We start from the raw sequence: 57,671 nt of genomic DNA, 5'->3' as shown, positions 1-57,671 counted from the left end.
TTCTTCATCCCAACCATCCATACGTTTAGTAAGTGAGCGTTTAGAGCGCCATCCGTCTACAGTATGACAGGTAATACATTGGCCAATAAATACTTCTCGACCAGCCTCTACCATATTTTCAGCCGTTACCTCTTTCTCTTTTGCCCAAGTAGCATGGGTTAAGAAGCCTTCTTCATCATACTTTTCGCGGTCCTTAGCTAATAAACCATTAGCATACATGTAATCATAAATAATAAATGGTTTACGAATTGACTCACGTACGACTTCAAATTCACCAATGAATCCGATAGAAGCCCCCATTACTACAAGCGATAATAGCCATGGTACAGCTTTCGGTTTAACAACCACCCAAACTAAAAATAGCACTAAAATAGCAAATGCTACGCCATTTAATAGTTTAAAGACGTTTTCTGGCATACCTGTTGACCAAACAATCATATTGTACGCTTCTTCAGGAATTGCCCATAAATACCACAGACCGAAAATAAACGTTGCAGGCAAGGAAATTGCGCCCCATAATCCAAAAACGCTAAATACTTCGCCGCGTAATTCTGTATCTTTTACACGCCAACGAATAAAGAACGATAATAAAGCAATTGCTAACATTACTGCTAAGAACATACGGAAACCTAATGATGGTAAGTATGTTGGGTTCACAAAGGCATTCCAGAACGATAATGTTTCTGACCATAGCCCTGGTGTTAATTTAGCCGCTAATACACCCGTAATAATAGCCATCGTTAACCATGAGGCAAATGCTAATACCATACCGAGCTTAAGGTGACGTAATTTTGCTTTGCCATCCTTCCAAATATCCCATGTGTAATAGTAAATAATAAGTAGTACTACTTCCGTAATAAATACCGCCCACTCAGCAACCCATGCCCAGAAGAATATACGTAAAAGTGCACCAATTGAGTCTGGTTGGATTACCGTTGTTGAGAACCAAATCCCAACGCCTGTCATAGCGCCTACGGTTGTCGTTATAATAAGTACCCATTTAGCAATTTTCTTTGCTAACTGGTCAAGCTTGGCATTTTTTGTACGCACAGCACGGTATTCCATTGTTACCATTAAAGCGATAGTACCAATCGCAACACCATGGCTGATTACGACGTGTACGATAGCAATTAAGGCAATAACCGAGCCATTACCAAACCATGAATAATCCACCGATGGGAAATTCATATTCCTTTTCCTCCTTTTAATTATCATTTTTCTTACTCATCGTACTAAATGGAAGTGAAGGAACATTGAAAAGGCTGTGAAATCATCGTGTAATCATTAAAGTTCGAAGCTTTGACAAATAAAATTCACGTGAACTTCGTCTTTGTGAAATAAAAAAACCTATAAGCATAAGGCTTATAGGTAAAAAAACAATACGCTAATTATCATTAACCTAACAGCTATAGTAACAAGCTGTTGTAAATGGACAGAGTAATTGGCTTGATGCTTCATAAAATACTGTCTGCGGTAAATGATATCCCCGACTACGACTAGTAGTAGTACAGTAAACCCTAACCATTTAGGTGTATTCCACATTATCGTACTTGTAATAATAGCAATAACAAAATAAAGTACACCAACTTTCATACTCCTTAATCGGTAGTTTGGCTGACCATAGCGCTTACGTATCACAATAATGGCTAAGCCTTGCAAGAGTAATAAAAATAATGGTATCACCAGGACTACACTAGTGCCTCCTTCGTATAACTCATAAAAAAGATATTGGTCATTATACGTAATGGCTACAGCGCCATTTGTGTGCTGATTAATCGCAAAATACTGATCATCTGCTAGGGCAATTCGATAGTTATACTGACCTTGATTAGTGTGTGCCACAATATCATACATATAATGTAGTTGACTCGGTGCAACTTCTTCTGGTTTAGTAATGATGCGTTTAGCTAGTGCTACAACATCTGCATTAGCAGTTGTCTTAATACCATAATAAGTTAGCGGCGAACCCGCTTCGAAATATTTGTGCTGATTTGCTTTATAACTTACCTTATAAACACTTAAATTATCACTTGTGGATTGTTTTGGTGTCATTGGCAAAGCAATAATAAGTAATGCCAGCATAACTATAGCTGTCAGCGCAGGGATAGGCCACTTCTTTGCTGATTTAGTCGCAATTCGAGCTTCAATTGCTTTATAGCTCTCCTCTTTATGGCTACGCTTCACCTTAATAGTACGCAACTCATCTTGCCATTTCGTCATCCCACCCACGCTCCTTCATTATAGTCGTTAATGCTTGCAGTGCTCGTGCAGCTGTACTCTTAACCTTAGATTCACTAAAACCTAAAATTTGTGCGGTGTCCTTAACAGAAAGCTCTTCAATATAGCGCAGTACAAGTACATCACGATAAACGAGTTTAAGTTGTGAAATCGCTTGATACAACTTGCTATGTAACTCCTTCGTTAATAAGGAGCGTAGCGCTAAATCATCCATTTGAGGTTCGTGTTGCTTTGTAAATGTAACAAAAGCAATGAGCCTTTTACGTCGCAATTCATCATACGCGGCATTACGTGCAATACGATGCAACCAAGTTTTTACGCTTGCCTGCTGACGAAAGCGCGCTGCCTGCTTATATGCACGGTAAAAGGTTTCCTGTGTGATATCCTCGGCTAGCTCTACATCCCGCACAAGGAAAAATACATATTGATAAATGGTTGTACTATAAGCGTTATACCAATCTTCTAGCTCGCGTTTAGGCATTACATCCCCTCCCTTATTGATATAGACGAACGACCTCGCCTTCCGTCGCATATTCCTGTATTTTCTAATTTATTGTATACTTAACGTAATAAGGGGGATACTGATGTATAAACAAATTGTAGTAGCGATTGATGGCTCCGAAAATGCGATTCGAGCTGCTAAAGAAGCCGCAAAACTCGTGCATAACCAACCCGCTACCATTAACCTTGTCTATGTAGCTGAAACTGATGAAGAATTTGCGACAAAGTCCTATAGCGGCGGATCTGGTTTACAAGAAATTGAGCGTCGTCGTAAAATCGCCAATGTGGAAACCGTACTTAAACAACAAAATATTCATTGCCAGATCGTTATTTTACAGGGTGATCCTGTAACAGAAATTATTCGTTATGCAGATGAAAAAGAAGCAGATATGATTGTAGTCGGGCACCGTGGAATGAATGGCTTACGTGCGCTTGTACTTGGTAGCACAAGTAAAAAAATCGTTAAACACGCTACGCTTCCTGTACTGATCGTCAAATAAAAAATGACCTAGCCTGTAGCGACTAGGTCATTTTTTTATGGGGCTTACGCGTTATTAAAGTTAGCACACTATAAACAATTGGTAAGCTAGCTGCAAGTAATGTAATCCCTTGCCAGTGATAGCTTTCCCATATCGTACTAAAGGCAGAGCTACCAATCGCTACACCAATATAATAAGAAACAAGGTATAAACTTGAAGCGCTTCCCTTATGATGAGTAGCTTCCATTGTAACCGTTGATGCCATTAATGAATGAGCTACAAAAAAGCCTAAACAAATCACACACATCCCTACAATAATGCCTGTTGTGCTAGGTAGCATTGTAATAATTACCCCTATAACTAATGTGGCTACGCCCATAGTACGGACAATAGGCAACCCCATTTTAGACGCTAAAAACCCTGCTAAAGGCGCACCAACAATACCAAAACCATACGTTAAATAAATAAACGAAATACGATGCAAACTCCAGTTAAAAGGTGCGGCATTTAAATAGAACGGCAAGTAGGTCCAAACACTCGTAAACGTCATTTGCAACACCATACCAAAGCCAAAAATGATAACCAGTTTCGGATTTTTTAAATGCACTAAAAATCCTTTTACATCCTTTGCTACACTCACTTCACTTGGCATAAAATTGCGTGATTTTGGCAGGAAAATAAGCACAATAATAAAAATAACAATACCTGTAGCTGCCAAAACATACAGCGCAAAATCCCACGAGTGTTTTTCTGCTAACCCACCTGTTAACACACGCCCGAGCATTCCGCCAATACTATTAAAGGAAATATATAATGCTGTCGCTGTACTTCTAAATTTAGGGTGAATTTCTTCCCCTAAGTAGGCAAGCCCTACGGCAATTACACCCGCTAATGCAATGCCTTGTACGAAGCGCAGTACAACAACCCAGGCAAAGTCGGTAACAAACGGTAAAATCACAAAGGGCACAGCTACAACTAAAATCGCACTCTTTACAAACCATTCACGGCCGTAGCGATCTGAGGCAAAACCTATCGCTAAAAGACCAATAATTAACCCTACAGTCATGATTGACATTGTAGTACTTGCATACGAAATCGAAATACCAAATTGCTTAGTTAAAATCGGTAATAATGGCTGAAACGCATACATTACCGCAAAAATATAAGCGGACGCTAAACCTAAGCTAATCACCATCCCCCAAAACTTAGCGTCTCGCATTGTATAACCTTCGTGCACAGCGCATCCCCTCCTTGTGCTATATTTTAAGTATATAAGTATTTTGCAATAGCGTGAAATCGACAAAGTGAATGCACCATATCAGCATTTTCGATAGGAGAATACAATGGACATCGAAAAATATCGTTTACACTACTTAATTTTAGAGCAACTTAATTTTAGAGCAACAAAACTTAAGTCAAACTGCTCGTACTACTAACTATACCCAATCCACACTATCCGCACGTGTACAAAAAATGGAGCAGGAACTTGGTGCTGCAGTTTTTCAACGTACATCATTTGGTCTCCAAATTACAGAAGCGGGCATCCTTTATAAAAATTTTTTGCGCCAAACTTGTGAGCACTACGAGTTATTACAGCAACAATTATTAGTACAGCCCACACAAATCACCCTCGGCATGTCGCGCTCATCTATTCATTTATATGGCAGTGTGATAGCCAAAGCGCTTCAGCAACAAGGCAATAGCCCAAACTTTATCATTAAAACGAGTGGGATTATTAATGGACAGGTACGTCGTAACGAGTTGAGCTACGCTATTATTAGTGAACCTGTACAATTTTTTGAAGACGTACGCTATACTATTTTAGCTGATGAGTTTTTTGATATTGTGTCGCATCATGCAATTCAATTAAAACCAAATCAACCTGACTTCACCTTATTAGTATTAAGTAAAACCTGTGTCTACACCACAAAGGTTGTGCAGTGGTTAGAGAGTGAAAATATTAATTACCAACTCAAAGAAATTGACTCTGTTGGTACAATTAAAGACTTACTGCAGTTGCCACGCATGGCCGCTGTGTTAAACACTAAACTCATTGAGCCGCAAGACCAGCTCACCGAGCACCTCATACCAATTGATCGCACAACAAAAACCTATTTTATTTGTCATAATAGTGTGCCTAGCCTACTATTACCGTCACTCAAAAAAAATTAACACAAATTCTTCCTGTAACTATGCCTCATAGTGCCGTGGCAATTAATTATTCTATTAATGAAGACAAACAAATTATTTTTACACAGAAAAAAACAACTAGCTCGAAAAGCCCGTACGTATTATGTCTAGCGTACTAGAAGGCTCTGACGACACAAATATTTTTGCAGCCCCTGGTTTAATTAAGTACCAAATCCTTCCGAATTATGACTGGGAAAATGAATTTACGATTTATGTACGAATCCATGGTTAAATAGTAAAAGCAGGAAATGCACGTTCGCATTTCCTGCTTTTTTTACTGTATAGATGCTTTTACTTCATCCACATATAGTTTTGCCTCAAGCAAACCTGCACCCGTTTGTTCACGTACCATTTTAACAATTTTCACTTCATTTGTTCCTGCTGCGAATGCTTGTTTTACTAACTCTTCCACATGTGGATAAGCTGTGGCAATATCAATTCGTGGCTTGGGCTCTTTATGACGTGTAAGCAATAAAAAAATTAACATCGCAATAATAAAGAGCGCTAAAATAACAGTTACTGTACTTAAGTCCATACACATCCCCCTTTTTAGTGGTGGTGATGATGATTCATCTGTTGCCCTTCTATTGCACAGGTTACTGCATTAGTATGTGTATGCGCTATTGTTTCTACCTGTATGGTACTATGCTGAATGTTATGGTCAGCTAACTTGTGTTCAAGTTTGTGCAATAGGGCCTGACTTTCTACTATTGTCATAGTTGATGCTACAACAATATGACAGGATAGCGCATTTAGACCGCTAGTAATGGTCCATAAATGTAAGTCATGTATACCTTCTACCCCATCCGTTTCGGTGATAACCTGTAAAATTTTATCAGTATCTACGTTTGTAGGTGTACCCTCCATCAATACATGGACGGATGCTTTTGTCACATAATAACCACTACGTAATACCAAGACAGCTACAATAATACTCGCTAATGGGTCAGCAAAACCCCAGCCAAAAAACATGATACAAAGTGCGGCAATAATCGCACCTACTGAGCCGAGCATATCACTAATTACATGCAAGAACGCTCCCCTCATATTGAGGTTTTCCTTTGTATCTGCACCGCGCATCATAATAAATGCTACTAAAATATTAACGAGTAACCCAATACTACTAATGATTAGCATACCTGTTGTGGCTACGGCTGGTGGGTTAGCAAAGCGTTGCACAGCTTCAGAAAAAATAAATAATGCAACAATAATTAATGTTACACCGTTCACTACAGCTGCAATAATTTTGAAGCGCTTATAGCCATACGTTTTTGTTGCGGTTGCTGCACGCTCGCTTAGATTAAAAGCAATAAGCGCAATAGCTAAAGAAATCGCATCCGACAACATATGACCTGCATCTGACAACAACGCTAAACTATTAGTCCATAGTCCCCCAAATACTTCCACAAGCATATACAATGTAATAATAGTAAACGAAATAACTAATACTTTTTTATTCGCGCCATGTGTATGGTCATGTTGCTCTCCCATCCTATACCTCCTCAAGATTGTAAAAAATAATCCACTTGCTTATTCACAATGATTTCCACAAACTTCATTGAAGCTGGGGATAACTGTACGCTCTTCAAATAACAAATTCCAATTTCTCTTGCAGGAATTTGTTCTATCAATTGTACTTCTCTTAAAATACCACTCGCTAAATAATCCTCTGAAAACTCACGTGTTACACAAGCAATGCCTAAATTAATCTTAGCAAAGTCTAACAATAATTCATGTGAACCCAGTTCAAATTCAGGTGCTACTTCAATGCCGTGAGAAGCCATAAACTGATCAATATACCTGCGAGAGTTAGAGCTTTGTTCTAAAAAAATAAGCGGCCACTTTACTAATTCTTTCAATGTTACCGGACTAGCGAACATCTTATTATATTTTTCACCATAAACAAACGTATCTTGTACAATCTCACAAGGAATTAATGTTAATTTAGTATCCTCAATAGGAAAATTACATACTGCTACATCAATTTCTCCTGATTTTAAAATGCGACATAACTCCGATGTTGTACCATTAACGAGTTTAAATTTAATGTCGGGATAAAGCGTATGAAAGGTTTCGAGATAGGGCAGCAAAAAATGACGAGATATCGTATCCCCTACGCCAATAGCAATCTTACCTGCTGTTAATGTTTTAAACTCTTGCATTTTCTTTTCGCCAGAGTCAATTAAATTCAAGGCTGATTGTACATAATCAAATAATAGTTTGCCTTCTTGCGTTAGTGTCACACCTTTTGGGGTGCGATTAAAGAGGCGCATGTCTAGTTCTTCTTCTAATTGTAAAATGGATTGGCTCACAGCGGGCTGTGTTAAATACAGGCCTCGCGCGGCTTTTGAGAAACTTTCACTTTGTGCAACTTGACTAAAAACACGATATAAATCTAGTTTACTTACCATATAAGCACTCCTTATACCCTATATCTAATATATTCATTTTACTTATAGCACTTGAGCGTGTATATTACAATAGTAATGAAATTTATTTACGTGTAAACGTAAAAAGGAGCGATTTTTAGTGGAACGAACAGTTGGTACAGTAACAAGAGGTCTTCGTTGCCCTATTATTAATGAAGGCGACAATATTGAACAAATTGTTGTCGATAGCGTATTAAAAGCTTCACAAGCTGAAGGCTTCACTATTCAAGATAAAGATATCGTAGCAATTACAGAATCAATCGTAGCACGTGCACAAGGTAACTATGCATCTATCGATCAAATTGCAACAGACATAAAAAATAAATTTGGTGACGATACAGTAGGTATCACTTTCCCTATCTTAAGTCGTAACCGCTTCGCAAACTGCTTACGTGGTATTGCACGTGGCGCTAAAAAAGTCGTTATTATGCTTAGCTACCCTTCAGATGAAGTTGGTAACCACTTAATCTCTTTAGATATGTTAGACGAAAAAGGTGTTAACCCTTGGACAGATACATTAACTGAAGAACAATTCCGTGAATTATTTGGCTTTAACAAGCACAGTTTCACCGGTATTGACTACATTGATTACTACAAAGAGTTAGTAACAGCTGAAGGCGCTGAATGTGAGATTGTGTTCTCACAAAAACCAAAAACAATTTTAGCTTATACAAAGAGCGTATTAACTTGTGATATCCACACACGTTTCCGTACAAAACGTATTTTAGAACAAAATGGTGCAGAAAAAGTATTCACATTAGATGATATTTTAGCGGAATCAATTGACGGCAGTGGCTATAATGAACAATACGGCTTACTAGGCTCAAACAAATCTACAGAGCACGGCGTTAAATTATTCCCACGTAACTGCCAACCTGTCGTTGATAACATCCAAGCAATGTTAAAAGAAAAAACAGGTCAAGACGTTGAAGTTATGATTTATGGTGACGGCGCGTTTAAAGATCCAGTGGGAAAAATTTGGGAGCTTGCTGACCCTGTTGTATCTCCAGCTTACACAGACGGCTTAGATGGCACACCAAACGAAGTAAAATTAAAATATTTAGCTGATAACAACTTTGCTAACCTACGCGGTGCAGACTTAGAAGCAGCGATTAAAAAACACATCAATGAAAAAGACGAAGACCTTACAGGTGCGATGGAAGCACAAGGTACTACACCTCGTAAACTAACTGACTTAATCGGCTCTCTTGCTGACTTAACTTCAGGTAGTGGCGACAAAGGTACACCAATCGTATTCATCCAAGGCTACTTCGATAACTTTACAAAATAATAACTAAGCTATCCCTAGGTATGTAGATTGCTCTCATACTTAGGGATTTTTTAAAATTATGAGAACCTTTTAGAAAGGTATACGTATAGTATACAAAGGAGTGATGACTTTGTTAGTAACAACTACACCCCAAATCGAGGGGCACGAAATTGTAACGTACCACGGTATTGTAAGTGGTGAAGCTATTATGGGCGCCAATGTGGTACGTGATATTTTTGCATCTGTTACCGATATTATTGGTGGTCGCAGTGCTGCATACGAAGATAAATTAGCAGAAGGTCGCGAGATTGCGTTAAAAGAAATGGAAGAACGTGCTAAAGCTTTAGGCGCTAACGCTATCGTCGGCGTAGATTTAGACTTCGAAACATTGCGTGAAGGTATGATGATGTGCGTAGCTGCTGGGACAGCTGTAACAATTCGTTAATGCAATTAAAAATGTGAGACGACTCTAAAGTCGCCTCACATTTTTTCTTTTCACTATAAGTTAACAACTGAGAAATTCACTATTACTCGTAAAGCACTCTTTTTATTTCACTTGAAATTTAGTAATCTCATGTTGTAGTTCCTCAACGCTTGACTCTAACGTCTCGGCAGTAGCTGTAATCTCCTCCATAGCACCTAGTTGCTCCTCTGTTGCTTCAGCGATAGTTTCCATCTCACTAACAGATGCATCTGAAATACGCGCTACTTCTTCCATATCATCAACGACACTATCACTGCTTGCTGCAATTTTTTGCGAGTTAGCTAAGACCGCATCAAGTTGTTGATTAATCGCTTCGATAAACTGTTTAACTTCCATAAAATTATGTTCAGTTTGCATAAACATATCGAGCCCTTTTGCTACTTCGCCACTTGTACGTTGCATAGAAGCTACTGAACGTGTCGATTCACGCTGAATGGCATTTACAATATCTTGTACTTCGATTGTAGACTGATTCGTTTGCTCGGCTAATTTACGTACCTCGTCAGCTACTACCGCAAAGCCTTTACCATGCTCGCCTGCACGTGCCGCTTCGATCGCTGCATTTAGCGCAAGTAAATTGGTTTGTTCAGATATTGAAGTAATTACATTCACAATTTCATTAATTTGAGTAGCATAATCATTTACAGTGCTAATATCGCTTGATAGCTCTGTAATAATACCGTCAATTTTGCGCATTTGTTGTTCAGTAGACAGAACGATATTATGCCCGACATCCGCTGTATTTTCAGCTGTTGTCGCATCATTCGTTACTTTGTTGGTATGCTCATAAATTAATTGAATATCCTCTGATACACTTTGCATAGCAGCCACACTTTTTTGAATGCGTGCTGCTTGTTCATCCATACCTTCTTGAATACGTGCCATTGAGCTCGCAATACGTTCAACTGCTTTTGTGCTATCTTCTGTTGTCGCTGTTAGCTCCTCAGAAGCTGCTAAAATAGATGATGACTTACCTTGGATATGACCAATAATAGAGGCTAACATATCACTCATACTGTTGAAAGCACGACTTAAAATACCAATTTCATCGCGTGTACGCACTTCTAACTCATGGCGTAAATCACCCTCACTCATCACTTCAGCAACATCAGTCATATTGCGCAGCGGCTTAACAATAGAACGGATAATATAGTAGACATACACACCCAGTACTACTAATGACAGTACAAGAATTAACAAAATCACTTTTAAAATAGGTGCTACAGCTTCATTTACTTCTTTGGTAAACATCATACCGCCTACATGCCACTTCGTTAACTCATTAACATGAGCAAATACTTCGGTATTTTGCTTATCCAGTTGGTACATAAATGTTTCATCATTTAATGTTGTTAACTGCTTAGCCCACTCTTCCTCAGTTACATCTTGCCCTGTTGCTAATGTCGGGTGGGCAACGACTGCTCCTCCATCCGAAAGTACGACAGGGTAACCCTCTTTACCAATAGTAATAGTCGTTACTACCTCATGTAATGCTTCTAAGTTTAAATTAGTTGCAAATACACCTTGATTATTAGCGAGTTTTTTAGAAATCGTTACTACCCAATCACCTGTAGATGCTGTCTCATGGGGCTCAGAAATAATAACTTCATCTGGGCTAGCCATTGCAGCCTTATACCAATCACGTGTACGAGGATCAAAATCTTTGTTGGTCATTAAGCCTAAATCAGGATGCTGAAGCATTGCTCCTTCAGTTGTACCGATAAATGAAGAAACAATACCATCACTCGTTTCAAAATATTGTTCGAGACGCTCTAAAATCACTTGCTTCTCTTCTTTTTTTACATCCAATGTTTTGGCAAAGTATGCCGCATCATGCACAATCGGTGCGACATATTGATCGATAACATCGTCAATTGTTAAAACACTCTGCTTTGCACTATTATGTATTTGAGAACTAATCTCTTTTTTTGCAGCAAAGAATGAATTGCTCGCAATAAGTAACGTAGGTACGAGTAAAGCTAGTAAAAATGCTACACTTAACTTTACATTAATAGAGGTCTTCCTCTGGCTGTTTTTCATCGCTTTGTGTTTAGTTACTTTATACTAAAACACCTGTCACCCCTTTTTTCGTTTTTTGAGTCTTAATACTTATAGTATAACGTAATTTTACTTTTTTCTGCATCCATTTTTTTATAATTCATGGCGCAATTTCAAACTTTAAGGAGGAATATTATGAAATGGTATAAAAACAGTGCTAACTTACGCGCTGGCTTCACCGAAAAAGATATTGACCAATTAGAAAACAATAATACAGCTTTACATGTAGCTAAAAATGCTAAGGATGTTTTAAATAATAGGCAAACTTTAGCCGATGAGTTAACTATCCCATTAGCGCACTTTGTATGCGCCAATCAAACGCATAGCGCAAACGTCGTGAAAGTTACGAGCGCACTAAAAGGCCGTGGTGCTTTTTCTGCTGAAGATGCTATCGCTGATACCGATGCACTCTACACGCGTGAAAAAAATATTGTATTATGTACCTTTACCGCAGACTGTGTACCTATTGTTTTTTATGACCCTACTCTATCTTTAATCGGCGTCATTCACTCAGGGTGGCAAGGTACTGTTAAAGAAATTGCCCGCCATACGTTTCAAACTATCATTAAAGATGAAGGGTGCAATCCACAAAATTTACACATCCATATCGGCGCAGCCCTTAGTCAAGAAAAATTTGAAGTCGATGAAGACGTTTATCATAAGTTTAAAACACTAGGATACGCGGATGAATGGATGTATTTTAATCCAGCTACAAAAAAATATCATATTGATAACCAACAAGTTGTCAAAAAACAATGTGAGTTAACCGGCATCCCTAGCGAAAATATTAGCGTAGATGCTACATGTACGTTTAAAAGTGACTCGGGCTTTTCTTATAGAGAAGACCGCACTTGTGGACGCCACTTACATTTCATCGTGCAGCATTAATCCTTCGCAACCTAATTTTCAAATAATTAGGTTGCTTTTATTTTTTAAGTGTATTATGATAATCCATACTAATTCAATATGTTTTATGGAGGTTTTATAAAATGGCAAAAGATAAAACAAATGTAGAAAGTTTTGACTTGGATCATACGAAGGTAGTTGCTCCTTATGTGCGCCTAGCGGATATTAAACGTGGCGCTAACGGTGACGAAGTATATAAATATGATATTCGCTTTAAGCAACCTAATAAAGAACATATGGAGATGCCAGCATTACATTCATTAGAGCATTTAACAGCTGACCGTATTCGTAACCATACGGATAAAGTTATCGATCTTTCACCGATGGGTTGCCAAACTGGCTTTTATTTATCGTTAATTAATCATAATGATTATGATGACGTGTTACGTATTTTGGCTGCTACGTTTGAAGAAGTAACGAAAGCAACTTCGGTACCGGCCTGCAACGAAGTGCAATGTGGATGGGCAGCTAGTCATAACTTAGAAGGTGCTATCTCCCTCGCTCAATCATTTTTAGCAAAACAAGAGGAATGGCCAATCGTATTTGCCCAATAACTAACTGACCCCTTCATTTTAGCTAACTTTGACACTTTTAAACAGTTCAATTGTTTGGTATTGTTAGCAAAAACATAAAGGCGGAAAAAAGATGAACTCTACTACATTTAATAAAACACAAGGAAACAGTAGTGTACTCGACATTACAATTACTGCTATGTTAATTGCAATGGTGTTTGTTGCTACACTGATGCTCAATATTAAATTACCTATCGCGGCTAACGGTGGATTAATTCACCTCGGAACCGCTTTACTATTTATTGCATCTATTTTATTTGGTCCTAAAAAAGGAGCGATTGCAGGCGCTGTCGGCATGGGACTATTTGATTTAGTGTCTGGCTGGACACTTTGGGCACCTTTCACTTTCGTTACGCGTGGCTTACAAGGTTATATTGTAGGTAAAATCGCTTGGTCTAATGGACGTAAAGGTAAAAGCTTTGGCTATAACTTACTCGCAACAATTGTTTCAATACCACCGATGCTTGCAGGTTACTATATTTGCGAACGTGTATTATTTGATAGCTGGATTTTACCTCTTGCTTCTATTCCAGGCGACATCGTACAAAACGTTGTCGGCCTCGTCATTGCAATTCCTGTATGTGTTGTCTTAAAAAACACACCACTTTTTAAATAACACTAAGCTGAAAGCAATTGCTTTCGGCTTTTTTGTTACAAAAAAAGCGCAACCTAACAGTAGTCAGATTGCGCTAGCTCTAATATATTAGTTTTCTAAACCTAGTGATTTTGCTGTTGATGCATGGATTTCTTTGAATAATTCGCGGTTATCCATTAACTTTTGACCATAAGATGGTACCATCTCTTTAATTTTTGGTTGCCATGCTTCGTATTGTGCTGGGAAGCATGTTTCAACGATATCAAGCATTACTTTAACAGCTGTAGAAGCACCTGGAGATGCACCTAGTAGAGCGGCTACAGAGCCATCTTGAGATGTAACAACTTCAGTACCAAATTGCAATGTACCTTTTCCGCCTTTTTCTGTATCTTTAATAACTTGTACACGTTGACCAGCTACTACAACATCCCAATCTTCAGCTTTAGCTGTTGGAATGAAATCACGTAATTCTTCAATACGTTGATCTTTAGATAACATTAATTGTTGGATTAAATACTTCGTTAAAGACATTTCTTTAGCGCCTGCTGCTAACATCGTAAATACGTTGTTCGGTTTAACAGAGCTAATTAAATCCATATTAGAACCCGTTTTTAAGAACTTCGGTGAGAAACCAGCGAATGGTCCGAATAATAATGATTTTTTACCATCAATATAACGTGTATCTAAGTGTGGCACCGACATTGGTGGCGCACCTACTGCTGCTTTACCATACACTTTTGCATGGTGTTTTTCTACTACTTCTTGATTATTACAAACTAAGAATAAACCACTTACAGGGAAGCCACCGATATGTTTTGATTCAGGGATACCTGTTTTTTGTAGTAAGTGTAAGCTACCGCCACCAGCACCTAGGAATGTAAAATCAGCGGTATGGTAAGCTAATTTGCCATCTGCTTGTACTTTAACTTCCCAACGGCCATCATTTGTACGCTTAACGTCTTTTACTGTGTGGTTGTAATGTACTTCTACACCTTGTTTTTCTAAGTTATCAAATAACATGCGTGTTAATGCACCAAAGTTAACATCTGTACCGATGTCAATTTTAGTTGCTGCGATTGGTTCAGGTGATGTACGACCTTCCATAATAACAGGAATCCACTCTTTTAATGTTTCTTCATCTTCAGAGAACTCCATACCTTCAAATAATGGATTGTCGATTAATGCTGCAAAACGCTTTTTAAGAAACTCTACGTTGTCGGCGCCTTGTACCATACTCATGTGTGGAATAGGCATAATGAAATCTTGTGGGTTTTGTAATAAACCGTTTTCAATTAAGTATGACCAAAATTGACGTGATAATTGGAACTGTTCGTTAACATTAATTGCTTTAGTAATGTCGATTGAACCATCAGCTTTTTCTGTTGTGTAGTTCAGTTCACATAATGCTGCGTGACCTGTACCAGCGTTATTCCACTCATTTGAGCTCTCTTCGCCTGCTTTATCAAGCTTTTCAAACACTTTAATAGTAATCGTCGGGTCTAACTCTTTTAAGATTGTTCCAAGAGTTGCGCTCATGATGCCGGCACCAATTAAGATAACGTCTTTTTTCATTTTACTGTTACTCATTTTTACCATCCTTATTTGTAAGATTTTCAGAAAGAATGTGAGCGCCTACTTCTTAGTCAATCACCGCTTACTAAGCCGCAATGTACGCACATTTTTCCTTATCAATTTGTAAGTCACTAAACGCTTAATATTGTACCATAATTACTTGCGTATTAAAATATCTACTATTATATTGTAAAGCTTTGTAAAAAAAATTTACGCTACTTTTTTTCTAGAAATTTCGCTAATTCTATTATTTTCGTAGGATTAGCTATCTCTATTTTACTATTAAGTACAAATTTTTGCGTAAATTACGCCCACAACTTCACAAGTAAGGCGATTTTAGGAATGAACGAGCATTAACGTGCACTTAACATTTTTACCCTCTGTTTAAGTTTACGTTTTTCTAAAAAAATAACTTAAAATGCATAGTTTTATTAATCCATTCGATGATATGATGCACAAACAAGGAGGCTTCAACTATGAATGTACAACGTTGGATGAGCGCTAAGTTTTTTGTATTTTTTATGACGTGGGGGATTTTTCTTCCCTATTGGACAGGCTGGTTAATTAATGTTAAATCAATCTCAATTGGTGAAGCTAGTATTATTATGAGCGCTGGTCTGTTAATGCGTGGCGTGTCAACTTTACTTGTATTTCCATTTGCAGCAGAACGCCTTAGCAACCAGACATTATTACGCATTATGGCTATCGGTTCTTTTATCGCCTTGATCAGCTATATTCCTGCTACTAGTTTTACAGCGTTATTGCTCGTTACATTACTACTGCACTTATTTTATCCTGCATTAATGCCCGCTTTAGATAGTGTTGCGGGTTTACTCGCTCAACATAAACAGCTACCTAACTACGGCAAAAGTCGCTCTTGGGGGTCAATTGGCTTTGTTGTAGCAGGTATGACATTAACTTTATTTACAGCGAGTTTAGGCGAAACTGCAATTTTTTGGGCATTGCTTTTCACCACTTTATTATTTACGATACTCACATTACGTCCCTCACCGGCTGTTTTAACTAGTCCACCACCACGTAGTGAATCAAGTGGTAGCATTAAAACATTGTTAAATAATCGATCTTTTTTACTCATACTGGCCATTGTTATTTTACTCCAAGCTGCGCACGCGGTTTATTATAACTATGGTTATATTTTCTTACAGCATATCGGTGCACCTGCTTCAGCAATTGGGCTCATTATTAACATTGCCGTTATAGCAGAAATTATTTTCTTTAGTGTGGCAGACCGTCTACTGCGGACGATTTCTATCGGTAGTTTGCTAGCTATCGCAGCACTTGGCTCTACTGTACGCTGGTTATTGATTTTTATTTCACCAACGCTCGTTATATTTTGTATAGCTCAAACCTTGCACGCCCTATCTTTCGCGATGGGACATTATGCATTTATGAAATTTCTTATTAATGAGGTACCACAAGCTGCTATTTCGAAAGCACAAGGCATTTACTCTGCGCTTGCGCTTAGTTGGAGCACAGCACTCCTTACAATGCTTGGCGGCTATTTATATGAAATCGAGCCACGGTACGCGTTTTTAGGTATGATTAGCTGTACAGTGCCTTCTATGATGCTTGCGTTAAGCTATCGACATAAAACAAAAAACTTATCCACAAATTAGCTCTTGTGGATAAGTTTTTTTATTGTTTTACAGGTGCAGGGTAGTCAAAACCTTTTGTATCTACCTCTACCTTTTTCATTTTTTGTTCAACTGTTGGTTTATCCATTTCGTCACGGTCAACCGCCACAATCTCTTGTGCCACTTCTAAACCTTCGATTACTTTACCAAATGCCGCATACTCACCGTCTAAATGTGGTGAAGCATCTGTCATAATGAAGAACTGTGAGCCTGCTGAGTTAGGATCTCCTGTACGTGCCATCGAAATAACACCAGCCTCGTGTTTTAACTCATTGTCAAAGCCATTGCTCGCAAACTCGCCCGCAATCGCATAGCCTGGACCGCCGCCACCTGTACCATCAGGGTCGCCACCTTGAATCATAAAGCCAGGGATCACACGGTGGAAGATTAAACCATCATAAAAACCATCCTCAACTAATGATACAAAGTTAGCTACTGTATTAGGTGCTACCTTTGGCTCTAACTCAACAACAATTTTTTTGTCGTCTTCCATTGTGATCGTCACAATCGGGTTTTCTTTCACTTCATCAGCATAGCTTGTCGCCGCTTCTTCCTTTGGCGCTGCCTTTTTATCACTGCTGCAAGCCGCAAGTACAAGTACCATCGCCGTAAGCAACAGCATCATCGAAATCTTTTTCATTGCACGCTTTCCTCCTCAACTAATTATCTATTCCATATCATAACATTGGAGGAGGCTTAAATGCATTAACCGCACAAGGATTTATGATTTTTTAACTTTCTTGCAAAAGTAGAAATTTCCACTTCTCTACTTTGCAAAAAACTACTTAAGTAATTTACTAGATAGTGACGACATTAATAATTTATAAAATTAGCGTAGTAAGCCATGCTTACTTATGATACGGTTCTCCGTATATCTTGGTAAATTAACCTATCTTCCCGTGCTACTAAAATTTTTTAGGCAAACTTATTTTTTGAGGTTATTATTTTCAATAAAACGCTCAAAATCATCATTTGATTTGTTAATAATTCTATTTTGATTATATTTTTCATACTCTTGAGTGGCTAATTGGTCAGCAACTGCCTTTGAAACTTTCCCAGCATTTTCAAGAATTTCTCGACCATTAAATTGAAGAAAGGCATTCAATTTGTCGATCCAATCACTCATATGCATAGGTTGCTGTCTTTCGGCTTGATCCTCCGCATAATCTAAGTACATTGTCACAATACGATTCAAAGATTTAAGTTCTTTTTCAGATAAATAATTTTTTGCGACTGTTACATCCCCTTTTCGTACTTTGTCACCTTTCCACGAAGTGAGGCCCATATTTTCTTTATCTGCCTTTGCTCTAGCGGCTATCAATTCAGCCGCTGTTTGACCATGAATAGCAAAGTGTAATTTATTTTGAACAGTAGCAAAAAATCCCTGTGTAATTTCTGCTTTTGAATCATAATCAACAGAAGTTGCATAAATATCTGTAATCTTTTGATAGAACCTTTTTTCCGAGGTACGAATATCACGAATTCGCTCAAGTAATTCATCAAAATAATCTTGTCCAAAATTACGCATCTCTTTCAAGCGTTCATCATCCATTGTGAATCCCTTAACTAAGTATTCATTTAACCGCTCAGTAGCCCATTGGCGAAATTGTGTACCACGGTGAGAGCGAACGCGGTAACCGATTGCTAAAATCATTTCAAGGTTATAAAAAGATACTTCACGTTCAACTTCACGTTTACCTTCAGTTTGAACTATTCGGTTTTTCCGAATAGTTGCCGACTCCTGTAATTCACCTTCTGCATAGATATTCTTTATATGTTCATTTATCGTATTAATACCTTTTTGATAAAGTTCCGCAATTGCCTTTTGCGTCATCCAGACCGTTTCATTTTCCAAGCGAACGTCTATTTTTGTATTACCTTCTTCTGTTTGGTAAATCAAAATATTTGTTCCATTTTGCATCGCATATCCCCCTAAATTCTATTGTAGAAACATTATAAGAACATCTATATTACATTCTCACTTTCCCGTTTGTAATATTGTACTTAATGTATTTCCTTCTACCGTAAATTCACTTCTCTGCTTTACCATCATTTGTGATACGGTTCGCCTTTAATAATACGAAAGCTGCGGTAGATTTGTTCGATGAGTACGAGCTTCATGAGTTGGTGGGGGAGCGTCATTTTGCCAAAGGATTGTTGCTCGTTGGCACGGCGCAACACGTCTTCGTGTAAGCCGAGAGAGCCACCAATAACGAAGGCTACTTTGCTTTTGCCGTATGTCATAAGGTTGTTGAGGTCTGTTGCCATTTGTTCTGACGTTTTCATTTTGCCGTCAATAGCAAGGGCATAGACATACATATCGTCCGAAATTTTGGCGAGGATGCGCTCGCCTTCTTTCTTTTTGACTTGTGCCATTTCCGCTTCACTTAATTGTTCTGGTGCTTTTTCGTCTGGTACTTCGACAAGATTAAGTTTAGCGTAAGCACCGAGGCGTTTGGCGTATTCGTCGATACCCATTTTTAAATATTTTTCTTTCAATTTGCCGACGGTTATTATAGTAATATTCATATTTGTTTAGTCCTTTCTGAAAACTTATCCACAGAAGTTATCCACATTTCCACAACATATTGTGTAAAGTTATTTACTTGATACTATATAAGCTGCTTTTTCCTCACAATATTCACATAATTCATCCACATCTGTTGGTAACTCATCCATAATAGGGAAGTCTTTTTGTTCGGCTACAAACATATCTAATGCGTAGCCAATATGTTCCTTACAGCTAAATTTTTGCATAATCGTTCCTCTTTTCTATCAATGTACTTGTATTGTAGCACGAAAAAAGAAGGAGCCGAGGCCCCTTCTCTTACAATGTTTTATCGTCGACTAATTTTGCTTGTAGCTCGACTAACTTACCTTGGCGATACACTTTCATTGTTAACTCATCCCCAATTTTTTTCTTATTGTATAAATGTTTGCGTAAATCAGAAGCACTTTCGATTTTTTCGCCGTCCATCTCTACAATAACATCATATTGTTTAGCTCCTGCTTCTGCCGCTGCTGAACCTCGTACAATATCTGTAATGACTACACCCGTGGTAATTTCTTTTGGAATTTGTAATGTTTGTTGTTGATAAAAGGCTGGGACATTCGTTAAGTCCGTTAATGATACACCAAGCACTGGGCGCTGTACTTCACCACGTTGTTCAAGCTCTTCAATAATTGGAATCGCCGCGTTAATCGGAATCGCAAATCCTAGTCCTTCTACTTTTGCGACTGCAATTTTCATTGAGTTGATGCCGATTACATCACCTTTAATGTTTACTAATGCACCACCGCTATTACCAGGGTTAATCGCTGCATCTGTTTGTAGTACTTCTTGTTCCCAGTCAGCTATACCATCTTTGTTAAAATCAATTGGCATCGTACGGTCCACACCTGACACAACACCTTGTGTTACTGAGCCGTAAAAGTCTAAACCTAATGGGTTACCGATAGCTAAAACAGGCTCACCTTGCTTTAATGAATCTGAATCACCGAACTGCGCTACTGTCGTAATATCTTTTGCGTCAATTGCAATGACAGCTAAATCTGTCCACATATCGCCACCTAATAACTCAGCCTCACGTTTACTACCCTCGTCTAATGTTACTTCTAAACGTTCGGCATTTTCGATGACGTGGTAATTTGTTACGATAAATGCCTTACCATCTTCAATTTTATAAATAACACCCGAGCCTGATCCAGCTTCTTGTTCACCTGTTTGCTGTGACCAAAAATCAGCTACTTTTTGAATGTTTGTTATACCAACAACTGCTTTTGACACCTTTCCCACAGCATCCGTAGCGTCTGTTGTGACATCAGTAGCCACTTGTTGCGTAGTTACGTTACTAGGTGTTGTCGCGCTATCTGTTTGAGGCTTAGGCCCAACGATAAACCAAACGAGTAAAGCGCCTACCATTACACCGAAAAGCCCCATTAAAAAATAACCTAGGGAATTACCTTTATGTTTCATTGGTGGTTGTGGTGTTGGTTGCTCATACATTGTCATCTTCCTCTCTGTTATCAACGTTCTAGTTGTATCATACCCATTTAACATTAAAATTCGATGAAAATATAATAAAAAAATTCGCACGAGGCGAATTTTTTTATACTTCTACAAGTAAGGTTGGTTCATTAGCATCGGTATCATGTAAGTGAACATACTCACCTACGATGACACCTTGAGATTGTAACGTTTGAGCTACACTCATACGTGCTAAATCCTTCATATTGTTATCTTTACTTAAATGAGACAAATAGATTTGTGTAGGTTTCTCAGCTACTACCTCGCTCATCGCTACCGCTGCATCTTCATTAGACACATGCCCAACATCGCTTAAAATGCGACGTTTCGTAGACCAAGGATAGCCACACATTTGTAGCATACCTACATCATGATTACTTTCAAACACATAGGCATCCGCGCAATTAATAATACCCTTCATGCGGTCACTCACATAGCCTGTGTCTGTAATGACTGCTAATTTTCGATCACCTTCATGGAAAGTATAGAACATCGGGTCAACTGCATCGTGTGATACCGCAAACGATTGAATATCTATTGAACCAAATGTTTTTACAGCCTCCATATCAAAGTGAAAGCGAAGATCGGAAGGAATGTCGCCTATATTAGGTAACATCGCATCCCATGTTTTTGCGTTGGCATACACAGGTACTTTATAGCGGCGCGCTAAAATACCTACACCTTTAATATGGTCGCTATGCTCGTGCGTCACTAAAATACCACTTAGCTTTTTTGCTTCGCGATCAATTTTATCAAATAATGCTTCCATGCGCTTGCCACTTAATCCTGCATCGACAATAAAGGCATGCGTATCATTTTCAACATAAACCGCATTGCCTGTGCTGCCACTTGCTAATACACTAAATCGCATTGTATCACTCTTCCTAATCCTTTTCTTCTAAGTCTGTCTCTTTCGTTTCTTCACGTGAAGAAGTTAAATCTACTACTTTTCCTTCTACGCTATTATTTACAAAATATGTTTCAATCGTATCATCAGGCAATTGTAAACGCACTTCCCATGTCGGCACAAATACTTGTGTTTCTGTTAAAGGCACTAATGTGGAATAACCTAGCTTCATATGCACAATTGTCGTCTCAGGGCGCAGTAAACCTCTATCATACAGTGCGCGTACGACTTGTGATTCTGGCATAACATTATCACTCTGTTCTAAGCTCTGAATGTTTTTAAGTAGCGTTTGTTCGTAACGTGTTACTTCGTTACGCTCATTCCAATACACTTCTAGTAAACCATGTTCATTATAATAAATCGTACGGTCTTTCACACGCTGGAAAAAAGTCGCCTTACGTTCATCACGATTAATTTCCCATAAGGCGTAATCCGTACCTTTATAAACGCTTTCTGATACAAACTCACGGAAGCTATCATTATCTTTTACATTGCGTAGTTTTACAGGCTTGATTAATGTGCTATGCAACCTCGTATCATTGTTATAAAAATAAAAGTCTTGATTCGTTAATGTTAAGTTAGCTTCTTTAAAATTTAAAATTTCTGCTGAAATATATGAAATCGCATTAGGCGAGTTAGAAAAGACAGGGTGTGTAATTTTATCATCCTTTAAGCGTGTCTCTATCGATTTTTCACCGAGCTCTTCTACATTTTGAGCCTCTTGGTAACGGTCTAAATAAAGCGAGTATAAAAACACATTCATAATAAGAAAGACGAGTATAAAAATGGTTTTGGTTTTACTCCAATCCAATAAAATCGCCCCCTACTTCATCATGTGCCACACGCAACCAATCATCATGCACTTTTACGTACCAAGATGGTGTTAAGATAAAGATTTTTTTATGCTCATCACGTGTTAAATGGTAACCAACGAGTAGTTCTTCAATATCTGAAAATAAAATTCCTTTATATTGTTGAATATGTTGCACCATAGATGGACCATCTTCTAATGTCATTACATCGTCTTCTGACGTAAAATCTTTATCTAATTTATAGTACGGACGATTATAGCGGAAAATGCGTTTTTGTCCCCATGTTGTAGAAATCGTCGTCGCAATATCCTCGCTAAACACAGGATTTCCTTGCATAAAGAGTTGGTAGTCGACGCGGCTCGTCTCAGGCGCTACTGATGTTAGACGATAATCAGCAGTCATACCACCATGCTCATTAATAAACTCAAAGCTTCGGTCTAATAAATCCGTAGCACTTATTAATGCACGTGTTCCTGCAGCTGGATAAACAAAGTTGAGCGATTTGCGATTGGCATCAAGCGTCATTAATCCCATACCGTCTGTATATTTTTGATGGCTCGAATCATCACCATTACGCTGTACAATACTTGGCTTTGTAAACAAAATATTTTTAAACGCCTCTGTCGAAACTTCATCAATATAATACGTATATTGCAAAGCTCTTATCGGCTTTTCAGGCACATATAAGGAACGGCTCGCCGTACGCTCAATTTCCCGGTATACAGGTAGTTTATGTGCCCCTTCTACAACGCTTGTATAAAATGCGTTACCGTCTGTTAACGTCACCACACCGCGGTAAACAACAGTTTGACCGGCACTAATGAAAAATAGTTGTAGCCGATTTTCTTTGTAGCTCTTCCAATCGATAATAATACTTTGAAAAGTTGTTTCGGGTAATTCATTATCTGAACCAATAAAAATTTTATTGAAACTACCAAAAGGCACAGCACCTGCAAAATCAATTGTTACACGATTATTCTCACGCTTTAGTTCATTTAAACGCATCGGTGTAATATCAGGTGCACGTTCAATTTCAATGTCTTTCCAGTTCCTAAAAGAGCTTAGCGCACTATCCATATACTTCGGTAAAGTTGTACCTGTAAATTCATCATTTTGGTAGTACAACATACGGTAAGGCTTTACTACACTTTCGATATTTTTTTTCGTACCAATTACAGTAGTGTTGTTAGTCGTTTGTTCGATAGATTTATAGTCAGGCGTATAGGTCCAAATCACAAAGGTGAGAATGACGCTCGATATGACGAGCAAAAATAAGACGATAGATTTTACATGCTCGATATACTTAATCACGCCCATTCACCATCCTCATCAAAAATTTGTGTATCATACGGCAATGTGAAGAAAATCGTCGTACCTTGACCTTCATCACTTTCCGCCCAAATTTTACCACCATGTGCTTCTATCATTTCACGGGCAATCGCTAATCCTAGCCCGGTTCCACCCATTGATCGTGCTCTAGCGCGGTCAACCCGATAAAAGCGATCAAAAATACGGTCTACATTTTCCTTAGGTATACCCATACCATCATCTGCAATCATCACCTTTAACATCGTATCTTCTTCAATTAAACCGAAGCGAATATTTCCGCCGTCTGGTGAATATTTCATTGCGTTAGAGATGATATTATCAATAACTTGCGTTAATTTATCCGTATCAATATCAACATAATACGACTTCTCTGGTATGAGACGTGTAAACGTTACATTTTGTGATTTTGACATTTCAAAACGATCAATAATACGATTGAAAAACTTATTGAAAATTACACACTCTTTATTGAGTTCGTAGTCTTGGCTATCCATACTTGATAGCTGCAATAAATCATTAACAAGGCGTATCATACGTTCTGTTTCTGTTTGTGTCACTTCTAAAAATGTAGGTGCAATATTTTCGTCTTTCCATGCACCTTCTGCTAATGCCTCTAAATAGCTACGCATTGTAGTTAATGGTGTGCGCAACTCATGGGACACATTTGCTACAAACTCCCGGCGCTCCATATCGATTTTTTCCTGCTCCGTAATATCATGTAATACAGCAATTAATCCATTAATAAAGCCTGTTTCTTTTTGCGTGACTGAAAACATCGCACGTAAAATATACGGTGCATCGTCTTTACTAAAATCAAGATTAAGTGGCTCTTTCATATTGAGTAAATCTTCAAATGTATAATCATAGTCTTGTTCAATACCGAGAACGGTTGTAATAGGGCGCCCTATTGTTTCTTCAAAAGAAGAAGATAGGAGCTGTAAAGCTGGCTCATTAATTAAGACGATATTTCCTTTGCGATCAGTTGCAATAACACCATCTGTCATATTACTCATAACGGAGGTTAGCTTACGACGTTCTGACTCAGTCGTCGCTTGCGATTCTTGCAGACGATTCGTTAAATGATTAAAAGCAATCGCTAATTGGCCAATTTCATCCGAGCCATACACACGCACTTTACGCGAGAAGTTGCCGCGTGACATGGCTTGTGCCTGTTTACGCATATCGGAAATCGGTCGTGTAATTGTACGCGCAATTAAAATCCCTAAAATAATCGTAATACCGAGAGACATCGCTGTACCTAAAGCAAAAATCCCATTAATTTCACTTAATTGCTTAAATACTTTCTCAATATCAGCCTCAATATAAATGGCGCCAATCACATCACCGGCTTCACCGTTAGGACCAACACCTTCTCGAATAGGCTTTACTAACACCCAAATGCGATTATTCGTTTGTTTATCTAATGAAATCGTCTCAGAGCGAGCTTCTAATGAAATGGCACGACGAACAAGGTCAACCGTTGTACGTTGACCTACCATGCTTTGATTATTACCTTCAGAGGTAGCAATAATTTGATTATGCTCATCAATAACTTGCACGCGTAAAATATCATCTGTCGCAAATTCCCGTAAAATTGGACTTAATGCATTTTCTAATTTTGGCATGCTTTCATCGCGCTCTTTTAAAATCTCTTCACGAATGTTGTACTGCACAAGTTCAGATCGTTGCTCAATCGATTCTTTAAAGTTGGTTTTTAAATTTTCCTCAAGTCCTTTTGAAAAATATAGACCGATAATTTGTAAGGCTAATAAAATAAGTAGAATATAAATCAGCACAACTTTAACGTGTACGGATTTAAAAAAGCTCACTTTTTCCATTCAATTTACTCCTGCTCAGGATTTCGTAAATAATAGCCTACCCCACGTCGTGTTACAATCCACGCAGGATGGCTAGGATTATCTTCAATTTTTTCACGTAAGCGACGAATCGTTACGTCTACTGTTCTTACATCACCAAAGTAATCGTAGCCCCATACCGTTTGCAGTAAGTGCTCGCGCGTCATCACTTGCCCAATATGCTTAGCTAAGTAATGCAATAATTCAAACTCGCGATGAGTTAGTTCAATAGCTTCATCACGCTTTCTCACCATATAGGCCTCAGGTTGAATAATGAGCATACCAATTTCAATATTATTATTTGCTGGTTGCTCTTCTTCAATCGTATTTTGCACTTGTAAACGTCGCATATTCGCTTTAACCCGTGCTATTAATTCACGCGTGCTAAATGGCTTTGTTACATAGTCATCAGCGCCCATTTCTAGACCGAGCACCTTATCAATTTCAGAACCTTTAGCTGTTAGCATAATGATAGGGAAATCATACTTCTTACGAATTTCACGACAAACATCCATGCCATCTCGTTTCGGTAACATAATATCGAGTAGCATTAAATCTGGCTGCTCTTCCTCTACTTTCTCTAATGCTTCTTCACCATCATAAGCACAAATTACTTTGTAGCCCTCTTTTTGCAAATTGAATTGTAAAATATCTGCAATAGGCTTTTCATCATCTACGACAAGTATTGTCTTATCCATTAGGTCATCCCCTTTTATTGTATTGTAAAGTAAGACTCCCACTTAACAATAAGTGAGAGATAAATTTCATGTAAATTAACAGTAATTATTTTATCTAAGCGATTAGATGCTATTTAGTGCAAAGTGCATCAACTATTTGCTTGCACTACCCTTTACTGTATCATTGTTTTAAACGTTTTGCATTTTTCGACGCTAGCTTTATTGCCTAGGAAATAAAAGAATTTCAAAATTATTAGCGTTATTACTTTTTACTTACTGCACAGTTGGGTAAAATAAAACAGTGTAAAGAAAGAGGAGAGATGCAATGTGACAGATACAGCACTAAGAGCGCCTAAGGGCAAAAAGCGCTCGTCAAAAATATTATTTGCCCGAAAAATCATTATGGTTATGATAGGTGCCATGATTATGGCCGTTGGCTTAGAATTATTTCTTGTCCCCAATCAAATTATGGACGGGGGCATCGTCGGTATTTCCATTATTATATCCCACTTATTATCCTTACCACTTGGATTATTTATCTTCGTACTCAATATTCCCTTCATCTTTTTAGGCTACAAACAGCTCGGTAAAACCTTCGCGATTTTAACAGGTATTGGTATTACAACATTATCTGTAACAACGATTGGCTTACATAACTTAGAGCCATTTACAACGGACTCTTTGCTTGCTACTGTGTTTGGCGGGATTGTATTAGGTGTGGGCGTCGGTATTGTTATTCGTTATGGCGGGTCATTAGATGGTACAGAAATTTTAGCGATTTTATTTAACCGTAAGCTACCTTTCTCTGTTGGTGAAATCGTAATGTTTATGAACGTTATTATTTTCTCAGCAGCTGGCTTCATTTTTTCTTGGCAACAAGCCATGTACTCAATTATGGCCTACTATATCGCCTCTAAAATGATTGATGTAGTTATACAAGGTCTCGAAGAATCGAAATCTATCTACATCATTAGCGACGAAACTGACGAAATTGGACAAGCTATCATGGACCGCCTCGGACGTGGTGTAACGTTCCTTCATGGTGAAGGTGCCTACACAGGCGATAATAAAAAAGTTATTTTTACAGTAATTACACGTATTGAGGAGTCAAAATTAAAAACGATTGTTGAAGAAATTGATCCACACGCCTTCTTAGCGATTGGTAATATTGCTGAAGTGAGCGGTGGACGCTTCAAGAAAAAAGATATCCACTAAAAAAGACGTGCCCGCTTGTGAAGTGGGCACGTCTTTTTTCTTATAGTAAGCCAATCCATTTCCAGTATGTTGCACTGAAGATTAGGATGAGTACATAACCAATAATGGCAATTGGTAGACCCGCTTTAAAGAAGTCTTTAACTGTAAATGAGCCTGTACCATACGCCAGCATATTTTGCGGCGCGTTAACAGGTAGTAGGAAACCAAAACTGATAACGAATTGTTGGATTAATACAAATCCCACTGGGTTAACATCTGAGCCAAGCGTTGAAGCGAACACTAATACAATTGGGATTAATGCTGAAGCTAGTGCTGTGGCACTCGCAAAGCCTAAATGAATTAAAATATTAAACAGTGCAAGCAATGCGATGGTCGCAAGTAGTGGCATACTATCTAAGCCCATTAAACCGAACATTTTATCTGACAGCCACTGTGCTCCGTCTGTTGCCAGTAAAATTGAACCGAGTGCGATACCTACCGCAAAGACAATAATTGTACCCCACGGAATTAACTTCTCTACTTGCTTCCATGTGAATACACCAATTTTTGGTAGTAATAAAATCGCTACCGCTATAATCGTCACGGTTGTAGAGTCAAACGGGTGAAATCGTTTCTCTGTAGCCCAGAAAAATAGCAAAGCTAAAGAAATAATAATGAGACGCTTTTCTTCTGCACGTAGTGGCCCTAGGTCTTTTAAATTTTGATGAACGATTGATGCTCCACCTTCTAATACTTTTGTTTCAGGTCTGATGACGTTAATCATAACGAAGTATAAGACGACCGACATTATAATAGACCAAGGCGCAGCATACATAAACCATTGCCCCCATGATACATCTACACCAAATTGTTCATAAATAAAATCAAGTGCCACCATGTTTTGCGCAGCTGCTGTTTTAATCCCTACGTTCCAAATCGAAATAGATTGAACCGCGGTAATAATAAGTAATGCACCTAGTCGACTGTTGGCTGGTAAACCAAATGCCGCTACCATACCTAATAAAATCGGTACGATAGCGCCTGCGCGAGCCGTCGCACTTGGCACGAAGAAAGCTAAAATAATGGATACTAAAATTGCACCAAATACAATAGCTCCTGTTTTAGCGCCTACCTTTGATAAAATATACAAGGCTAAGCGCTTATGTAGATTGGTTGCCTGCATAGCGGCTGCTAAGAAGAGCGCACCTGCAACTAATGCTACCGCCGGACTTGAAAACCCACCAAGCGCCATTTTTAACGCTTCCTTCGTCGTTAGTAACTCATCAGGATTGTCTAGCTTTGGTGATAAGCCTAATAACAAGGTTAACAGGGATACAATCATGGCCGCACTTACTGGGTAAGTAACTGCTTCAGTTACCCATAAAATAATGGCGAAAGCTAATACTGCTAATGCTCTATGCCCCATTACTGGCAAATCATCAGGTGTTGGTAACAGTAATACACCTATTAATACAGCAAATGATAATACTAAAAAATACGGTTTTAAATTCTTTTTTTGTTTTTCCATATTTCTTCCCTCCTTTTCACTTTAACTATACTGTTCCATTATTGAGCTATTGTAAAGCCTAACCATACAAATCCATTAAAAAAACCCGCTAATCGCCTAAGCGACCAACAGGTTTTGTCAATAATCTGGCACATCTTCCCCAGTATAGTTCGAAAATTTATTGTATTGCTTGTTAAAAGCTAATTTCACTGTACCTGTAGGACCGTTACGCTGTTTTGCTAAAATAATTTCAATTAAGTCATTCGGTGGTGCATCTTCTTCTTTATTATAATAATCATCACGATACAAAAATGATACAATATCGGCATCTTGCTCAATACTACCTGATTCACGTAGGTCACTCATCATCGGACGCTTATCTTGACGTTGTTCAACGCCACGCGAAAGTTGTGATAGAGCAATAACAGGCACTTTTAATTCACGCGCTAACGCTTTTAATGAGCGCGAAATATCTGATACCTCTTGCTGACGGTTTTCGCCTGGTCGTCCGCTACCTTGAATTAATTGTAAATAATCAATTAAAATCATATCAAGACCACTCTCTTGATAGAGACGGCGGCATTTTGCTCTAATTTCATTTACACGCAAACCAGGTGAGTCGTCGATATAAATGCCCGCTTTCGATAAGCTGCCAATTGCTAGCATTAGCTTACTCCAGTCTTCGTTTTCTAAAGAGCCTGTACGCAAGCGTTGTGCATCAATCAAGCCTTCTGCGCAAAGCATACGCATAACAAGTTGCTCGGCCCCCATCTCTAGTGAAAAGATAGCTACGTTTTGTTTAGAACGTACGGCGGCATTTTGTGCGATGTTTAATGCGAAAGCCGTTTTACCCATCGAAGGTCGAGCCGCTACGATAATTAAATCATTACGCTGGAAACCTGCAGTCATTTTATCTAAATCAACATAACCTGTAGAAATACCCGTGACATCGCCTTTATTTTGATGCATTTTTTCAATATTATCGAACGTCTCATGAAGTACGCCTTCAATATGTTTAAAATCACTCGCATTGCGTTTATTTGCTACTTCCATAATAGAACGCTCGGCATCAGATAGAAGCTCACTGACCTCATCCTCGCGCATATAACCGTCATCTACAATTTTTGTAGCAGCACGAATTAAACGACGCAATACGCTTTTCTCACTAACAATATCAGCATAATACTCTACATTAGCAGCTGTTGGCACAGCATTTGATAACTCTAACAAATAGCTGAGACCGCCAATTTCCTCGAGTGACTTACGAGCGGCGAACACTTCACTGACCGTTACTACATCCACTGGGCTACCTTGATCGCTTAACTCTAACATCACCTCAAAAATTTGTTGGTGCGCTGTTTGGTAAAAATCTTGAGGTTGCAAACGCTCAGATGCGACGATTAGTGCTTCGGGTTGTAAAAAGACAGCACCAATAATGGACTGCTCCGCCTCTTTATTATGAGGCGGCACACGTTCTATCATTGCGTCACTCATTTATTATTACTCCTCAGTAACATGTACTTTTAGCGTTGCGTTAACTTCATTATGCAATTTTACTGGTACATTCGTATAACCTAATGCACGAATACCATCGCTTAATGACATCTTACGCTTATCTATTTTAATGCCATGCTTTTTTTGTAATGTATCAGCGATTTGTTTCGTTGAAATCGAACCGAATAGACGGCCACCTTCGCCTGATTTCGCTGTCATATCTACCGTTAAAGCTTCTAGTTTTTCTTTTAATGCTTGCGCCTCTGCTAGTTCTGCAGCCGCATTTTTTTCTTCTAAACGTTGCTGACCTTTGAGCTGTGACATCGCTTGTGTACTTGCTTCAACAGCATAACCGTTTTTAATTAAGAAGTTTTGTGCATAACCTACAGCTACTTCTTTCACTTCACCTTTTTTACCTTTACCTTTAACATCTTTTAAAAAAATTACTTTCATTGACTTGAACTCCCTTCAACAACTTCTATTATCGCTTTCTTTAAATAACCTTTCACTTCGTCAATCGAGTTAGCTTCCATTTGGCAAGCTGCATTCGTTAAATGCCCTCCGCCGCCGAGCTTTTCCATGACGAGTTGGACATTAATATCACTTAAAGAACGTGCGCTTATACCTATCATACCATCTGCACGATGCGCTATGACAAACGATGCGCCTACATCCTTCATCGTCAATAAAATATCAGCTGTTTGTGCAATGAGTACCGAGCTATATACTCGGTTATCCTCACCTGTAGCAATGGCAATGCCAGGGCGGAAAAACTCCACATTTTGAATAATTTTCGAGCGTTCTATATACGTCTCTACATTTTCTTTAAGTAAGCGTTGAACTAAAATCGTATCAGCGCCTTTAGCACGTAAATAGGATGCTGCATCAAATGTACGCGAACCTGTGCGAAGCGTAAAGCTTTTTGTGTCTACAATTATACCTGCAAGCATTGCGGTGGCCTCAAGCATATCTAAATGCTTTTCAGTTGGTTGGTACTCGAGTAATTCTGTAACGAGCTCCGCTGTAGACGAAGCATACGGTTCCATATACACGAGCGTAGGGTTATCAATAAAATCTTCACTACGTCTGTGGTGATCGATAACAACGACCTTCTCTGCCCGCTTAACAATTCTTGGGTCTACTACCATTGATGGTTTATGCGTATCCACTACAACGACAAGCGAATTATCGGTCATTTTACTCAACACTTCATCTGGCGATAAAAAGGTATCATAAAAATCAGATTTGCGCTCAATTTCATCCATTAAGCGCACGACACTACCATTCATATCATCTTTATTCACAACTGCATAACCTTTAACATTATTCATTTCGGCCATTTTCCGTACACCGATTGAAGCACCGATGGAGTCCATATCAGGGCTCGCATGTCCCATCGCAAAAACTTGATCGCTCTCTTGAATTAAATCTCGTAAAGCATGAGAAATAACACGTGCTCTAACGCGCGTACGCTTCTCTACAGGATTAGTCTTACCACCATAAAAACGAAACTTACCATTAGGCTCTTTAATTGCGACTTGGTCACCGCCACGTCCAAGAGCTAAATCCAAACTCGACTGGGCTAGCACGCCTAGTTCAACTAAGGAAGAAGAACCCTCTCCAATACCAATACTTAAGGTTAAAGAAAGATTTTTCTTTGCAGTACGTTCGCGAATTGTATCTAAAATATCAAATTTCTTTTTCTCTAAACGACGCAAAATCCGTTCATTTAATACCGCAATAAAACGATCTGAAGAAATCCGTTTTACAAAGATATCATAATCCGCTGCCCACCCATTTACGATTGAAGTAATTAACGTATTCGTCAAGCTTCTACGCTGATCATCCATCGCTTGCGTAAGCTCATCATAATTATCAATAAATAACACACCAATTACGGTACGATCTGCATAATACTGTGTTTCATACTCCACTTTTTCTGTAACATCGAAAAAGTAAAATAAACGTTCATGGCGTTTAAATGTCACATTATATTTACGCTCTCTAAACGTTAAAGTCGTCTCAACGAGTGCTTCTTCACCTTTTTTAACAATCAAGCCAAGTTCTTCTGATATTACTGTAATGTCTTCACCAAGCAACGTTTCCACACTTAACATATTTAAAATAAAAGGGTTAACCCATTCAATTGTATGCTCACTATCAATTAAAATAATACCAATAGGTAGCTCAAGTAGCGCCTCTCTGCCCACATCTTTAACTCGATGAGACAAAGCTTCGATATGTTGTGCAGTCGCTTGATAAACATCATTTTCTACTTTCCATAAATAAATGATAAGGGCACTGTAGCTACTAATAAATGCAAAGGCAATGCCTAAATGCCATATACACAACACCGCAAATATAACGAAACCAAAAATTGTGAGCGCTACTAAAGGATAGCGGAGCGGACGGTTACGATATGTGTTCATCAGTGCACCTCCTACCTATTTGTTTTATTCGTAATAAATGTACGAATATCCATACCTAAATCAAGCACACCAACTAATACAAGAAGAGGGAATAGCGGCACTAATAACACACAAACTATTACACCCACTGTTTTAGCAATACCTTTCGCTGCTAGATAGTACTGAATTAATGAAAATGCCTGTAATACAAGAAGTACACTTAATACAACGTCAAAATTATACGTTACGGTATAAAGTGTCGTACCTATTTCAGGATTAACAAATAATTTCACAGTAACTACAACGAGATAATACCATAAAATAGAACGCGGTAAGCGCATATCTTTAAATGGTGAAAATTTCGGTACTTGTACACTTAAGCGTCGTAATATAGGTAAATTAATACTTAACATCATAAATGCAACTAAGAAAGATGACAATGTTACTAGCGCAGGGACGAGCGCTTCTAATAAGGTCATTAGCTGATTAATATCTGCTACACTCATCGCTTCTTTTCCTGACGTAGCTAAAAAAGCTTCATTCATTGCGAGATATGACTCGCGCGTAGTCGCTAACATTTCTTTAATAACATCAATTGCTAAAAACTGAATAAGCACCATATACATAACAACAGTAACAGTAAGTACTGTTAAGCCTGTAGCCATCAGTAAGGCAACTTTACTGTAGTTAGCCCGAATCCCCATACCTATTACTACTCCAATGACTGCAAACGACAATGCCGTCGGTGCTACAATAATTCCACCTAGTAATGTGCCAACAATAATGCTCACTGTTGCAACGAGCACGGTTTGCTTAGGCGTAAACTTAGCTCCGTACCACATTAAAGGCAATGGTGTAATAAATGCGGTAAAGAACGAAACCACAGGTATGTACACAGTCATAAATAACAATATGACAAATAATGCTGTCATCATCGCACCGTATACGAGCGATTGATTTTTTGTACTTGGCATATAAAACCTTCCTTTGAATTACAAACTTATTAGCTTATTGTACCATTTTCTGATTACAAGGAACAAAAAAGCGCTACCCGAAAGTTAAACTCTCAGATAACGCTTTAATTGAATTATTTTTCTTCTGCAACGAATGGTAGTAATGCCATAATACGAGAAACTTTAATTGCAGATGTAAGTTTACGTTGGTATTTAGCAGATGTACCTGTTACGCGACGTGGTAAAATTTTACCGCGCTCAGAGATGAACTTTTTAAGTAAGTCAACATCTTTGTAGTCGATGTGCGTAATGTTATTCGAAGTGAAGTAGCAAACCTTACGGCGTTTGCGGCCTCCGCGACGTGGTGCCATAATGTGTAGCCTCCTTTTTATTTTAAATTAATTAGAATGGTAAATCGTCATCTGTCATGTCGATTGGTCCGCCTGCATTACCACTTGGTGGCGCTGAAAACGGATCGTCATTCATATTTGTATAGTTTTGCTGATTCATGGGTTGTTGTTGATATTGGTTTTGCTGCGGACGCTGTTGCGGCGCTGCATAGCCTTGTTGCCCACCGTAATTTTGTTGTGGTGCACTTTGTTGCGGTGCACTGTATTGCCCACCACCAGTGGATGCGCCACGCGGCTCTAAAAATTGAATGCTGTCTGCTACAACTTCAGTTGTGTAAACACGTTTACCATCTTTATCATCATAGCTACCTGTTTGGATGCGACCTTGCACACCTACTTGACTACCTTTACGCATAAAGTTAGCTAAGTTTTCGGCCTGTTTGCGCCATGCCACACAGTTAATAAAGTCAGCTTCTTTTTCACCTTGTTGATTAGAAAAAGCACGATTTACAGCTACAGTAAAGCGAGCAACTGCAAGGCCCGTTTGCGTATAGCGTAATTCTGGATCTTTTGTTAATCGACCTACGAGAACAACATTATTAATCATTTAAGCAACCTCCCTTTCAGCATTGTGTTTAATCTTATTTATCGTCTTCGCGTACTGCGATGTGACGAATGATATCTTCGCTAATGTTAGCTAAACGTGTGTATTCGCTAATTGCTTCTGCAGGCGCGTTTACTTTCACGATTTGGTAGTAACCTTCACGGAAATCATTGATTTCGTAAGCTAGGCGACGTTTACCCCAGTCTTTTGACTCGATAACTTCAGCACCGTTTGTTGTTAGGATTTCGTTGAAACGCTCTACTAACGCTTTTTTCGCTTCGTCTTCAATGTTTGGACGTACGATGTACATTAATTCGTATTTTCTCATCTGTTGGACACCTCCTTATGGACTTAGGCTCAAGTAATAACCTGAGCAAGGAGCAAGTAATAATTATTACTCACATCAATGAATTGTAACACAGTGATAGTTCATGTACAAGTGTTATACTGAACACAAGGAGGTTTTTATGTGAAGTTACTCGACACAATTGAGCTTACTATTGACGACGTAATGCGTGACAGTTTACGCATTACTGGCTTAACGCTTTTAACCTTTACTGCTGCACACCTTTTCGTTAGGAGCGCGCCATTTCAATTATCTTTTTTTGCGATATTAAAAGCCATCGCGCTCATTACTGTTTTATATATAGCCCTCATTATTGCACACGAAGCTTGCCATTTGATTGGTTTCATTATTTTTGGTCGTGCACCGCTTACCTCACTTAAATTTGGTTTAAACCTTGAGCTTGGTGTAGCCTATGCTACAACTACCAAATGTTTAAATAATCGCGCAATGAAGGCGGCGCTTATGCTTCCCTTTTGGCTAACAGCTGTGCTCCCAACCCTTATTGGTTTTTATTATGATAATTACCCGTTAATTTTCGTAGGCGCGTTACTCACAGGTGGTGCAGCAGGCGATTTCGAAATGTACCGTGGCTTACGCAAATTTCCAAACCACGTGTTAGTGAAAGACGATACCGAAAAGCCTCGCTTATTTATTTACGAAAAAAGCGACGAGCCCACATGAACTCGTCGCTTTATTTTTTATACGTTAAAACGGAATAACATAACGTCGCCGTCTTGTACGATATACTCTTTACCTTCTAAACGAACTTTACCCGCTTCTTTCGCTGCTGGCATTGAGCCTGCTGCGACTAAATCATCATAGCTTACTGTTTCGGCACGAATAAAGCCGCGCTCAAAATCTGTATGGATAACGCCGGCACATTGTGGTGCTTTCATACCTTTACGGAATGTCCAAGCACGAACCTCTTGAACACCAGCTGTAAAGTAAGTTGCTAAGCCTAATAAGTCGTATGAAGAACGGATTAATTGGTCTAAACCTGATTCTTCAATGCCTAGCTCCTCTAGGAACATCGCTTTCTCGTCATCCTCAAGCTCTGAAATTTCTTCTTCAATACGAGCGCAAATTGTAATGACTTGTGCGCCTTCAGCCTCTGCATACTCACGCACTTTTTTAACATACTCATTGTTAGCTGCATCAGCTACTTCATCCTCAGCAACGTTCGCTACATAAAGCATTGGCTTAATCGTTAACAAATGTAAACCTTTTACCACTTTTAGTTCATCGTCTGTAAGCTCTACAGAACGCGCTGGTTTTTCTGCTTCTAATGCTTCTTTAATTTTGCGTAATACCGGCTCTTCTACTAATGCCTCTTTATCTTTTTGACGCGTCATTTTTTCCACACGTTGATAACGTTTTTCCACAGACTCTAAATCAGCTAAAATTAACTCCAAGTTAATAACCTCAATATCATCAATTGGATCTACCGCACCTGATACGTGTGTAATGTTTTCATCTACGAAACAACGTACGACTTGGCAAATTGCGTCCACTTCACGAATGTGTGAAAGGAATTTGTTACCAAGACCCTCACCTTTAGAAGCACCTTTTACGATACCTGCAATGTCTGTAAACTCAAATGCTGTTGGCACAGTTTTTTTAGGCTCTACTAATTCTGTTAATTTATCTAAACGTGCATCAGGTACTTCAACGATACCTACGTTCGGGTCAATCGTTGCGAATGGATAGTTTGCAGCTAATGCGCCTGCTTTTGTAATTGCGTTAAATAATGTTGATTTACCTACGTTAGGTAAACCTACAATCCCAGCTGTTAATGCCATGAAAGACACAACCTTCCTCATTTTCTAATCGGTACTATTATATTGATAACTCCACTAAAAGTCTAATCAGCTTGTGGTGCTGCCACAATAACTTTTTTCATTTTCTTGACGAAATCTCGCCGCGGAATCATTACACTATGCTGACATCCTTCACATTTAATGCGAATATCAGCACCCATCCGAATAATTTTCCAAGCATTTACGCCGCACGGATGCGGCTTTTTCATTTCCACTACATCGTGTAAGTGAAACGCTTTGTCCATTACTCTGCTCCTCCTTTTTTGCTCACTGTATTCTTATCATAAACCATCATTTTAGGATAAGGTAAATCAATATTATTTTCTTCAAACAATGTGATTAAGTCTTTGCGTATCATACGAGACACAGCATACTGTTGAAGCGGCAATGTTTCTACAGAAATACGCCAAGTCATTTCTCCTACGCCCATATTTTGTACCCCAAGTAATGTAGGTACTGTAACAATGTTGTCATTCTTTTCAGGCAAGGTCGCTAAATAAGTACGAATTAAACGCTCTGCTTTTTCGATATCTGCCGTATACCCTAACGTAAAATCAATATTTGCGATAGAGTTAGCGAGCGAGTAGTTAATAACATCTGTAATAGCACCATTAGGAATAATATGCATCTCCCCAAAATTTCCTTTTACCTTTGTCGTGCGCAAACCTATTTCCATTACGGTACCTTCACGGCCACCAACTTGGATATAATCACCCACACCAAATTGATCTTCGAAAATAATAAAGAAACCAGTAATCACATCTTTTACTAAACTTTGTGCACCAAAACCAATCGCTAAACCTGCGATACCAGCACCCGCTAATAAACCAGCAATATTAATACCTACTGCTGATAGGGAGGCCATAATTGCTGAGAAGTAAACGACATAAGCAATGATGCTTTGTAATAAACGCTCGATTGTTTTGCGTCGGCGCTCCGTATGATTACCCGGCAAGTTTGCGCGTAATCGAAAGACTTTCCGAATAATGAAGCGGCCCACTTGCACAACAATCCATGCGAGTAACACAATTAACGTAATACGAATGCTCACTTCAAATAAATGATCCCAAAAAGCCTCTGATGTTAACTTATCCATAAAGCGTCTTGAAAATTGATGCCATAACGTCTGTAAAATATTCATTATTTACTCCTCTCCTAGTAATTTATCCACAAGTTGTTGTAATTCTTCTGAGGAATAGAAATCAATTTCTACCGTGCCTTTTTTCTTGCTTCTTCTAATCGTTACTTTCGTTCCTAAGCTTTCTTGCAATATGGCTTCTACTGCTTGTAGCTCTGTTGAACGCTTAGCTTTGTTTTTGGGCGCACGTTCTTTAACGAGTTGCTCTAGCTGCCTTACATTTAATTTTTTAGCTAACGCGAGTTGCGCAAGTTGTTCAATTTGTGTTGCTGACTTTACCCCCGCTAGTGCGCGGCCATGTCCCATCGACAATTCGCCACTATCCACAAAGTTACGCACAGTCTGTGGAAGCTTTAACAAACGAAGATGATTCGCGATATGTGGTCTGCTTTTTCCTACACGTTCAGCTAATTGCTCCTGTGTAAAACCAAGATGTTGGATTAGCGCCTCATAAGCCTCCGCTTCCTCAATAGGTGTTAAATTTTCGCGTTGTAAATTTTCAAGTAGCGCTAACTCCATCATTTCTTTTTCATCGAAGTCACGCACAATTACAGGCACTTCTTGTAACCCTGCAAGTTGCGATGCTCGAAATCTACGCTCTCCTGCAACAATTTCATAATATTGCTTGTTTTTTCGCACAATAATTGGCTGTAATATGCCATGAATAGCAATTGAACGCGCTAACTCATCTAAGGCTTGCTCATCAAAATAACGACGTGGTTGAAATGGGTTAGGTTTAACTTGTCGACAGCGCACTGTCATAATTGGATCTTCTGCACGAACCGTATCTTCTTGAAAAAAAGCATTTGGTGCTTGTTTTATCGTATCACGCATTACGCTCCCCCCAATACTTGTTAGTTTAACAAAAAAATAAGGAGCACACGCAATGGTATGCCCCTCTTCACTACTTTTTCTTTTTTGGTATTTTAACAGTAATCTGATAATACTCCTCTGTATCTTCTTCTTCTGTTTTCACTTGAATACCGCTATCGCTGACCATCGTTAATGACTGTCGAATCGTGTTTAAGGCAATTCTAACATCGCGGCTTACTACTTTACGACGTGCTTTTTTCTTACGCACTGGTGCTTCTTCTTCATTAGGGTAAAGCAAGCTATGCACTTGCTCCTCTAACTGCCTTACATTCCATCCTTCAGCAATCGTTTTCTCTAATAGCTCAAGCTGAAGCGACTCTTCTTTCGCTGTAATAATAGCCCGTGCATGACGTTCAGTAATTTGGCGCTGTAAAATAGCATCCTGAACAGCTTGTGGTAGCTTCAATAATCGTAATTTATTAGCTACTGTCGATTGTCCTTTACCTAAACGCTGTGCTAACGCCTCTTGTGTCAAATCATGTAACTCTAATAATTTTTGATAAGCTACGGCTTCTTCAATAGCGGTTAGTTCTTCACGCTGTAAATTTTCAATGAGCGCTACAGAAGCTGTTTCTTTGTCATTCATTATACGTACGATTGCTGGTACTTCTTGCCATGCTAATTTTTTCATCGCACGAAATCTTCGTTCACCTGCAATAATTTCGTATTGCTCATCATTAGTACTACGCACGACAATCGGCTGTATAACACCATGCGTATGAATCGTACGTGCTAACTCGTCAATCTTTTCCTCATCAAATATTGTCCGCGGTTGGAAACGGTTTGGCACAATGTTGTCGATAGCGATATGTATAACCTTTTCCGCTTCGTTCACCGCTTCCTCTGTTTTTTGAGGCTCTTCCTTACTGCCGCCTCCGAAAAATCGTGAGAATGGACTTTTCATCCAATTGGCACCACCTTCTCTAAACTATCTCTTACTCTATTATTTCGGATAATCTCAAAAAAGTACATCGTCTCTTTTATTGAATTGGTGTTTTATTAGGTGTTCCTGGTTTACGTGGATACTTTTTCGGTGTATTTTTCACTTTATCAAATACGTATAACGTACGTTCACTTTCTTCTATAGGTAGTGTGAATTCATGGCTATCTACAAGGGTTGTCCCTAACAGTTTAATAGCCTGTGTAGCATCCTTTAGCTCCTCTTGACCTGCTGCTGCTTTTAATGCCACAAATTGTCCACCTTGTTTTACTAAAGGAACGCAGAGCTCAGATAGTACAGACAATCTCGCAACTGCACGAGCAGTAACGACATCAAATGTTTCGCGATACTTTTTATTTTGACCAAACTCTTCTGCACGAGCATGTACAAAGTTTGTATTTTGAAAACCTAATTCTTCACTTAAGTGATTTAAAAATGTAATGCGTTTATTTAAAGAATCCACAATTGTTACTTCAAGATGTGGATAACAAATTTTAATAGGCAAGCTCGGAAAACCCGCGCCTGCTCCTACATCGCAAACGGTCGTCACTTTCGTAAAATCATAGTAAAATGCTGCGCTAATTGAATCATAGAAGTGCTTTAAATAAACTTCTTTTTCTTCAGTAATTGCTGTCAAATTCATTTTTTCGTTCCACTCTACTAATAACTCGAAGTACTTTCTAAATTGAGCAATTTGCGTTGGACTTAACTCAATCCCCTTAGCACGTAAGGCTTCGATAAACTGTTGTTCGTTCATGTCACGTCTCCTTTAAAAATAGATGACGAGCAACTACTGCTAGCGCTCGCCATATTTGTGTTCTATTCTGCTTGGACTTTCGCAATTTTACCTTGTTCTAAATAGACGAGTAAAATCGAAATATCTGCAGGGTTAACGCCCGATATACGAGAAGCTTGCGCTAGTGTTAGCGGCATAACTTCTTTAAGGTGCTGGCGCGCTTCGGTTGCTAACCCTGAAATTGCATCATAATCAATGTTTTCTGGAATTTTTTTACCTTCCATTTTATGAAGTTTTTCCACTTCACCTAAAGCTTTTGTAATATAGCCTTCATATTTAAGTTGGATTTCAATTTGTTCTTTTACTTCTTCAGATAGCTCAGCATGTGCTGGCTCTGGAATTAATGACGCCACTACATCATAGTGCATTTCTGGACGTTTTAATAAATCTGATCCCCGAATACCGTCACGTAAAGCTGTGCCACCTGCTGCTTGAATTGCTGCTTGTGTTGCTTCATTTGGCTTAACAAAAACAGTGCGTAATCGCTCAATTTCTTCAGCTACTTGTTGGCGCTTAATAACAAATTTATCATAACGCTCCTGCTCAATCATGCCAATCGTATAAGCTTTTTCTAACAGACGCATATCCGCATTATCATGACGCAACAATAAACGATACTCCGCACGTGATGTTAATAAGCGATAAGGCTCACTCGTACCTTTTGTTACAAGATCATCAATTAACACGCCAATATAAGCTTCTGAACGGCTTAAAATGAGCTCCGGCTTACCGAGTAAACTAGCTGCAGCATTAATACCTGCCATTAAACCTTGTGCTGCGGCTTCTTCATAGCCAGATGTACCGTTAATTTGACCTGCTGTGTATAAGTTTTTCACTTTTTTTGTTTCTAACGTTGGCCATAGTTGTGTAGGTACAACCGCATCGTATTCAATCGCATAGCCTGCACGCATCATCTCTGCTTTTTCTAACCCTGGAACAGAGGCAATTAAACGATGTTGCACATGCTCAGGCAAGCTTGTGGATAAGCCTTGTACGTAAACTTCGCGTGTATTGCGTCCTTCTGGCTCTAAAAAGATTTGGTGACGCGGCTTGTCATTAAAACGTACAATTTTATCTTCGATGGACGGACAGTATCGTGGCCCTTTACCTTTAATCATGCCTGAATACATCGGTGATAGGTGAAGGTTTTCCTCGATAATTTCATGTGTTTCTGGACTTGTATAAGTTAGCCAGCATGGTAGCTGGTCCATAATAAATTCGGTTGTTTCATAGCTGAAAGCACGCGGTACGTCATCACCCGGTTGAATTTCTGTTTTACTATAATCAATCGTACGGTTGTTAACACGTGGTGGTGTTCCCGTTTTAAAGCGTACCATATCAAAACCTAAGTTTTTAATACTATCGGCTAATTTAATTGATGGCTGCTGATTATTCGGTCCACTTGAATATTTAATATCGCCAATAATAATTTCTCCGCGTAAAAATGTCCCAGTCGTTACGATAACTTTTTTAGCACGATAAATGGCACCAATTTGTGTAATGACACCTTGTACCTCATCATTTTCCACGATAAGTTCTTCCACCATCGCTTGATGAATTTTTAAGTTTTCTTGTTCTTCTAAAACACGCTTAATCTCTTGTTGATAAAGTACTTTGTCAGCTTGTGCACGCAATGCACGCACAGCAGGGCCTTTACCTGTATTTAACATACGCATTTGAATATGCGTACGGTCGATTACTTGCGCCATTAAGCCGCCAAGGACGTCAATTTCACGAACAACAATACCTTTCGCTGGTCCCCCAATCGATGGGTTACATGGCATAAAAGCAATCATATCTAAATTTATCGTTAACATTAGTGTTTTGGCACCCATTTTAGCTGAAGCATAAGCTGCTTCGGCTCCTGCGTGTCCTGCACCAATTACAATGACATCAAACGTGCCTGCCTCAAATTGTGTTGGCATGCTCGTATCTTCCCTTCTCTATTCGGATTATTTCCCTAAACAAAACTGTGAAAACAGTTGGTTAATTAAACTTTCTTGTACAGTGTCTCCTATAATTTCTCCAAGGATTTCCCATGTTCTCGTCACATCAATCTGCACCATATCTACTGGCACACCTGCGTGCGCCCCTTCAAGTGCGTCTTCTACCGCATCTTTTGCCTGATGCAATAGTGCAATATGACGTGCATTGGACACGTATGTTAAATCTCCGGCTTCAACATTACCTTCAAAGAAGAGCGAAGCAATTGCCTCTTCTAAATCCATAACGCCTTGTTCTTCTAAAAGTGATGTTGTCACAACACGGCGCTCACCTGCTAATGCTTGTACTTCAGCATAGTCAACTTGTTGTGGTAAATCGGTTTTATTAACAATTACAATATAATCCATTGGTTCAATCGTTTCAAATAAGCGGCGATCTTCGTCTCCTAATGGTTCAGCTCCATTAATCATAAATAATATTAAATCAGCCTCACGCAACACTTGACGTGATTTTTCAACACCAATCCGCTCTACGATATCTTCTGTATCACGAATACCTGCTGTATCTACCAAACGTAGCGGAACACCACGGACGTTAACATACTCTTCTATAATATCACGAGTCGTACCTGCGATATCAGTTACAATGGCTTTATTTTCTTGTACTAAGCTATTTAAAAGTGACGATTTACCAACATTCGGGCGACCAATAATTACGGTTGATAGCCCTTCACGCAAAATTTTACCTTGCGATGAAGTTTGCAGTAGTTGATCAATCTCCGTGCGTACAAATTCGCATTTTTCTACTAACATAGGAATTGTCATTTCTTCTACGTCATCATACTCAGGGTAATCAATATTAACTTCTACTTGCGCAAGTATTTCTAGCAATGCTTGGCGTAGTTGCCCAATCAAACGTGATAATTTACCGTCCATTTGATTTAAAGCTACGTTCATCGCGCGGTCTGTTTTCGCACGAATTAAATCCATCACTGCCTCAGCCTGCGATAAATCGATACGACCATTTAAAAATGCACGCTTAGTAAACTCACCAGGCTCTGCTAAACGAGCACCATTTGTTAAGGCAAGCTTTAGAACGCGATTAACTGAAGTTAAACCTCCGTGACAGTTAATTTCTACTACATCTTCTCGTGTAAACGTTCGAGGTGCACGCATTAAAGATAACATTACTTCTTCAACTACTTCTTTGCTCTTTGGATCAATTAAATGACCGTAGTGTATCGTATGTGATGCATGATGTTGTAATGATTTATTAGCGGGAGATTTAAAGATGCGATCTGCGATTTCCACAGCCTTATCCCCACTTAAACGCACAATCGCGATTGCTCCTTCACCCATCGGTGTAGAAATCGCTGCAATTGTATCAAAATACATGTATTGTCCTCCTCATTTAAGTTATCCACACTGTGTATAACTAATGCCGTTCTTTCTTCCTAGCTACTTAGATTAGCACAAATTATCATAAAGCTAAAGCTAAGCAAACATAAAAAATGCCGACAATCCAAATCCATTGTCGGCATTTCCATTACAATTTTTTTACGGCCAAATAACGTCGTGGCTCTTTCCCTTCAGAATACGTTTCTACATCTAAGCGGTGGGCTAATGCATTATGCAAAATTTTTCTTTCCATCGCAGGCATCGGCTCAAACTTATGGGTGGCACCTGTGTCTGCCACACGGTCTGCTACGCGGTGAGCTAATTGTTCTAATGCTTCCTTACGCTTCGCGCGATAATTGCCTACATCTACTAGCGCTGTTTTATATTGCTTCACTTCTTGATTCAGCATAAGTTGCGCTAATTCTTGGATAGCATTTAAAGTTTGTCCTCGCTTGCCTATAATTAATGCAGCTTTTGCACTTTCCACTTGAAAATGAATACGTTTTCCCTGCTCCCTCACCTCTACCGTCGTATCTTCAGCTCCCATTGCTTGTGCAATATGTTGAATATATTGACCAGTAGCTAATAATGGGTCTACTGTTTGACTAGGCGTTTCTACTGGTGGTGCAGATTGAGGTTCTACATGTTTCTCTTCTGATGGTTGTTCAATTAATGTCACACGTATTTCTGCGGGACGCGTACCAAAACCTAAAAAGCCTTTTCTACCTTCTTGCAAAATTTCAAGATTTACTCGTTCACGGGCAACGCCAAGCTTTTGTAACGCTAATGAGATCGCTTCTTCTGTCGTAGCGCCTATTTGCGTAATCTGTTTCACTTATTTCGCTCCTCCTGTAGTACAAGTTACTTGTCTTCTTTTCTCCAAGGCTTGTAAATAAATAAGTTTTGCACAAATGTGAATAAGTTACCAATAACCCAATATAGTGAAAGGGCTGCTGGTAATACCATACCAAAACCGATAATCATTAATGGCATAATATATAACATCATTTTCATTTGTGGATTTGAATTGTTCATAGCTGGACCTGTAAATAATACGATGTACTGAATTAAACCAGCTGTAATCGCTAAAATTATACTAGGTTCTGCTAGTGGGAACATAAAGAAACTACCTAACTCAAAGGCATCTGGTGTGGCATTCATACGACTAATCGCATGATAGAAACCAATTAAAATTGGCATTTGTACTAAAATTGGTAAACAACCTGCTAATGGGTTTACGCCTGACTCCGACATCAGCTTCATCATCTCTTGTTGATACTTTTGCTGCGTCTCTTGGTCTTTAGAAGCGTATTTTTTCTTTAACTCTTCCATTTTTGGCTGTATTTCTTGCATTTGTTTCGCGCTCTTCGTTTGCTTAATCATGAGAGGTAAAATTGCTAAACGAATAATAATCGTTACAATAATAATCCCCCAAGCATAAGAGCCAAGTAAATCAGCAAAGTATTTAATTACTGAAACGAGTGGCCAAACAATAAACTCATTCCAAAATCCTTTGCTATCTGCTGAGATAGGTTCTTTGAACTCGGTACAACCAGAAAGTACAACTGTTGCAGCAACCAAAGTCAGCATTATCCAAAGTCGTTTTTTCAAACCGCTTCCTCCTACTTGAATCAATTACTTCATATTGTTCGAGGTTATTCTATCATGTTTTGTAGCTTTTACTCTACTAACAATACAAATTTACTCGTTAACTAGCGTTTATACTAAAACGTCACAACTTACTCCTCCTGTTTGGTGGGCTTAATAGCTTTTGCAACACGGAGTACGTGCGTTAAACTTTTCTTTACTTCATGAAAATTCATTGTGGACGCTGGATTTCTAGCGATAATAACATAGTCCGTATGCGGTTTTATCTCATCATTCATTTCTAAGATACTTTGACGAATATAGCGTTTAATCTGATTACGTTTTACAGCATTGCCTAATTTTTTGCTAACAGATAATCCTACACGGTATGTCTCAGTATCTGCATTGGGCAAAAGGTAGACGACAAATTGCCGATTCGCAAAAGATTTCCCTCGTTTAAAAATTTTTTGAAAATCTGTATTTTTTTTAATGCGTTGACGCTTATTCATTATTTCACCTACTTAAACAATTAAAAGACCCGATCAGCTTGCTAATTTTCGAAAAAAAAGACCACTGATTGGGTCAGTGGACTTATGCTGATAATACTTTTCTTCCTTTACGACGACGAGCAGCTAGTACGCGACGACCGTTTTTAGAGCTCATACGTGCGCGGAAACCGTGAACGCGGCTGTGCTTACGTGTTTTTGGTTGGTAAGTACGTTTCATTTATATACACCTCCAAATGAAGTTATTTTTCTACATACAGACCTATGCATTATATATAATTATACGGTATTTTGTCAAATTTTTTTAGCATTACATATTTGACTCGTTATTTCTTTATTCGTAATGTGTGTGCCCACTATATAAGGATAGGCTTTTTTCATCCCTATCACTTAACACCCTTCTAGATGATTTATAATCGGAGATCTGTAGTGAAGTATGTTCATAAAGCGCTAATCGATTAGAAGGTATCCTGACATTTTTCGCAGATGAGGGGTCTCCTCTTTTAAAAGTTGAATACCTTGGCTCATCAATGAAATTGTAGTGCGTACGCCACACCACAAATTACTTCCTCCAATTTTCCTCATCTCTTTACTCTACACTAAGATGGTAAAAATTAATTTTTAACGCTCCCTCCATACAGCCCAAATTACCATTTTTCTATGGTAAAATTAACTTTCTACGCTGTTTTTAAGTTATCCCCATTTTTTATACTTTTCTGTTCTTAACTTTGTGAATATTTTTCTTCAGCAAAATAACTCATTCACGACTTATTTACAGCTTATTCACATATCAATAGGCTGTTGATAACTTTAATACCACCTTGAATAAGCTTGTGGATAACCCTTTTAAACCTTGTTATATCAATATTCTTCTGCTATACTTCTATTATTGCCATTTTGGCTTATTTTATTTATCCACAACTGTACACAACCTGTGGATAACGTTGTTCAGTTGTTTGGGATAATAGTTATCCACAGGTTGTGATTTCTGTGTATAGCTTTAAATTTAGGATGATTTTTTAAAGAAAGGAGTCATTGAAATTTGGATAATATTGAATTATTTTGGGCAAGTGTATTAACTGAAATTGAACAAAAAATTGCCAAGCCTAGTTTCGAAGCGTGGCTAAAATCAACGAAGGCCATTCATTTTGAAGGAAGCACAATTGTAGTAGCTGTACCTAACGAATTTGTCTGTACATGGTTAAAACGCAACTATACCGTCCTTATTGAAGGCGTATTAAAGCAACTTACTAATCAAAATATGGCTGTTCAATTTATTATTAAAGAGGAAGATGATGTCGTAAATTTACCTCCTATTAAAACACAGCCCCCACCCAATACAACTATTGATGTAAGCGGGATGTTAAATCCTAAATATACATTTGAAACCTTTGTAATTGGCTCTGGTAATCGCTTCGCACATGCTGCTTCACTTGCTGTAGCTGAAGCCCCTGCAAAAGCTTATAATCCTTTCTTTATTTATGGTGGTGTTGGCTTAGGAAAGACACATTTGATGCATGCTATTGGTCATTATGTAATTGAGCACAATCCAGCAGCAAAAGTTGTGTATTTATCTTCTGAAAAATTTACAAATGAGTTTATTTATTCAATTAGAGATAATAAAACGATAGATTTTAGAGATAAGTATCGTAATGTGGATGTGTTATTAATCGATGATATTCAATTTCTAGCGGGAAAAGAGTCAACACAAGAGGAGTTTTTCCATACATTTAATGCTCTGCATGAGGAAGCGAAACAAATTATTATATCGAGTGATCGTCCTCCTAAAGAAATTCCTACATTAGAAGATCGTTTACGCTCTCGATTTGAATGGGGTTTAATTACAGATATTGCACCACCAGATTTAGAAACACGTATTGCCATTTTAAGCAAAAAAGCAAAAGCTGATGGCTTATCAATTCCTGAAGATGTTATGGTGTATATCGCTAATGAAATTGATTCCAATATTCGAGAGTTAGAAGGTGCACTAATTCGTGTAGTTGCTTATGCATCTTTAGCAGATCTCGATATTTCACTAGAAGTAGCAAGCAAAGCATTAAAAGATATTATGCCTACTGGTAAGCAACGTGTAGTAACAATTTTAGATATAAAAAATGTAGTAGGCGACTATTATAATATTCAATTAGAAGATTTCTCCGCTAAAAAACGAACACAGTCTATCGCTTATCCTCGACAAATTGCTATGTATTTGTCACGGGAACTAACTGATTTTTCGTTGCCTAAAATCGGCAATGAGTTTGGTGGTCGAGACCATACGACTGTACTGCATGCACATGAGAAAATCTCGAATTTAGTAAAAGTAGATAAGCAACTCCAACAAGAAATACAGCAAATCAAAACATCTCTCGGAAAATAAGGTGTGCATAACTTTATACTTTCCACACAATGTTATTAACATGTTATTAACACCAGTAATATTGATATGGCGCTGTTAAACTATAGTTATCCACAAATCCACAGCCCTTATTATTAATACTACTTAATTATTAACTATATATATTAAGATAAGTGAGGTATAACACAAATGAGATTTACAATTTTGAAAGATCATTTAACGAACGCTTTAAACGATATTTTGAAAGCAATTAATACTAAAACAACGATGCCTATATTAACGGGGGTTAAAATTGAAGTTTCCAATGAGGGCGTGCGTTTAACTGGTAGTGATAGTGAAGTAACGATACAAACTTTTATCCCTACAGAAATTGATGCTACAGAGATTGTAGAAATTGAACAAACAGGTGCTGTTGTTTTACAGGCACGCATGTTAAATGAGATTGTTCGTAAGTTACCAACAAACAAAGTGGAAATTGAATTAGCAAATGGTGTTCAAACGTATATTCGTTCAGGTAAATCTGTTTTCCATTTAATTGCTACAGATGCAGCGGAGTATCCTTTATTGCCTGAACTTAGTCAAGACAACCAATTTTCTATCCCGGCTAATATTTTAAAAGCTATTATTCGTAAAACAGTATTTGCCGTTGCGCTGACAGAAAGTCGTCCAGTTTTAACAGGTGTAAACTGGGACATCGAAGGTAATGATTTAACTTGTATCGCTACAGATAGTCACCGCTTAGCACGTTACAAAACAAAGTTAGAACAACAAATGGGTTCGTATAATGTTGTTATCCCTGGTAAAAGTTTAACTGAGCTATCAAAGATTATTGCTGATACAGCAGAGCCTGTACAAATTATCATTACCCAGCAACAAGTACTATTTAAAACAAATCATATGTTATTTTTCTCTCGTTTATTAGAGGGAAATTATCCAGATACATCACGCCTAATTCCTACAGACTTCCAAACAAATATGGTGTTAAATGGCCGTGAGTTATTCCAAGCGATTGATCGTGCATCATTATTAGCTCGCACAAATAGCAATAATGTTGTGCGTTTAACTACTGTGGATAACCGCGCGGTAGAAATTTCTTCAAATTCACCTGAAATTGGTCAAGTACAAGAAGAAATTTCGCTGCAATCATTAGAGGGTGATGCCCTAAAAATTTCGTTTAGTGCCAAGTATATGATGGAGGCATTAAAAGCCATTGATGATGAAGAAATGTTAATTCAATTTACAGGAGCAATGCGACCATTTATTTTACGTCCAGCTGCTGATGATACAAATCTTCAACTTATTTTACCGGTACGTACAAGCTAATAGCTTGCTAAGAAAAAGCGTTCTCTTTCAGAGGGCGCTTTTTTTGTGAAAATGTTATAATAGACGTAACAATGGTATGATAAGAAAATACGATTTTATTAAGTTGGAGGCGTGAACGTGGAAGAAATAATGATTGATAGTGAATTTATAACGCTAGGACAGCTATTAAAAATGACAGATGCTATTAGTTCCGGTGGTATGGCAAAGTGGTTTCTACAAGAGCATGAAGTGTTTGTAAATGGTGAGTTAGAGGATCGCCGAGGACGTAAGCTTCGTGCAGGAGATGCGATTATGATTCCAGGGTCGGGTCGTTTTAAGATAAGTCAGCGCGAGGCTTGATATATGCATATTGAAAATATTACACTGCATCAGTACCGCAATTATAAAGATTTAGCATTAACTTTTTCGCCTAAGATTAATGTATTTATTGGAGAAAATGCACAAGGAAAAACGAATGTGATGGAAGCGATTTATGCACTTGCAATGACAAAGTCTCACAGAACGAGCAATGATAAAGAATTAATCGCCTGGAATGAAGAGTATGCACGTGTAGAGGGTACAATTAGTCGCAAATACGGAAGCTTTCCATTGCAACTTGTTATTACTAAGCAAGGCAAGAAGACAAAAGTAAATCACTTACTACAAAGTAAATTAAGCGAATATATCGGTCAATTTAATGTCGTAATGTTTGCGCCAGAAGATTTAAATGTAGTGAAGGGATCGCCTCAGTTTCGTCGCCGTTTTATCGACATTGAAATTGGTCAAATTTCCTCTACATATTTACATGAACTTATGCAATTTACTAAAATCTTAAAACAGCGTAATCAATTTTTAAAAAATGCAAAATATAAAAAAACAGATCCTGTCTTATTAGAGGTGTATACGACACAGTACGTCTTATCTGCAGCGGAAATTATTCACCGTAGGTTTTTATTTATGACGCTGTTACAAAAATGGGCAGCGCGCATTCATACTAGCATTTCACGAGGGAAGGAATCCCTAGTGATTAAATATAAGTCAGAAAAAGAGATAACAGCTCAGTCTACTGTCGAGGAGATTGCAGCTGTTTTAACAACACGTTTGAAAGAAGTCGAACAACGTGAGTTAGAACGCGGGGTAACATTAATAGGGCCACATCGAGATGATCTACAATTTTTAGTGAATGATTATGATGTGCAAGTGTATGGTTCTCAAGGACAGCAACGTACAACGGCTTTATCTTTAAAATTAGCAGAGATTGAATTAATTAAAGAGCAAACACAGGAGGCGCCCGTATTACTTTTAGATGATGTACTTTCCGAGCTCGATGATTATCGTCAGTCTCACTTGTTAAATACTATTAAAGGTGAAGTACAAACATTCGTTACAACAACGAGTGTAGAAGGTATTGAACATGCAACTATTAAAGAAGCAAAGATGTTTCATGTGGAACAAGGCACAGTAACAGAAGATATTAGTTTGAAAGAGGAGTAGGTGAACACGTTGGCTAATGAAGACAAAATAATGCCTGTTGAGGCATATGATGCCGAGCAGATTCAAGTGTTAGAAGGCCTAGAGGCGGTTCGTAAACGTCCAGGTATGTATATCGGTTCAACCAGTTCAAAAGGGTTGCATCATTTAGTTTGGGAAATTGTGGATAATAGTATTGACGAAGCATTAGCAGGTCATTGTAACAATATTGTTGTGACAATCGAGAAGGATAACTGGATTCGTGTAGAAGATGACGGACGCGGTATTCCAGTAAGCAATCAAGAGAAAATGGGGAAGCCAGCAGTTGAAGTTATTATGACGGTGCTGCATGCGGGCGGCAAATTTGGCGGAGGCGGCTATAAAGTATCTGGCGGTTTGCACGGTGTAGGTGCATCTGTCGTTAATGCCTTGTCTGAAAAAACAATTGTCCATGTAAAGCGTGAAGGTCACATTCATGAGATTATTTTCTCTAAAGGTGAAACAATTCAGCCTCTACATGTCATCGGTACAACAGAAGAAACAGGTACAACGGTACGTTTTAAAGCGGACCCGACTATTTTTACAGAAACGACGGAGTATGAATTTGCGGTACTCGCACAACGTGTTCGTGAATTAGCGTACTTAAATCGCGGTATTTATTTAACAATCGCTGATGAGCGAGAAGGTATGGAGCAGTCAGTTACGTATCACTATGAAGGTGGGATTACTTCCTATGTTGAGCATTTAAACGAAGAAAAAGACCCACTGCATGAGCCAATAGATATTTATAATGACCGTGATGGTATTACAGTAGAAATCGCTATGCAATACAATGCAGGTTATGCTTCTACTATTATTTCATTTGCTAATAATATTAATACGTATGAAGGTGGTACACATGAGTCTGGTTTTAAAACAGCTCTTACACGCGTAATTAATGACTATGGTCGTAAAAATAATATTTTAAAAGAAGCAGATGCTAATTTAACAGGTGATGATGTACGTGAAGGTTTAGTAGCAATCGTATCAATTAAGCACCCAGATCCACAATTTGAAGGACAAACGAAAACAAAACTTGGTAACTCAGAGGTAACGCAAATTACTAGTTCATTATTCTCTGCAGGCTTTGAGCGCTTTATGCTTGAAAACCCTCGTGTGGCTCGTCAAATTGTAGACAAAGGGATTTTAGCATCACGAGCTCGTGTGGCAGCTAAAAAAGCACGTGAAACAACACGTCGTAAATCACCACTTGAAGTATCAAGCTTACCTGGTAAATTAGCAGACTGCTCGTCAGTAAAACCGAGCGAATCTGAAATTTACATCGTAGAGGGTGACTCGGCTGGTGGTTCAGCTAAATCAGGCCGTGACCGTTATTTCCAAGCGATTTTACCATTACGTGGTAAAATATTAAACGTTGAAAAAGCGCGTTTAGATCGTATTTTATCTAATGCTGAAATCCGTGCAATGATTACTGCATTTGGTACAGGTATTGGAGAAGATTTCAATTTAGAAAAAGCGCGTTATCATAAAATTGTAATAATGACCGATGCGGACGTCGATGGTGCACATATTCGTACACTATTATTAACGTTCTTATTCCGCTTTATGCGACCTTTAATTGAAGCAGGCTATGTTTATATTGCACAGCCACCACTTTACCAAGTCAAACAAGGTAAACATATTGAGTACTGTCATACAGATGAAGAGTTACAAGAAATTTTAGAGCGTCTGCCTAAAATTCCAAAGCCAAACATTTCTCGCTATAAAGGTCTTGGTGAAATGAACGCTGAGCAACTATGGGAAACTACGATGGACCCTGAGCACCGTACATTGCTACAAGTTAATTTAGATGATGCTGAAGCAGCTGACAGTGCATTTGATCGTTTAATGGGTGAAGAAGTAGAACCGCGTCGCCAATTCATTGAAGAAAACGCAATTTACGTGAAAAACCTAGACTTCTAAGGTGAGAGGAGGTAACAATGTCAATGGAAAGACAAAGTATAAAAGGAATTAATATTACAGAAGAAATCGAAGACTCGTTTTTAAGCTATGCGATGAGTGTTATCGTCTCTCGTGCGTTACCGGATGTACGTGATGGTTTAAAACCCGTACATCGCCGTATTTTATATGGCATGAATGAATTAGGTAATACATCAGATAAACCACACAAAAAATCAGCGCGTATCGTTGGTGACGTAATGGGTAAGTTTCACCCTCACGGTGACTCTTCAATTTACGATGCGATGGTACGGATGGCGCAAGACTTCAGTTACCGTTATATGTTAGTTGATGGACATGGTAACTTTGGTTCGGTCGATGGTGATGGCGCGGCAGCTATGCGTTATACAGAATCTCGTATGTCTAAAATCGCGATGGAAATGCTACGTGACATTAATAAAGACACGATTACGTATCAACCTAACTATGATGGTTTAGAAAAAGAGCCAACGGTATTACCTAGTCGCTACCCTAATCTTTTAGTGAATGGGGCAGCAGGTATCGCAGTAGGTATGGCAACAAATATTCCACCTCATAACTTAGGCGAAACAATTGATGCAGTGCTAGCATTAGCAGATAACCCAGCAATCACAACAGAAGAGCTAATGACAATCATTCCAGGACCTGACTTTCCAACAGGCGGCTTAATTATGGGACGCAGTGGTATTCGCCGCGCGTACGAAACAGGACGTGGCTCGATTATTATTCGAGCTAAAGTAGAGATTGAACAAACTTCGAATGGTCGTGAAACAATCGTTGTTTCCGAGTTACCCTACCAAGTAAATAAAGCGAAGCTGATTGAAAAAATTGCTGAGCTTGTACGTGAAAAGAAAATTGATGGTATTACAAAGCTTCAAGATGAGTCTGACCGTCGTGGTATGCGAATTATTATGGATATCCGTCGTGATGCTAATGCCAATGTAGTATTAAACAACCTATACAAACAAACGGCTATGCAATCAAGTTTCGGTGTTAATATGTTAGCTTTAGTAGACGGCCGACCTAAAGTGTTAGCTTTAAAAGAAGCGCTTTATCACTATTTAGAGCACCAAAAGGTAGTTATTCGTCGTCGTACTGAGTTTGAACTAAAAAAAGCACAAGACCGCGCTCATATTTTAGAAGGCTTACGTATTGCGCTTGATCATATCGATGAAATTATTACCATTATTCGTGGTTCTCGCAACGGTGAAGAAGCTAAACCTAAACTAATCGAAGCTTATGGTTTAAGCGAACGCCAAGCACAAGCTATTTTAGATATGCGTTTAGTGCGTCTAAGTGGTTTAGAACGTGAAAAAATTGAAAATGAATACAATGAATTACAACAGCTCATTGCAGAGCTCAAAGCTGTATTGGCTGATGAACATAAAATCTTAGCGATTATTCGTGAGGAGATAACAGAAATTAAAGAGCGCTATGGTGATGCACGCCGTTCTGAAATAATGGCGGGTGGCGCAGCATTTATTGAAGACGAAGATTTAATTCCACAAGAAGACTCTGTTATAACCTTTACGAATAAAGGTTATATTAAACGTTTAGCTACTAACACCTACCGTAGTCAAAAACGTGGTGGACGTGGTGTGCAAGGCATGGGCACAAATGAAGATGACTTTGTAGAGCATTTATTATTTGCTTCTACGCATGATACTATTTTGTTCTTTACGACAAAAGGTAAGGTATTTAGAGCCAAGGGCTATGAGATTCCTGAGTACAGTCGTACAGCTAAGGGGTTACCAATTGTTAACTTACTAAACCTTGAAAAAGAAGAAAGTGTCACAGCGATGATTCGTGTGCCTTCATTTGATGAGGATGCTTACTTTATCTTCACAACAAAAACAGGTGTAACGAAACGTACAGCTGTTTCAAACTTTGCTAATATCCGTACAAATGGCCTTATTGCAATTACGCTTCGTGAAGAAGATGAACTTATTGCAGTACGTTTAACAGATGGTGCGAAACATATTATTATCGGGACACACCAAGGTATGTTAATTCGCTTTGAAGAAACCGACATTCGAGCAATGGGTAGAACGGCAGCAGGTGTACGCGGTATTCGCTTACGTGACGAAGATTACGTAGTAGGTATGGAAATTATCGAAGAAGACCAGGATATTTTAGTTGTAAGTGAAAATGGTTATGGTAAACGTACGAAGCAATCGGAATACCGTCTGCAATCGCGTGGCGGTGTCGGTATTAAAACGATGCAAGTAACTGAAAAAACAGGCAATGTCGTAGCGGTTAAAACAGTGACTGGCGAAGAAGACGTAATGTTGATTACAGTTGAAGGCATGCTCATTCGTATGGATGTGGATGATATTTCTCAAATCGGACGTAATACACAAGGTGTGCGTTTAATTCGTTTATCTGACGAAGAGTATGTAGCAACAGTTGCTAAAGTAAAAAAAGATGACGATGAAGAAATTGAGGAAGATGAAGTAGAGCAATAATGAAGCTTCATGAAAAGCTACTGCCCTTTTTAAAAAAGGGCAGTGGCTTTTTCTATGCAGATAGGCAATTTTTTTTAGCAACGTGGTAAACTAATAGAAAAACCTAGGAAGGTGAATGAATGTGGAAACTGAATTAGCATTGACACATGTGCCGATTAATCAACTACGTGTAGGTGAAATAATTGCAGAAGATATTTTAGTAAATACAAAATATCCTGTCGTAGCTGAAAATACTAAACTAACATATGAGCACTTACATATTTTTGATGTTTTTAATATTACGCAAGTACCTGTTCTACGCTCAAGTGACGAAGAAGTAGCCTCTCTCCCTGTTGCCGAAAGTAATGAGCAACGTGAAGTAGCTGCTCCTAAAACAGAAGTTGTATTTAAGCGTGTATATTTAGAAAGTGTTGCACAATTTAAAAAGGAATTTCAAGCATGGGAAGCAGGAGCTAAAGTAGATATTACAAAGCTACGCGGCATCTTACTACCTATTATTGAAATGGCACTGAATGACCGTACGATTATTTTAGATTTAAATGAATATTCTGATCCTAATAAATACTTATATCATCATTGTATCGCTACGGGCCTAATTACAGGAGTGATTGCACAAAAGCTAGGTTATGATCGTGGAGTTACTATTCAATTAGCACTAGGTGGCGCATTAGCTGACTCTGGGATGGCTAAAATATCACCGTCCATAAGAGATAAAAAGGGTGCTTTAACAGAAATGGAATTTAATGAAATTCGCAAGCATCCGATTTATAGTTATCAAATGATTAAAGATATCCCTGTGCTAAAGCAAGCGGTAAAGGCAGCTGTGTTTCAGCATCATGAGCGTTTAGATGGAAGTGGTTATCCTACAGGAGAGAAAGTGGATAAAATAACAATGGAAGCACAAATTATAGCAGTAGCAGATGTTTTCCATGCTATGATTTGTGAACGAGCGTATCGTGCTAAAGAACCTTCTTTTAAAGTGCTAGAAAAAATTAAAGAAGAAGAGTTTGGTAAGTTCAACTTACGCGTAACAGATGCGCTATTATCTGTTGTTTCCGATTTATCGATTGGAAGTCGTGTATTATTATCTAATTTGGAGCATGGTGAAGTACTTTATATGAATTCTAATGCACCTACTAGACCTTTAATAAAATTAAGCCGAACAGGCGAGATGTTAGATTTACAAAACTTCAGGCATATTCATATCCAACATATTTTAAGATAAATCACTCTCTACTATAAAGAAGAAGACACGTATTTAACGGTCCCTATAGTGCATGCTGTAGGGGCTGTTTATAAGTATTTAAATTAATATCGTAAAAGTGTTGACATTAAAATGATATACTGATATTCTTATGTAAGTCGCAAATGACATAACAACTTCAAAAAAACATTTTAAAAAAAGATGTTGACAAACAACTTAACAAAATGTTATGATATAAAAGTTGCTGAAACAAGCGACGCAAACATGAACCTTGAAAACTGAACAAGCAAAACGTTAATCAATAAATCGTTTCATTAAATTGAAACAAAATTTTGGACATCAAAATTGATGCCAGCAACATGAGCTTAATCGCTCTCTTATGGAGAGTTTGATCCTGGCTCAGGACGAACGCTGGCGGCGTGCCTAATACATGCAAGTCGAGCGAATGAAAGAGAAGCTTGCTTCTCTGGATTTAGCGGCGGACGG

The 57,671-nt window shown here is 38.5% G+C and carries 56 protein-coding genes and 1 rRNA gene (1 of these 57 running past the window's edge); 18 read left to right on the top strand and 39 right to left on the bottom strand.

The window, feature by feature from the left end:
• From DDE80_RS01565 to DDE80_RS01555, 3 genes are all read right to left on the bottom strand, one after another.
• Window positions 1-1,188, bottom strand: partial view of a c-type cytochrome gene (locus tag DDE80_RS01565; protein WP_108305938.1) — the 5' portion only. The gene continues 156 nt to the left of window position 1, outside the view; the window shows 1,188 of its 1,344 coding nt (coding positions 1-1,188); it begins with the start codon at window positions 1,186-1,188; the stop codon falls past the left edge of the window.
• 174 nt (window positions 1,189-1,362) lie between these two features.
• Window positions 1,363-2,220 (bottom strand): hypothetical protein, encoded by an 858-nt coding sequence (locus tag DDE80_RS01560; protein ID WP_108305937.1) that lies wholly within the window; start codon window positions 2,218-2,220, stop codon window positions 1,363-1,365.
• Window positions 2,201-2,719 (bottom strand): RNA polymerase sigma factor, encoded by a 519-nt coding sequence (locus DDE80_RS01555; RefSeq protein ID WP_161952248.1) that lies wholly within the window; start codon window positions 2,717-2,719, stop codon window positions 2,201-2,203. Before DDE80_RS01555 ends, DDE80_RS01560 begins: the two co-directional genes overlap by 20 nt.
• A gap of 103 nt (window positions 2,720-2,822) precedes the next feature.
• Between DDE80_RS01555 and DDE80_RS01550 the strand changes: the two genes are divergently transcribed.
• On the top strand, window positions 2,823-3,239 hold the full coding sequence (locus tag DDE80_RS01550; RefSeq protein ID WP_108305935.1) for a universal stress protein: 417 nt from the start codon (window positions 2,823-2,825) through the stop codon (window positions 3,237-3,239).
• Window positions 3,240-3,261: 22 nt separating this feature from the next.
• Here DDE80_RS01550 and DDE80_RS01545 read toward each other — a convergent pair whose 3' ends face one another.
• Complete coding sequence (locus tag DDE80_RS01545; protein ID WP_235612251.1) at window positions 3,262-4,455, bottom strand: MFS transporter; 1,194 nt, start codon at window positions 4,453-4,455, stop codon at window positions 3,262-3,264.
• 155 nt (window positions 4,456-4,610) lie between these two features.
• On the opposite strand from DDE80_RS01545, the gene DDE80_RS01540 reads away from it, so the two are divergent.
• On the top strand, window positions 4,611-5,390 hold the full coding sequence (locus tag DDE80_RS01540) for a LysR family transcriptional regulator (protein WP_108305934.1): 780 nt from the start codon (window positions 4,611-4,613) through the stop codon (window positions 5,388-5,390).
• Window positions 5,391-5,682: 292 nt separating this feature from the next.
• Here DDE80_RS01540 and DDE80_RS01535 read toward each other — a convergent pair whose 3' ends face one another.
• Genes DDE80_RS01535 through DDE80_RS01525 form a run of 3 tightly spaced genes read right to left on the bottom strand, consistent with a single transcriptional unit; the run spans window position 5,683 to window position 7,819 of the window.
• Window positions 5,683-5,943 carry a ribosomal protein L7/L12 gene (locus DDE80_RS01535; RefSeq protein WP_161952247.1) on the bottom strand — a complete coding sequence of 87 codons (261 nt, stop codon included), beginning with the start codon at window positions 5,941-5,943 and terminating at the stop codon, window positions 5,683-5,685.
• Window positions 5,944-5,957: 14 nt separating this feature from the next.
• Window positions 5,958-6,899, bottom strand: coding sequence for a cation diffusion facilitator family transporter (locus DDE80_RS01530; RefSeq protein ID WP_108305932.1), 942 nt, complete (start codon window positions 6,897-6,899; stop codon window positions 5,958-5,960).
• Between the two features lie 11 nt (window positions 6,900-6,910).
• Window positions 6,911-7,819 (bottom strand): LysR family transcriptional regulator, encoded by a 909-nt coding sequence (locus DDE80_RS01525; protein ID WP_108305931.1) that lies wholly within the window; start codon window positions 7,817-7,819, stop codon window positions 6,911-6,913.
• 118 nt (window positions 7,820-7,937) lie between these two features.
• Here DDE80_RS01525 and DDE80_RS01520 point away from each other — a divergent pair, with 118 nt between their 5' ends.
• Both DDE80_RS01520 and DDE80_RS01515 read left to right on the top strand, forming a co-directional pair.
• Window positions 7,938-9,128, top strand: coding sequence for a coenzyme F420-0:L-glutamate ligase (locus DDE80_RS01520; RefSeq protein ID WP_108305930.1), 1,191 nt, complete (start codon window positions 7,938-7,940; stop codon window positions 9,126-9,128).
• A gap of 109 nt (window positions 9,129-9,237) precedes the next feature.
• On the top strand, window positions 9,238-9,552 hold the full coding sequence (locus tag DDE80_RS01515) for a YbjQ family protein (protein WP_108305929.1): 315 nt from the start codon (window positions 9,238-9,240) through the stop codon (window positions 9,550-9,552).
• Between the two features lie 102 nt (window positions 9,553-9,654).
• Here DDE80_RS01515 and DDE80_RS01510 read toward each other — a convergent pair whose 3' ends face one another.
• Window positions 9,655-11,631 (bottom strand): methyl-accepting chemotaxis protein, encoded by a 1,977-nt coding sequence (locus DDE80_RS01510; RefSeq protein WP_108305928.1) that lies wholly within the window; start codon window positions 11,629-11,631, stop codon window positions 9,655-9,657.
• A gap of 153 nt (window positions 11,632-11,784) precedes the next feature.
• Here DDE80_RS01510 and pgeF point away from each other — a divergent pair, with 153 nt between their 5' ends.
• From pgeF to DDE80_RS01495, 3 genes are all read left to right on the top strand, one after another.
• The gene (gene pgeF / locus DDE80_RS01505; protein WP_108305927.1) at window positions 11,785-12,537 is read left to right on the top strand and encodes a peptidoglycan editing factor PgeF; all 753 of its coding nucleotides are present in this window, start codon (window positions 11,785-11,787) and stop codon (window positions 12,535-12,537) included.
• Between the two features lie 101 nt (window positions 12,538-12,638).
• The gene (locus DDE80_RS01500; RefSeq protein ID WP_108305926.1) at window positions 12,639-13,109 is read left to right on the top strand and encodes an S-ribosylhomocysteine lyase; all 471 of its coding nucleotides are present in this window, start codon (window positions 12,639-12,641) and stop codon (window positions 13,107-13,109) included.
• Between the two features lie 91 nt (window positions 13,110-13,200).
• Window positions 13,201-13,743: an ECF transporter S component gene (locus DDE80_RS01495; protein WP_108305925.1), complete on the top strand. Its 543-nt coding sequence runs from the start codon at window positions 13,201-13,203 to the stop codon at window positions 13,741-13,743.
• An 87-nt stretch (window positions 13,744-13,830) separates the two neighbouring features.
• Here the strand turns inward: DDE80_RS01495 and DDE80_RS01490 are convergent, their stop codons facing one another.
• Window positions 13,831-15,333: a malate:quinone oxidoreductase gene (locus tag DDE80_RS01490; protein ID WP_345788841.1), complete on the bottom strand. Its 1,503-nt coding sequence runs from the start codon at window positions 15,331-15,333 to the stop codon at window positions 13,831-13,833.
• A gap of 437 nt (window positions 15,334-15,770) precedes the next feature.
• Between DDE80_RS01490 and DDE80_RS01485 the strand changes: the two genes are divergently transcribed.
• Window positions 15,771-16,931, top strand: coding sequence for an MFS transporter (locus tag DDE80_RS01485; protein WP_108305923.1), 1,161 nt, complete (start codon window positions 15,771-15,773; stop codon window positions 16,929-16,931).
• A 19-nt stretch (window positions 16,932-16,950) separates the two neighbouring features.
• Here DDE80_RS01485 and DDE80_RS01480 read toward each other — a convergent pair whose 3' ends face one another.
• From DDE80_RS01480 to yycF, 10 genes are all read right to left on the bottom strand, one after another.
• Window positions 16,951-17,589 carry a peptidylprolyl isomerase gene (locus DDE80_RS01480; protein ID WP_108305922.1) on the bottom strand — a complete coding sequence of 213 codons (639 nt, stop codon included), beginning with the start codon at window positions 17,587-17,589 and terminating at the stop codon, window positions 16,951-16,953.
• Between the two features lie 285 nt (window positions 17,590-17,874).
• Window positions 17,875-18,870: a virulence RhuM family protein gene (locus tag DDE80_RS01475; protein WP_108305921.1), complete on the bottom strand. Its 996-nt coding sequence runs from the start codon at window positions 18,868-18,870 to the stop codon at window positions 17,875-17,877.
• Between the two features lie 128 nt (window positions 18,871-18,998).
• Complete coding sequence (gene rlmH, locus DDE80_RS01470) at window positions 18,999-19,478, bottom strand: 23S rRNA (pseudouridine(1915)-N(3))-methyltransferase RlmH (protein ID WP_036143845.1); 480 nt, start codon at window positions 19,476-19,478, stop codon at window positions 18,999-19,001.
• 69 nt (window positions 19,479-19,547) lie between these two features.
• The gene (locus DDE80_RS01465) at window positions 19,548-19,706 is read right to left on the bottom strand and encodes a CxxH/CxxC protein (RefSeq protein WP_036143843.1); all 159 of its coding nucleotides are present in this window, start codon (window positions 19,704-19,706) and stop codon (window positions 19,548-19,550) included.
• Window positions 19,707-19,776: 70 nt separating this feature from the next.
• A complete protein-coding gene (locus DDE80_RS01460; RefSeq protein WP_108305920.1) occupies window positions 19,777-20,961 on the bottom strand; it encodes a S1C family serine protease in 1,185 nt (394 codons plus the stop codon).
• 97 nt (window positions 20,962-21,058) lie between these two features.
• Window positions 21,059-21,847: an MBL fold metallo-hydrolase gene (locus tag DDE80_RS01455; RefSeq protein WP_108305919.1), complete on the bottom strand. Its 789-nt coding sequence runs from the start codon at window positions 21,845-21,847 to the stop codon at window positions 21,059-21,061.
• A gap of 13 nt (window positions 21,848-21,860) precedes the next feature.
• On the bottom strand, window positions 21,861-22,694 hold the full coding sequence (locus DDE80_RS01450) for a two-component system regulatory protein YycI (RefSeq protein WP_108305918.1): 834 nt from the start codon (window positions 22,692-22,694) through the stop codon (window positions 21,861-21,863).
• Window positions 22,681-24,012 carry a YycH family regulatory protein gene (locus tag DDE80_RS01445; RefSeq protein WP_108305917.1) on the bottom strand — a complete coding sequence of 444 codons (1,332 nt, stop codon included), beginning with the start codon at window positions 24,010-24,012 and terminating at the stop codon, window positions 22,681-22,683. Before DDE80_RS01445 ends, DDE80_RS01450 begins: the two co-directional genes overlap by 14 nt.
• On the bottom strand, window positions 24,003-25,862 hold the full coding sequence (walK, locus tag DDE80_RS01440; RefSeq protein ID WP_108305916.1) for a cell wall metabolism sensor histidine kinase WalK: 1,860 nt from the start codon (window positions 25,860-25,862) through the stop codon (window positions 24,003-24,005). Before walK ends, DDE80_RS01445 begins: the two co-directional genes overlap by 10 nt.
• A gap of 5 nt (window positions 25,863-25,867) precedes the next feature.
• Entirely contained in the window at window positions 25,868-26,578 is a 711-nt protein-coding gene (yycF, locus tag DDE80_RS01435) for a response regulator YycF (RefSeq protein ID WP_108305915.1), read from the bottom strand.
• A gap of 381 nt (window positions 26,579-26,959) precedes the next feature.
• On the opposite strand from yycF, the gene DDE80_RS01430 reads away from it, so the two are divergent.
• Window positions 26,960-27,772: a YitT family protein gene (locus tag DDE80_RS01430; protein ID WP_108306010.1), complete on the top strand. Its 813-nt coding sequence runs from the start codon at window positions 26,960-26,962 to the stop codon at window positions 27,770-27,772.
• Window positions 27,773-27,812: 40 nt separating this feature from the next.
• On the opposite strand, the gene DDE80_RS01425 is transcribed toward DDE80_RS01430, so the two are convergent.
• The 8 genes from DDE80_RS01425 to rpsF form a co-directional block, all read right to left on the bottom strand.
• Window positions 27,813-29,279: a DASS family sodium-coupled anion symporter gene (locus DDE80_RS01425; RefSeq protein ID WP_108305914.1), complete on the bottom strand. Its 1,467-nt coding sequence runs from the start codon at window positions 29,277-29,279 to the stop codon at window positions 27,813-27,815.
• Between the two features lie 117 nt (window positions 29,280-29,396).
• Window positions 29,397-30,752 (bottom strand): replicative DNA helicase, encoded by a 1,356-nt coding sequence (dnaB, locus tag DDE80_RS01420; protein ID WP_108305913.1) that lies wholly within the window; start codon window positions 30,750-30,752, stop codon window positions 29,397-29,399.
• A gap of 6 nt (window positions 30,753-30,758) precedes the next feature.
• Window positions 30,759-31,205: a 50S ribosomal protein L9 gene (gene rplI / locus DDE80_RS01415; protein WP_108305912.1), complete on the bottom strand. Its 447-nt coding sequence runs from the start codon at window positions 31,203-31,205 to the stop codon at window positions 30,759-30,761.
• Window positions 31,202-33,181 (bottom strand): DHH family phosphoesterase, encoded by a 1,980-nt coding sequence (locus DDE80_RS01410; RefSeq protein WP_108305911.1) that lies wholly within the window; start codon window positions 33,179-33,181, stop codon window positions 31,202-31,204. The genes rplI and DDE80_RS01410 overlap by 4 nt, the downstream gene beginning before the upstream one ends.
• A gap of 11 nt (window positions 33,182-33,192) precedes the next feature.
• Window positions 33,193-34,134 (bottom strand): YybS family protein, encoded by a 942-nt coding sequence (locus DDE80_RS01405; RefSeq protein ID WP_108305910.1) that lies wholly within the window; start codon window positions 34,132-34,134, stop codon window positions 33,193-33,195.
• A 113-nt stretch (window positions 34,135-34,247) separates the two neighbouring features.
• Window positions 34,248-34,487, bottom strand: coding sequence for a 30S ribosomal protein S18 (gene rpsR, locus DDE80_RS01400; RefSeq protein WP_172954456.1), 240 nt, complete (start codon window positions 34,485-34,487; stop codon window positions 34,248-34,250).
• Window positions 34,488-34,515: 28 nt separating this feature from the next.
• Window positions 34,516-35,070: a single-stranded DNA-binding protein gene (gene ssb, locus DDE80_RS01395; protein WP_108305909.1), complete on the bottom strand. Its 555-nt coding sequence runs from the start codon at window positions 35,068-35,070 to the stop codon at window positions 34,516-34,518.
• Between the two features lie 34 nt (window positions 35,071-35,104).
• Window positions 35,105-35,395 carry a 30S ribosomal protein S6 gene (gene rpsF, locus DDE80_RS01390; RefSeq protein WP_108305908.1) on the bottom strand — a complete coding sequence of 97 codons (291 nt, stop codon included), beginning with the start codon at window positions 35,393-35,395 and terminating at the stop codon, window positions 35,105-35,107.
• A 141-nt stretch (window positions 35,396-35,536) separates the two neighbouring features.
• Between rpsF and DDE80_RS01385 the strand changes: the two genes are divergently transcribed.
• Window positions 35,537-36,094, top strand: a complete 558-nt coding sequence (locus DDE80_RS01385; RefSeq protein ID WP_235612248.1) for a DUF3267 domain-containing protein — start codon at window positions 35,537-35,539, stop codon at window positions 36,092-36,094.
• Window positions 36,095-36,111: 17 nt separating this feature from the next.
• Here DDE80_RS01385 and ychF read toward each other — a convergent pair whose 3' ends face one another.
• From ychF to rpmH, 12 genes are all read right to left on the bottom strand, one after another.
• Window positions 36,112-37,212 carry a redox-regulated ATPase YchF gene (gene ychF, locus DDE80_RS01380; RefSeq protein ID WP_108305907.1) on the bottom strand — a complete coding sequence of 367 codons (1,101 nt, stop codon included), beginning with the start codon at window positions 37,210-37,212 and terminating at the stop codon, window positions 36,112-36,114.
• A gap of 62 nt (window positions 37,213-37,274) precedes the next feature.
• The gene (locus tag DDE80_RS01375) at window positions 37,275-37,475 is read right to left on the bottom strand and encodes a DUF951 domain-containing protein (protein ID WP_108305906.1); all 201 of its coding nucleotides are present in this window, start codon (window positions 37,473-37,475) and stop codon (window positions 37,275-37,277) included.
• Window positions 37,475-38,371 (bottom strand): mechanosensitive ion channel family protein, encoded by an 897-nt coding sequence (locus tag DDE80_RS01370; protein WP_108305905.1) that lies wholly within the window; start codon window positions 38,369-38,371, stop codon window positions 37,475-37,477. Before DDE80_RS01370 ends, DDE80_RS01375 begins: the two co-directional genes overlap by 1 nt.
• A 3-nt stretch (window positions 38,372-38,374) precedes the next feature.
• Window positions 38,375-39,202, bottom strand: coding sequence for a ParB/RepB/Spo0J family partition protein (locus DDE80_RS01365; protein ID WP_108305904.1), 828 nt, complete (start codon window positions 39,200-39,202; stop codon window positions 38,375-38,377).
• A gap of 70 nt (window positions 39,203-39,272) precedes the next feature.
• A complete protein-coding gene (gene noc / locus DDE80_RS01360) occupies window positions 39,273-40,145 on the bottom strand; it encodes a nucleoid occlusion protein (protein WP_108305903.1) in 873 nt (290 codons plus the stop codon).
• Window positions 40,146-40,221: 76 nt separating this feature from the next.
• Entirely contained in the window at window positions 40,222-40,938 is a 717-nt protein-coding gene (gene rsmG, locus DDE80_RS01355) for a 16S rRNA (guanine(527)-N(7))-methyltransferase RsmG (RefSeq protein WP_108305902.1), read from the bottom strand.
• 62 nt (window positions 40,939-41,000) lie between these two features.
• Window positions 41,001-42,902 (bottom strand): tRNA uridine-5-carboxymethylaminomethyl(34) synthesis enzyme MnmG, encoded by a 1,902-nt coding sequence (gene mnmG / locus DDE80_RS01350; protein WP_108305901.1) that lies wholly within the window; start codon window positions 42,900-42,902, stop codon window positions 41,001-41,003.
• Window positions 42,903-42,929: 27 nt separating this feature from the next.
• Window positions 42,930-44,315, bottom strand: a complete 1,386-nt coding sequence (gene mnmE, locus DDE80_RS01345; protein ID WP_108305900.1) for a tRNA uridine-5-carboxymethylaminomethyl(34) synthesis GTPase MnmE — start codon at window positions 44,313-44,315, stop codon at window positions 42,930-42,932.
• A gap of 151 nt (window positions 44,316-44,466) precedes the next feature.
• Entirely contained in the window at window positions 44,467-45,153 is a 687-nt protein-coding gene (gene jag / locus DDE80_RS01340; protein WP_108305899.1) for an RNA-binding cell elongation regulator Jag/EloR, read from the bottom strand.
• Between the two features lie 26 nt (window positions 45,154-45,179).
• Window positions 45,180-45,908 carry a membrane protein insertase YidC gene (gene yidC / locus DDE80_RS01335; RefSeq protein WP_427901787.1) on the bottom strand — a complete coding sequence of 243 codons (729 nt, stop codon included), beginning with the start codon at window positions 45,906-45,908 and terminating at the stop codon, window positions 45,180-45,182.
• A gap of 149 nt (window positions 45,909-46,057) precedes the next feature.
• Window positions 46,058-46,414: a ribonuclease P protein component gene (gene rnpA, locus DDE80_RS01330; protein ID WP_108305897.1), complete on the bottom strand. Its 357-nt coding sequence runs from the start codon at window positions 46,412-46,414 to the stop codon at window positions 46,058-46,060.
• A gap of 82 nt (window positions 46,415-46,496) precedes the next feature.
• Window positions 46,497-46,631, bottom strand: a complete 135-nt coding sequence (gene rpmH / locus DDE80_RS01325; RefSeq protein WP_036143781.1) for a 50S ribosomal protein L34 — start codon at window positions 46,629-46,631, stop codon at window positions 46,497-46,499.
• A gap of 822 nt (window positions 46,632-47,453) precedes the next feature.
• On the opposite strand from rpmH, the gene dnaA reads away from it, so the two are divergent.
• The 8 genes from dnaA to DDE80_RS01285 form a co-directional block, all read left to right on the top strand.
• Entirely contained in the window at window positions 47,454-48,788 is a 1,335-nt protein-coding gene (dnaA, locus tag DDE80_RS01320; protein WP_108305896.1) for a chromosomal replication initiator protein DnaA, read from the top strand.
• Window positions 48,789-48,956: 168 nt separating this feature from the next.
• Window positions 48,957-50,090, top strand: a complete 1,134-nt coding sequence (gene dnaN, locus DDE80_RS01315; RefSeq protein WP_108305895.1) for a DNA polymerase III subunit beta — start codon at window positions 48,957-48,959, stop codon at window positions 50,088-50,090.
• Window positions 50,091-50,207: 117 nt separating this feature from the next.
• Window positions 50,208-50,429 (top strand): S4 domain-containing protein YaaA, encoded by a 222-nt coding sequence (yaaA, locus tag DDE80_RS01310; RefSeq protein WP_108305894.1) that lies wholly within the window; start codon window positions 50,208-50,210, stop codon window positions 50,427-50,429.
• A gap of 3 nt (window positions 50,430-50,432) precedes the next feature.
• Window positions 50,433-51,563, top strand: coding sequence for a DNA replication/repair protein RecF (gene recF / locus DDE80_RS01305; protein WP_108305893.1), 1,131 nt, complete (start codon window positions 50,433-50,435; stop codon window positions 51,561-51,563).
• 30 nt (window positions 51,564-51,593) lie between these two features.
• A complete protein-coding gene (gene gyrB, locus DDE80_RS01300; RefSeq protein WP_201261478.1) occupies window positions 51,594-53,501 on the top strand; it encodes a DNA topoisomerase (ATP-hydrolyzing) subunit B in 1,908 nt (635 codons plus the stop codon).
• Between the two features lie 23 nt (window positions 53,502-53,524).
• Window positions 53,525-55,981 carry a DNA gyrase subunit A gene (gyrA, locus tag DDE80_RS01295; RefSeq protein WP_201261476.1) on the top strand — a complete coding sequence of 819 codons (2,457 nt, stop codon included), beginning with the start codon at window positions 53,525-53,527 and terminating at the stop codon, window positions 55,979-55,981.
• A 121-nt stretch (window positions 55,982-56,102) separates the two neighbouring features.
• A complete protein-coding gene (locus DDE80_RS01290; protein ID WP_235612247.1) occupies window positions 56,103-57,206 on the top strand; it encodes an HD-GYP domain-containing protein in 1,104 nt (367 codons plus the stop codon).
• A gap of 355 nt (window positions 57,207-57,561) precedes the next feature.
• Window positions 57,562-57,671: ribosomal RNA gene (locus DDE80_RS01285) — 16S ribosomal RNA — on the top strand; the annotation flags it as partial.

The organism is Metalysinibacillus jejuensis, from assembly GCF_003057615.1.
GTDB classification, from domain to species: domain Bacteria; phylum Bacillota; class Bacilli; order Bacillales_A; family Planococcaceae; genus Metalysinibacillus; species Metalysinibacillus jejuensis.
Note: the sequence above shows the minus strand (reverse complement) of the source record. Positions and strands in the feature narration are given on the sequence as shown.

Bases quoted from the DNA above. Each gene is read 5' to 3' on its own strand.
- DDE80_RS01560 (WP_108305937.1), bottom strand. From the start codon at position 2,220: ATGACGAAATGGCAAGATGAGTTGCGTACTATTAAGGTGAAGCGTAGC.
- DDE80_RS01555 (WP_161952248.1), bottom strand. From the start codon at position 2,719: ATGCCTAAACGCGAGCTAGAAGATTGGTATAACGCTTATAGTACAACC.
- DDE80_RS01550 (WP_108305935.1), top strand. From the start codon at position 2,823: ATGTATAAACAAATTGTAGTAGCGATTGATGGCTCCGAAAATGCGATT.
- DDE80_RS01535 (WP_161952247.1), bottom strand. From the start codon at position 5,943: ATGGACTTAAGTACAGTAACTGTTATTTTAGCGCTCTTTATTATTGCG.
- DDE80_RS01530 (WP_108305932.1), bottom strand. From the start codon at position 6,899: ATGGGAGAGCAACATGACCATACACATGGCGCGAATAAAAAAGTATTA.
- DDE80_RS01525 (WP_108305931.1), bottom strand. From the start codon at position 7,819: ATGGTAAGTAAACTAGATTTATATCGTGTTTTTAGTCAAGTTGCACAA.
- DDE80_RS01510 (WP_108305928.1), bottom strand. From the start codon at position 11,631: ATGAAAAACAGCCAGAGGAAGACCTCTATTAATGTAAAGTTAAGTGTA.
- pgeF (WP_108305927.1), top strand. From the start codon at position 11,785: ATGAAATGGTATAAAAACAGTGCTAACTTACGCGCTGGCTTCACCGAA.
- DDE80_RS01500 (WP_108305926.1), top strand. From the start codon at position 12,639: ATGGCAAAAGATAAAACAAATGTAGAAAGTTTTGACTTGGATCATACG.
- DDE80_RS01495 (WP_108305925.1), top strand. From the start codon at position 13,201: ATGAACTCTACTACATTTAATAAAACACAAGGAAACAGTAGTGTACTC.
- DDE80_RS01485 (WP_108305923.1), top strand. From the start codon at position 15,771: ATGAATGTACAACGTTGGATGAGCGCTAAGTTTTTTGTATTTTTTATG.
- DDE80_RS01480 (WP_108305922.1), bottom strand. From the start codon at position 17,589: ATGAAAAAGATTTCGATGATGCTGTTGCTTACGGCGATGGTACTTGTA.
- DDE80_RS01475 (WP_108305921.1), bottom strand. From the start codon at position 18,870: ATGCAAAATGGAACAAATATTTTGATTTACCAAACAGAAGAAGGTAAT.
- rlmH (WP_036143845.1), bottom strand. From the start codon at position 19,478: ATGAATATTACTATAATAACCGTCGGCAAATTGAAAGAAAAATATTTA.
- DDE80_RS01465 (WP_036143843.1), bottom strand. From the start codon at position 19,706: ATGCAAAAATTTAGCTGTAAGGAACATATTGGCTACGCATTAGATATG.
- DDE80_RS01460 (WP_108305920.1), bottom strand. From the start codon at position 20,961: ATGACAATGTATGAGCAACCAACACCACAACCACCAATGAAACATAAA.
- DDE80_RS01455 (WP_108305919.1), bottom strand. From the start codon at position 21,847: ATGCGATTTAGTGTATTAGCAAGTGGCAGCACAGGCAATGCGGTTTAT.
- DDE80_RS01445 (WP_108305917.1), bottom strand. From the start codon at position 24,012: ATGGGCGTGATTAAGTATATCGAGCATGTAAAATCTATCGTCTTATTT.
- walK (WP_108305916.1), bottom strand. From the start codon at position 25,862: ATGGAAAAAGTGAGCTTTTTTAAATCCGTACACGTTAAAGTTGTGCTG.
- yycF (WP_108305915.1), bottom strand. From the start codon at position 26,578: ATGGATAAGACAATACTTGTCGTAGATGATGAAAAGCCTATTGCAGAT.
- DDE80_RS01430 (WP_108306010.1), top strand. From the start codon at position 26,960: ATGGTTATGATAGGTGCCATGATTATGGCCGTTGGCTTAGAATTATTT.
- DDE80_RS01425 (WP_108305914.1), bottom strand. From the start codon at position 29,279: ATGGAAAAACAAAAAAAGAATTTAAAACCGTATTTTTTAGTATTATCA.
- dnaB (WP_108305913.1), bottom strand. From the start codon at position 30,752: ATGAGTGACGCAATGATAGAACGTGTGCCGCCTCATAATAAAGAGGCG.
- rplI (WP_108305912.1), bottom strand. From the start codon at position 31,205: ATGAAAGTAATTTTTTTAAAAGATGTTAAAGGTAAAGGTAAAAAAGGT.
- DDE80_RS01410 (WP_108305911.1), bottom strand. From the start codon at position 33,181: ATGAACACATATCGTAACCGTCCGCTCCGCTATCCTTTAGTAGCGCTC.
- DDE80_RS01405 (WP_108305910.1), bottom strand. From the start codon at position 34,134: ATGCCAAGTACAAAAAATCAATCGCTCGTATACGGTGCGATGATGACA.
- ssb (WP_108305909.1), bottom strand. From the start codon at position 35,070: ATGATTAATAATGTTGTTCTCGTAGGTCGATTAACAAAAGATCCAGAA.
- rpsF (WP_108305908.1), bottom strand. From the start codon at position 35,395: ATGAGAAAATACGAATTAATGTACATCGTACGTCCAAACATTGAAGAC.
- ychF (WP_108305907.1), bottom strand. From the start codon at position 37,212: ATGGCATTAACAGCTGGGATTGTAGGTTTACCTAACGTAGGTAAATCA.
- DDE80_RS01375 (WP_108305906.1), bottom strand. From the start codon at position 37,475: ATGGACAAAGCGTTTCACTTACACGATGTAGTGGAAATGAAAAAGCCG.
- DDE80_RS01370 (WP_108305905.1), bottom strand. From the start codon at position 38,371: ATGAATATTTTACAGACGTTATGGCATCAATTTTCAAGACGCTTTATG.
- DDE80_RS01365 (WP_108305904.1), bottom strand. From the start codon at position 39,202: ATGCGTGATACGATAAAACAAGCACCAAATGCTTTTTTTCAAGAAGAT.
- noc (WP_108305903.1), bottom strand. From the start codon at position 40,145: ATGAAAAGTCCATTCTCACGATTTTTCGGAGGCGGCAGTAAGGAAGAG.
- rsmG (WP_108305902.1), bottom strand. From the start codon at position 40,938: ATGAACGAACAACAGTTTATCGAAGCCTTACGTGCTAAGGGGATTGAG.
- mnmG (WP_108305901.1), bottom strand. From the start codon at position 42,902: ATGCCAACACAATTTGAGGCAGGCACGTTTGATGTCATTGTAATTGGT.
- mnmE (WP_108305900.1), bottom strand. From the start codon at position 44,315: ATGTATTTTGATACAATTGCAGCGATTTCTACACCGATGGGTGAAGGA.
- yidC (WP_427901787.1), bottom strand. From the start codon at position 45,908: ATGCTGACTTTGGTTGCTGCAACAGTTGTACTTTCTGGTTGTACCGAG.
- rnpA (WP_108305897.1), bottom strand. From the start codon at position 46,414: ATGAATAAGCGTCAACGCATTAAAAAAAATACAGATTTTCAAAAAATT.
- rpmH (WP_036143781.1), bottom strand. From the start codon at position 46,631: ATGAAACGTACTTACCAACCAAAAACACGTAAGCACAGCCGCGTTCAC.
- dnaN (WP_108305895.1), top strand. From the start codon at position 48,957: ATGAGATTTACAATTTTGAAAGATCATTTAACGAACGCTTTAAACGAT.
- recF (WP_108305893.1), top strand. From the start codon at position 50,433: ATGCATATTGAAAATATTACACTGCATCAGTACCGCAATTATAAAGAT.
- gyrB (WP_201261478.1), top strand. From the start codon at position 51,594: ATGCCTGTTGAGGCATATGATGCCGAGCAGATTCAAGTGTTAGAAGGC.
- gyrA (WP_201261476.1), top strand. From the start codon at position 53,525: ATGGAAAGACAAAGTATAAAAGGAATTAATATTACAGAAGAAATCGAA.